General features: G+C 64.8%; 42 protein-coding genes and 1 tRNA gene (1 of these 43 running past the window's edge). 29 read left to right on the top strand and 14 right to left on the bottom strand.

What is annotated here, in order from left to right; all coding sequences use genetic code 11:
- From EP380_RS19915 to trhO, 3 genes are all read right to left on the bottom strand, one after another.
- Positions 1 to 464 carry the 5' portion of an SDR family oxidoreductase gene (locus tag EP380_RS19915; protein WP_127600293.1) on the bottom strand. The gene continues 292 nt to the left of window position 1, outside the view, so only the first 464 of its 756 coding nucleotides appear in the window; the start codon lies at positions 462 to 464; its stop codon lies off the left edge, out of view.
- A gap of 247 nt (positions 465 to 711) precedes the next feature.
- A complete protein-coding gene (locus EP380_RS19910) occupies positions 712 to 1,467 on the bottom strand; it encodes a tellurite resistance TerB family protein (protein WP_127600291.1) in 756 nt (251 codons plus the stop codon).
- Between the two features lie 80 nt (positions 1,468 to 1,547).
- Complete coding sequence (gene trhO / locus EP380_RS19905; protein WP_127600289.1) at positions 1,548 to 2,495, bottom strand: oxygen-dependent tRNA uridine(34) hydroxylase TrhO; 948 nt, start codon at positions 2,493 to 2,495, stop codon at positions 1,548 to 1,550.
- 177 nt (positions 2,496 to 2,672) lie between these two features.
- Here trhO and EP380_RS19900 point away from each other — a divergent pair, with 177 nt between their 5' ends.
- Complete coding sequence (locus tag EP380_RS19900) at positions 2,673 to 3,581, top strand: N-acetylmuramidase domain-containing protein (RefSeq protein WP_127600287.1); 909 nt, start codon at positions 2,673 to 2,675, stop codon at positions 3,579 to 3,581.
- Positions 3,582 to 3,665: 84 nt separating this feature from the next.
- Positions 3,666 to 4,307 (top strand): 2-dehydro-3-deoxy-phosphogluconate aldolase, encoded by a 642-nt coding sequence (locus tag EP380_RS19895; RefSeq protein WP_127600285.1) that lies wholly within the window; start codon positions 3,666 to 3,668, stop codon positions 4,305 to 4,307.
- Positions 4,308 to 4,508: 201 nt separating this feature from the next.
- Here the strand turns inward: EP380_RS19895 and mepK are convergent, their stop codons facing one another.
- Positions 4,509 to 6,281, bottom strand: coding sequence for a peptidoglycan L,D-endopeptidase MepK (gene mepK / locus EP380_RS19890; RefSeq protein WP_476739146.1), 1,773 nt, complete (start codon positions 6,279 to 6,281; stop codon positions 4,509 to 4,511).
- Positions 6,282 to 6,544: 263 nt separating this feature from the next.
- Entirely contained in the window at positions 6,545 to 8,059 is a 1,515-nt protein-coding gene (locus EP380_RS19885; protein ID WP_127600283.1) for a sigma-54-dependent transcriptional regulator, read from the bottom strand.
- A 143-nt stretch (positions 8,060 to 8,202) separates the two neighbouring features.
- Here EP380_RS19885 and EP380_RS19880 point away from each other — a divergent pair, with 143 nt between their 5' ends.
- Positions 8,203 to 10,044: a M3 family oligoendopeptidase gene (locus EP380_RS19880; RefSeq protein WP_127600281.1), complete on the top strand. Its 1,842-nt coding sequence runs from the start codon at positions 8,203 to 8,205 to the stop codon at positions 10,042 to 10,044.
- 4 nt (positions 10,045 to 10,048) lie between these two features.
- Entirely contained in the window at positions 10,049 to 10,975 is a 927-nt protein-coding gene (locus EP380_RS19875) for a heme-dependent oxidative N-demethylase family protein (RefSeq protein WP_127600279.1), read from the top strand.
- 102 nt (positions 10,976 to 11,077) lie between these two features.
- Here the strand turns inward: EP380_RS19875 and ilvD are convergent, their stop codons facing one another.
- A complete protein-coding gene (gene ilvD / locus EP380_RS19870) occupies positions 11,078 to 12,922 on the bottom strand; it encodes a dihydroxy-acid dehydratase (RefSeq protein ID WP_106570902.1) in 1,845 nt (614 codons plus the stop codon).
- 210 nt (positions 12,923 to 13,132) lie between these two features.
- Between ilvD and EP380_RS19865 the strand changes: the two genes are divergently transcribed.
- The 8 genes from EP380_RS19865 to EP380_RS19830 all read left to right on the top strand — a co-directional run bounded on the left by EP380_RS19865 (position 13,133) and on the right by EP380_RS19830 (position 22,575).
- Positions 13,133 to 14,578: a homospermidine synthase gene (locus EP380_RS19865; protein WP_127600277.1), complete on the top strand. Its 1,446-nt coding sequence runs from the start codon at positions 13,133 to 13,135 to the stop codon at positions 14,576 to 14,578.
- 107 nt (positions 14,579 to 14,685) lie between these two features.
- Positions 14,686 to 15,069 carry an Omp10 family outer membrane lipoprotein gene (locus EP380_RS19860; protein ID WP_127600275.1) on the top strand — a complete coding sequence of 128 codons (384 nt, stop codon included), beginning with the start codon at positions 14,686 to 14,688 and terminating at the stop codon, positions 15,067 to 15,069.
- 143 nt (positions 15,070 to 15,212) lie between these two features.
- Complete coding sequence (locus tag EP380_RS19855) at positions 15,213 to 16,466, top strand: phenylacetate--CoA ligase family protein (RefSeq protein ID WP_127600273.1); 1,254 nt, start codon at positions 15,213 to 15,215, stop codon at positions 16,464 to 16,466.
- Between the two features lie 157 nt (positions 16,467 to 16,623).
- Positions 16,624 to 18,762 carry a 5'-nucleotidase C-terminal domain-containing protein gene (locus tag EP380_RS19850; protein WP_127600271.1) on the top strand — a complete coding sequence of 713 codons (2,139 nt, stop codon included), beginning with the start codon at positions 16,624 to 16,626 and terminating at the stop codon, positions 18,760 to 18,762.
- Positions 18,763 to 18,917: 155 nt separating this feature from the next.
- Positions 18,918 to 19,982 (top strand): ferrochelatase, encoded by a 1,065-nt coding sequence (gene hemH, locus EP380_RS19845; RefSeq protein ID WP_127600269.1) that lies wholly within the window; start codon positions 18,918 to 18,920, stop codon positions 19,980 to 19,982.
- A gap of 20 nt (positions 19,983 to 20,002) precedes the next feature.
- Positions 20,003 to 21,025: an alpha/beta fold hydrolase gene (locus tag EP380_RS19840; RefSeq protein WP_127600268.1), complete on the top strand. Its 1,023-nt coding sequence runs from the start codon at positions 20,003 to 20,005 to the stop codon at positions 21,023 to 21,025.
- 118 nt (positions 21,026 to 21,143) lie between these two features.
- Positions 21,144 to 22,094, top strand: coding sequence for an SPFH domain-containing protein (locus EP380_RS19835; RefSeq protein ID WP_106570909.1), 951 nt, complete (start codon positions 21,144 to 21,146; stop codon positions 22,092 to 22,094).
- Positions 22,095 to 22,116: 22 nt separating this feature from the next.
- Positions 22,117 to 22,575, top strand: coding sequence for an NfeD family protein (locus EP380_RS19830; RefSeq protein ID WP_106570910.1), 459 nt, complete (start codon positions 22,117 to 22,119; stop codon positions 22,573 to 22,575).
- A 36-nt stretch (positions 22,576 to 22,611) separates the two neighbouring features.
- Here EP380_RS19830 and EP380_RS19825 read toward each other — a convergent pair whose 3' ends face one another.
- The gene (locus EP380_RS19825; protein WP_106570911.1) at positions 22,612 to 23,610 is read right to left on the bottom strand and encodes a KpsF/GutQ family sugar-phosphate isomerase; all 999 of its coding nucleotides are present in this window, start codon (positions 23,608 to 23,610) and stop codon (positions 22,612 to 22,614) included.
- A gap of 178 nt (positions 23,611 to 23,788) precedes the next feature.
- Between EP380_RS19825 and EP380_RS19820 the strand changes: the two genes are divergently transcribed.
- Entirely contained in the window at positions 23,789 to 25,528 is a 1,740-nt protein-coding gene (locus EP380_RS19820; RefSeq protein ID WP_127600266.1) for an outer membrane beta-barrel protein, read from the top strand.
- A gap of 25 nt (positions 25,529 to 25,553) precedes the next feature.
- On the opposite strand, the gene galU is transcribed toward EP380_RS19820, so the two are convergent.
- The gene (gene galU, locus EP380_RS19815) at positions 25,554 to 26,459 is read right to left on the bottom strand and encodes a UTP--glucose-1-phosphate uridylyltransferase GalU (protein WP_106570913.1); all 906 of its coding nucleotides are present in this window, start codon (positions 26,457 to 26,459) and stop codon (positions 25,554 to 25,556) included.
- Between the two features lie 181 nt (positions 26,460 to 26,640).
- Between galU and EP380_RS19810 the strand changes: the two genes are divergently transcribed.
- Positions 26,641 to 27,858, top strand: coding sequence for a lytic murein transglycosylase (locus tag EP380_RS19810; protein WP_106570974.1), 1,218 nt, complete (start codon positions 26,641 to 26,643; stop codon positions 27,856 to 27,858).
- 15 nt (positions 27,859 to 27,873) lie between these two features.
- On the top strand, positions 27,874 to 29,106 hold the full coding sequence (locus tag EP380_RS19805) for an SGNH/GDSL hydrolase family protein (protein ID WP_127600264.1): 1,233 nt from the start codon (positions 27,874 to 27,876) through the stop codon (positions 29,104 to 29,106).
- 204 nt (positions 29,107 to 29,310) lie between these two features.
- On the opposite strand, the gene EP380_RS19800 is transcribed toward EP380_RS19805, so the two are convergent.
- Positions 29,311 to 30,765 carry a glutamate synthase subunit beta gene (locus EP380_RS19800; RefSeq protein ID WP_106570915.1) on the bottom strand — a complete coding sequence of 485 codons (1,455 nt, stop codon included), beginning with the start codon at positions 30,763 to 30,765 and terminating at the stop codon, positions 29,311 to 29,313.
- A gap of 69 nt (positions 30,766 to 30,834) precedes the next feature.
- The gene (gltB, locus tag EP380_RS19795; protein ID WP_476739145.1) at positions 30,835 to 35,625 is read right to left on the bottom strand and encodes a glutamate synthase large subunit; all 4,791 of its coding nucleotides are present in this window, start codon (positions 35,623 to 35,625) and stop codon (positions 30,835 to 30,837) included.
- Between the two features lie 447 nt (positions 35,626 to 36,072).
- On the opposite strand from gltB, the gene EP380_RS19790 reads away from it, so the two are divergent.
- The 5 genes from EP380_RS19790 (at position 36,073) to EP380_RS19770 (ending at position 40,020) form a co-directional block, all read left to right on the top strand.
- The gene (locus EP380_RS19790) at positions 36,073 to 37,122 is read left to right on the top strand and encodes a threonine aldolase family protein (RefSeq protein ID WP_127600261.1); all 1,050 of its coding nucleotides are present in this window, start codon (positions 36,073 to 36,075) and stop codon (positions 37,120 to 37,122) included.
- Positions 37,123 to 37,281: 159 nt separating this feature from the next.
- Complete coding sequence (locus EP380_RS19785; RefSeq protein ID WP_106570918.1) at positions 37,282 to 37,584, top strand: BufA1 family periplasmic bufferin-type metallophore; 303 nt, start codon at positions 37,282 to 37,284, stop codon at positions 37,582 to 37,584.
- A 123-nt stretch (positions 37,585 to 37,707) separates the two neighbouring features.
- Positions 37,708 to 38,616 (top strand): MNIO family bufferin maturase, encoded by a 909-nt coding sequence (bufB, locus tag EP380_RS19780; RefSeq protein ID WP_127600259.1) that lies wholly within the window; start codon positions 37,708 to 37,710, stop codon positions 38,614 to 38,616.
- Positions 38,600 to 39,388 carry an HvfC/BufC N-terminal domain-containing protein gene (locus tag EP380_RS19775; protein ID WP_127600257.1) on the top strand — a complete coding sequence of 263 codons (789 nt, stop codon included), beginning with the start codon at positions 38,600 to 38,602 and terminating at the stop codon, positions 39,386 to 39,388. The genes bufB and EP380_RS19775 overlap by 17 nt, the downstream gene beginning before the upstream one ends.
- A gap of 32 nt (positions 39,389 to 39,420) precedes the next feature.
- On the top strand, positions 39,421 to 40,020 hold the full coding sequence (locus EP380_RS19770) for a DoxX family protein (RefSeq protein ID WP_238719944.1): 600 nt from the start codon (positions 39,421 to 39,423) through the stop codon (positions 40,018 to 40,020).
- 75 nt (positions 40,021 to 40,095) lie between these two features.
- Here the strand turns inward: EP380_RS19770 and EP380_RS19765 are convergent, their stop codons facing one another.
- Entirely contained in the window at positions 40,096 to 40,566 is a 471-nt protein-coding gene (locus EP380_RS19765) for an Hsp20 family protein (RefSeq protein ID WP_106570920.1), read from the bottom strand.
- 410 nt (positions 40,567 to 40,976) lie between these two features.
- On the opposite strand from EP380_RS19765, the gene EP380_RS19760 reads away from it, so the two are divergent.
- Complete coding sequence (locus tag EP380_RS19760; RefSeq protein ID WP_238719943.1) at positions 40,977 to 41,972, top strand: alpha/beta fold hydrolase; 996 nt, start codon at positions 40,977 to 40,979, stop codon at positions 41,970 to 41,972.
- 27 nt (positions 41,973 to 41,999) lie between these two features.
- On the opposite strand, the gene hisN is transcribed toward EP380_RS19760, so the two are convergent.
- Positions 42,000 to 42,770, bottom strand: coding sequence for a histidinol-phosphatase (gene hisN, locus EP380_RS19755; protein WP_238719942.1), 771 nt, complete (start codon positions 42,768 to 42,770; stop codon positions 42,000 to 42,002).
- A gap of 219 nt (positions 42,771 to 42,989) precedes the next feature.
- Entirely contained in the window at positions 42,990 to 43,931 is a 942-nt protein-coding gene (locus EP380_RS19750; protein WP_127600255.1) for an N-formylglutamate amidohydrolase, read from the bottom strand.
- A gap of 191 nt (positions 43,932 to 44,122) precedes the next feature.
- On the opposite strand from EP380_RS19750, the gene cpdR reads away from it, so the two are divergent.
- From cpdR to EP380_RS19730, 4 genes are all read left to right on the top strand, one after another.
- Complete coding sequence (cpdR, locus tag EP380_RS19745; RefSeq protein WP_106570922.1) at positions 44,123 to 44,485, top strand: cell cycle two-component system response regulator CpdR; 363 nt, start codon at positions 44,123 to 44,125, stop codon at positions 44,483 to 44,485.
- 75 nt (positions 44,486 to 44,560) lie between these two features.
- A tRNA-Val gene (locus EP380_RS19740) sits at positions 44,561 to 44,635 on the top strand.
- Positions 44,636 to 44,880: 245 nt separating this feature from the next.
- Complete coding sequence (locus EP380_RS19735; protein WP_127600253.1) at positions 44,881 to 45,288, top strand: XRE family transcriptional regulator; 408 nt, start codon at positions 44,881 to 44,883, stop codon at positions 45,286 to 45,288.
- A 162-nt stretch (positions 45,289 to 45,450) separates the two neighbouring features.
- A complete protein-coding gene (locus EP380_RS19730) occupies positions 45,451 to 45,765 on the top strand; it encodes a hypothetical protein (RefSeq protein ID WP_127600251.1) in 315 nt (104 codons plus the stop codon).
- Between the two features lie 211 nt (positions 45,766 to 45,976).
- Here EP380_RS19730 and EP380_RS19725 read toward each other — a convergent pair whose 3' ends face one another.
- Positions 45,977 to 51,526: a DUF4011 domain-containing protein gene (locus EP380_RS19725; RefSeq protein WP_127600249.1), complete on the bottom strand. Its 5,550-nt coding sequence runs from the start codon at positions 51,524 to 51,526 to the stop codon at positions 45,977 to 45,979.
- A gap of 201 nt (positions 51,527 to 51,727) precedes the next feature.
- Here EP380_RS19725 and EP380_RS19720 point away from each other — a divergent pair, with 201 nt between their 5' ends.
- The 4 genes from EP380_RS19720 (at position 51,728) to EP380_RS19705 (ending at position 57,637) form a co-directional block, all read left to right on the top strand.
- Complete coding sequence (locus EP380_RS19720) at positions 51,728 to 52,444, top strand: endonuclease/exonuclease/phosphatase family protein (protein ID WP_127600247.1); 717 nt, start codon at positions 51,728 to 51,730, stop codon at positions 52,442 to 52,444.
- Positions 52,445 to 53,126: 682 nt separating this feature from the next.
- The gene (locus tag EP380_RS19715; protein WP_127600245.1) at positions 53,127 to 53,741 is read left to right on the top strand and encodes a hypothetical protein; all 615 of its coding nucleotides are present in this window, start codon (positions 53,127 to 53,129) and stop codon (positions 53,739 to 53,741) included.
- A 516-nt stretch (positions 53,742 to 54,257) separates the two neighbouring features.
- Entirely contained in the window at positions 54,258 to 57,317 is a 3,060-nt protein-coding gene (locus EP380_RS19710) for a BPTD_3080 family restriction endonuclease (protein WP_127600243.1), read from the top strand.
- Complete coding sequence (locus EP380_RS19705) at positions 57,314 to 57,637, top strand: hypothetical protein (protein ID WP_127600241.1); 324 nt, start codon at positions 57,314 to 57,316, stop codon at positions 57,635 to 57,637. Before EP380_RS19710 ends, EP380_RS19705 begins: the two co-directional genes overlap by 4 nt.
- The last annotated feature ends 34 nt before the right edge of the window (positions 57,638 to 57,671 follow it).

Below are 57,671 nucleotides of genomic sequence, written 5' to 3'. Positions count from 1 at the left end.
GGCGCCGAGCCCGGTCGGGGCGCATGCGCGGAGATCGAACCGTTATTGATGATGCGCCCGCCCATCGGCGCCTGGTGACGCATCTGCCTGAAAGCCGCCCGCGCGCACAAAAAGGCACCGGTCAGATTGACCTCGACGACCGCCTTCCACAGATCGACCGGCGTTTCGTCGATCGTCTGGCTTTTTGAGAACATGCCGGCATTGTTGAACAGGAGATCGACCCGCCCGAACCGGACCGCGACCTGCTCGAACAGATCGTCCACCGCCGCGGGATCGGTGACATCGACGGGAAATGCCAGCGCCTCACCCGGCGTCTGCCCGGCCGCGGCGATCGCTTCCTCGAGCAGCGCCCCGCGCCGCCCGACATAGACCGTGTGCCAGCCGTCGCGCGACAGCGCCGCGGCGGCTGCCCTGCCGATTCCCGTTCCCGCTCCGGTGACGATCGCGACCCTGCTTGCATCCATATGCATTCCTCCGACCCGATGCACTTGGCAGAGGATGGCGGAATGCGCAAGCTGTCTGGGAATAAGGAAGGGCGGCCATTCGCGACCGCCCGATCTGGACCATGCTTGGGAGGAGGAAAGCTGATCCGACTGGACCAAGCATGCGCTCAACTGGTTAACGAAACCTTAACGGGCATCCGCCGCGCGACGCCATCATCAAGCTCCGCACGGCGAAAAAGCCGGCGCGGGCGAACCTACCGGGGCGGACCTACCAGGGCGACCTGCCGGACGGCGCATCGCCCGGTGCGGGCTGCGAAGGAGCCGGCTCCTTGGCCGAAGAGACCGTCGCCTCGATGTGGTCGATCAGCGCGTCGGGCAGTTTCAGGCGCCCGGCCAGCATGTCGAGATAGCCGCGCTCGGCGCGGGTCTGCGGCTCGATCGCCAGCCGCGAGGCGGTGTAGAGTTCCACGCGCTGTGCCTCGGTACGGGCCTCCACAACCAGCGCGTCGAGGTCGACCGGCTTTTTCAGTTCCGACACCAGGAACGCCTCCGCCTCCTCACCGATGCCGGACAGTCTGAGCCGGTCGGCGATCTTGCCGCGCTCCTCATCGTCGACATGGCCATCGGCGCGGGCGGCGGCGATCATCGCGCGCGCCAGGGTGAGCGCGAACTCGGTTTCGCCCTGCGGGGCGGTTTCCGGTCGGAACTCGCTGTCGGACGGGGGTGCCAGAAGCTCGGGTTCGACCGCGGCCGGGTCGGAACCCGGCGCGTCGCCGGCGCGATAGTTCTGATAGGCCTTGTAGGCGAGACCGGCAACGGCGGCGAGGCCGCCGACCTTCAGCGCCGTGCCGGTGACCGCTCGTCCGGTGCCGGTGCCCAGCAGTACGGCGACCAGCGCGCCGGTTGCCAGCGGGTTGTCCTTGGCCAATTGCGTCGCCTGACCCGCCTTGTCGCGGAGCGTTGAGTCCGTGCCCGGAACTTTCGAGCCGAGCAGATCATCGAGCAGCTTCTTGGGATCGAACATAAAACCTCCGCGATTGGGCGTTCGGGCAGCCTCTAGCTAGGCGTGCGGCCACGACATTGCAATGATGTGCGGCGAAAGGATCAGGCGTTCCCATTTTCCCGTTGCCCGAGATGAGGTCCGAAGCCGCGACTATCGGCGAGTTCGACCTGGCGTTGACGCTCGGCATAACGGGCCCGATCGGCGGCCGAACGCTTGTCGGCGCAATGCGGACACGAGACGCCCTCGACGAAGCCCGGCGAGCCCCTGTCCTGCCCGCTCAGCGGATGGCGGCAGGCCCGACACAGTGACGCTTCGCCTTGTGCGAGCCCGTGTCCGACCGAAACACGCTCGTCGAAGACGAAACATTCACCGCGCCAGCGACTTGCCTCGGCCGGAATCTCTTCCAGATATTTCAGAATCCCGCCCTTGAGGTGGAAGACCTCCTCGATCCCGATCGATTTCATGTAGGCGGTCGCCTTTTCGCAGCGGATGCCGCCGGTGCAGAATATCGCCACCTTACGGCCGCGAAACGCGTCGCGGTGCGCCTCGGCCCAGGCCGGAAAGTCGCGAAAGCGCCGGGTTGCCGGATCGAGCGCATTCGCGAAAGTACCGAGCGACACCTCGTAGTCGTTGCGGGTGTCGATCACCACCGTATCGGGATCGTCGATTAGCCGGTTCCATTCCGCCGGCTCGACATAGGTTCCGGCTTCCTCCACCGGATCGACCGCCTCGACACCCATGGTGACGATCTCGCGTTTCAGCCGGACTTTCATCCGCAGGAACGGCATTTTGCCGGCGCGGCTGAACTTGACCTCAAGATCGCCAAGCCCTGCGTCACGTTCCAGATAGGCAAGCAGCGCGTCGACCCCGGCATCCGGGCCGGCGACGGTGCCGTTAATGCCTTCCGGCGCCACGATCAGCGTGCCCCTGATACCGTGGCGAGCACAAAAGGCGGCCAATGGCGCGCGCAGCGCCTCGGGCCGCACCAGGCGGCGAAAGCGGTAGAGCGCAGCGATCTTGACGGGGTCCGGAACCGTGGGCGAATTCATGATGGATGTCGCCTATCCGCTTGGCGCCGAAAGCGCAAGCAGCGGGAAAAAGCCGTGCCGTTTCAGCCCCGTCGACACAAGCACACCATTGGGGCCGTTGGCACCGGCCCGGCTTTCGATCCACCTCTGCATCCCTGCCCGCATCATTGTCCGCATTGGTTGCGGAGGCCCCCGAAGATGTTCAGCAAGGAAATCATCCAGTCGATCACCGCCGCGGCGGCGCGTCACGCCCTCGCGCCGGCGACCTTGCTCGCTGTCGCCGATGTCGAAAGCGCCGGCAAACCCTTCGCGACCGTCGCCGGTCGGCGCGAGCCGGTGATCCGCTTCGAGGGCCATTATTTCGACCGTCGCCTGAGGGGTGCGCAACGCGCCCGGGCCCGCGCCGCGGGCCTGGCCTCGCCCGAGCCCGGCAGCGTCGCCAATCCACGCACCCAGGCCGCCCGCTGGGCGCTGCTGGAACGGGCCTGCGCCATCGACCGCAAGGCAGCGCTGGAATCTGTCTCCTGGGGCATCGGCCAAGTCATGGGCGCACACTGGGCCTGGCTCGGTTACGCAAGCGTGGAGTCAATGGTCGACGAGGCCCGCTCCGGCGTCGAAGGCCAGATCGCGATCATGCTGCGCTACATCGACAAGGCCGGCCTGACAGCCGCGCTCAGACGCCGCGACTGGGCCGCCTTCGCCAAGGGTTACAACGGCCCCGGCTATCGCAAATATGGCTATGACCGGAAGATCGCCCGCGCCGTCGCCAGATACGAAGCGGTGGGCACCGCCGCGGCAGCGCCGGCTTCCGCTATCGACGCCGGTGCCGCCACGGTGCCGGTCACCCGCGGCGCGACCGGCGCGCGCGTGCGCAGCCTGCAGGCACGCCTGACGGCTGCGGGTCACGCCGTCGACCAGGACGGCGTATTCGGGCCGGCGACCGAGCGGGCGCTGCGCGCCTTCCAGCGCCGCAACGGCCTGCGGGCCGACGGCATCGCCGGGCCGAAGACATGGCGGGCCCTCGCCGACGATGGGCAGGAGGCGAACAAAAGTCTGATCTGGCAGCGGCTGCTCGCGGCCCTGCGGCGCGCGCTGTCGCACTGGTGATTTCGGGCACGCGCGGCTTCTGATTACAGGGACGATCGGCTATACCCGCCTCCAGAACGGTTCACGAAAGGCGCCGCCGCGACCATGCCCCAAAAAACCGACAAGCTCCTGCCCATCCTCGCCGGTCAGCCGGTGATCCCCGTCCTGAAGATCGACCGCGCCGCCGACGCCGCGCCGCTGGCGCGAGCCCTGGCCAAGGGCGGCCTGCCGGCGATCGAGATCACCTTGCGCACCCGCGAGGCGATCGACGCGATCCGCATCGCCGCCGCCGAGGTGCCCGAGGCGGTGGTCGGCGCCGGCACGATCCTCAACGCGCGCCAGTTCGACCAGGCCGTGCGCGCCGGCGCCCGTTTCATCGTCAGTCCCGGCACGACCCAGGAACTGCTCGATGCCGCACGCTCCACCGACGTGCCGCTCTTGCCGGGCGCAACGACGCCGAGCGAGATCATGGCCGCGGCCGAGGAAGGCTATTCGATCCTAAAATTCTTTCCCGCCGAGCAATCGGGTGGCACCGCCTTTCTCAAAGCCCTGTCGGCGCCGCTCGCCGGCACCCGCTTTTGCCCGACAGGCGGCGTGACGCCCGCCAACGCGCCGGCCTATTTGTCCTTGCCGAACGTGATCTGCGTGGGGGGCTCGTGGATCGTGCCCGATACGCTCCTGCAAGCGGGAGACTGGGACGGGATCGAGGCGTTGGCGCGCGATGCGGCCGCGCTGTCAAAAGTCTGAGAAAACCGGATCGGCAAGGCGCAGCGGGGCGCACGCGTTGCCGTCTGGCGCCGTCATCTTTCGCAGGAAGCGTTTGACCCTCCGGTCTTTCGCAGCCTGGAGGGCGTGCGCCCTGCCGGAACAGGACATGCCGACAGTCGAACGAGTTCGGGCAAAGACGCCCCGGCCAAGGCGGCGGATCGCATGTGCGCCGGCGGCGCGCTACTCGCTTTCGAAGCGCGCCACCGACAGGAAGGTCACCGCATTGCCGGAGAACCGTGCCGGATCGGGTTCAGCCGGCGCGGTTTCGAAACCGCCCGTGTAGACCTGCGTCGGCGCGATGCGGATCGCGTTGTGCGCCAATGACGGCGTCTTGGCGCTGGCGATCGAACGCGTCGCCCGACCGGCGGTCTCCAGCGCCCAGCGCGCCTTGATCTCCTCGACCGGCAACGTCACCGACCGGCGGTCGCCCTTGGCGTCCGAGGGGCCGGGCTTGGCGCCCTTGTCGGTGGTCTTCACCCGCGTGTCGATCACCGCCTCGGCGTCGCGATAGCCGGTGCTGGCCAGAAGCAGGGCGCGCTGCGTGTCCTTCGGCGCGGCGAGCCGTCCGCCCTTCGTCGGGGCGGTGCCGGTGGCGCCGGTGATTTCCTCGCGCAGCCGGTCGTTCGGGCGCGGGCGCGGCAGGGCGGCGACGATTTCCTTGACCGGGCCGTCGCCGGGCCGGAATTCGGGAACCGGAGCGAAGGCGGCCAGCACGATCTCGCGCTGTTCGGCATCCCTCCTTTCGTCGTCGGCCACCAGACGGCGCGACTTTTCGATAATGCCGGCGATCGCCGATTTGCGGATTTCGGCGGCTGCGTCCGCGGCGCCGGCCGGCTCGTTTCCGGCCGCGGCAAGCGCGATCGCCTCGCGGGCGCCCGGTCGGGTCGCCGGCAGCGGCACGCCGTAGGCGAGCACGGTCTCCTGGCCCGTTTCGGTTTCGTTGGCGCTGTCTTCGGCCGCGAGCGCGAGCCCTGTTCCAACATCCGCCTTCGGCCTGGGCGCGAAAGCCGGCAGCGGCACGCTGCGCTCGGGCAAGGCGGCCAGGATCGTCTCAGGCGTGTCGACCCGGGGCGGTTCCTCGGCCTTCGGCGCCGGCGCGGAAGCCACCGCGACGCCCGGCAGTTCGCCCGCGGGCCTGGGCTTGGGCGCCGCCCTGGGGACGGTCTGTCCGCGCCGCATCGGCTCCTGCGAGATCGCGTTGTTGTCTTCTTCCTCGTCGGCCCCGCCACCGAACAGATTGGCCAGAAGGCCGCCGCCGGAAGACTTGGTCGCGGACCCCGTATCCCTGTCATCGCTGCGTGCGACCTGAACGGTGCCGCCGCCGCTCTTGCGCGACTTGTAGGCGGCGAGCGCCTGATTGTATCCGGGCAGCGGCTTGCCGTCGGTCGGCACGTGCAGGGTCTTGCCGTTGGGGAACACGGACGCCAGTTCGCGCCGGCTCATGCGCGGCCAGTGCCGGACGCTGCCGGTGTCGAAATGGACGAACGGAGACCCGGAGCGCGGATAATAGCCGACCCCGCCGCCGCCCGTATGCAAGCCGGCATTGCGCAGCTTTTTCAGCGGCACGCCGGGAATATAGAAATCCAGCGCCTTGCCGAGCATATGCTGGCTTTTCTTGGCGACGCCGCGGCCGCGCTTGCGCAGCATGGAGTTGGTGGACGGTGAACGATAGCCCGACACGACGTGGATATAGTCGCGCCCACCGACCTTCTGGTAGGCTTCCCAGACGATGTCGAGCAGGCGGGGATCCATCTTCGTCGGCTCGTTGCGCCGCCAGTCGCGCAGGAAGCGGTTGATCTTGTTCAGCCCCGAGGACAGGTAGCGCCCATTGCGCTTATAGGTGATCTCGGCGCGTTCCTTGGTATGGATGAAATAGAGCTTCAACGTGCGCGTTTCCGCGCGCGCCTCGGCCGTCGTCAGCATGACGCATGCCGCCAGCAGCAAAACCGCCATGTGGACGGGACGGAAAAGCGCGCTCGTTCGCCATCCGCCGATGGAAGAAGTCTGGTCGTTCAAATCAAGAGGCCTTGTGGCTTTGAAGTGTCCCCGGAAGACCGACAGACGCATTCCGGTGCGTCCGCACTATCATCCCTAATGGTTAATCGACGCTTATTGAAGATCAAATGCGGTGAGACGATGGCAGAAATCCGGCAAAGCCCCCTTGACCGAGGTCAAGGTAAACCAAAGATTTATCGCGCCTTGCCGATCGGGCGGCCTCAACCGGCCGCATGTTCGCCGCGTCCTGCGTCGGGATCGATGCCATATTCCTTGAGCTTGCGATAGAGTGTCGACCGCCCGATCCCCAGCCGTCTGGCGACCTCGCTCATCTGTCCGGAATAATGCTCGATGGCAAACGCGATCGCCTCGCGCTCGATCACGGCGAGCGAGCGCACATTGCCGCGCTCGTCGAAAAGCGCGAGCGTGCCGGCTCCCGCCCGGTCTTTGGCGTCGATCCCGATCACCAGGTCGGCGCGCGCCGGATCGACCTCCAGGCTGGGCGGGCTTTCCAGATAGAGCCCGCGTTCCTCGACCGGATCGATCGTGCCGACCTGCGCGCGGATCTGCGGAAATTCCTCCGAGGTCAGCGTTGCCCCTTCGCTCAGCACCACCGCGCGAAAGATCGCGTTTTCGAGCTGGCGGATATTTCCGGGCCAGTCATAGGCTTTCAGAACCGCCATCGCCTCGCCCGAGATGCCAGTGACGCGGCCACCGGTCTCCGCGCCGCTGAAACGGTTGATGAACAGGCTCACCAGATCGTCCAGATCCTCGCGCCGGTCGCGCAGCGGCGGCACGTAGATCGGGAAGACGTTGAGCCGATAGAAGAGATCCTCGCGAAAGAAACCGTCCTTGACGCGCTGCAGCAGATCGCGATGGGTGGCCGAGATCAGGCGGATATCGACCTTGACCGCCGCCCGCCCACCGACCGGGTCGACTTCGCCTTCCTGGACCGCGCGCAGCAACTTGACCTGGACGTCGAGCGGCAGGTCGCCGATCTCGTCGAGAAACAGCGTGCCGCCGCTGGCCTCGACGAACTTGCCGGCATGTTTGTCCTGGGCACCGGTGAAGGAGCCCTTCTCATGACCGAACAGGATGCTTTCGACCAGATTTTCGGGGATCGCGCCGCAATTCACCGTCACGAAGGGTTTCGAACGGCGCGGACTGGCGCCACGGATCGCGCGCGCGATCACCTCTTTGCCGACGCCCGACTCGCCTTCGATCAGGATCGGGATGCTGGAGGCGGCCGCCTTTTCCGCCAGCCGCACGACCCGGTCCATCGACGGGCTGCGGGTGACGAGATCCTTGATCGCCAGCGTCTCGATATGGGCCGGCCGCGAGACGCGCTCGTTCCCCCCCAGCGCCTTGACCTTGAGCGCGTTGGCGATCGCGACGCGAAGCCGGTCCGGCGACACCGGCTTGACGACGAAGTCGAACGCGCCGGCACGCATCGCCGAGACCACCGTCTCGATGCCGGCCTGGGCGGTCTGGACGATCACCGGCAGATCGATGCCGACCGCCCGCATGGCCGCAAGCACGGCGAGCCCGTCCATGTCGGGCATGGCCAGGTCGAGGATGACCCCTCCGGTTCCCTGCCCCTTGGGTCCGGTCAGGTGCGCCATCGCCGCCTTGCCGCCGTCGACAGTGACGCAGGCGTGGCCGGCTCGGCTCACCGCGGCTTCCAGAAGCCGCCTTTGCACGGGATCGTCATCGACGATCAGGATGGTGTCTGTCATGGTGGCGCTGGACAAAGCCGTCCTCGCTGGAAATTGGTCACTGGATCATACTGGCACACCCATCTAAATAGGGGCTCAACAAAGCCGGTGAACAAATCCTTTCCCCGACCGCAGACGCCGAACCAGCCCGTAAGGATCAAGGCATGAGCGCTCCGACCGCGACGCAGACCACCGCGACCTCCGCGCGACCCGAGGCCACGACGCGACTGGGCGACCTGCCCGAATGGAACCTCGCCGACCTCTACCCGGCGATGGACTCCAAGGAACTGGCGCACGATCTCGAACGCGCCAAGGCCGACGCGCAGGCTTTCGAGGCCGACTGGCGCGGCAAGCTCGCCGCCGAGGCCGACAAGAAGCAGGAATCGCGGCTGGGCGCGGCGATGGAAGCCTACGAGGCGCTCGAGGAGCTGATCGGGCGCATCGTCTCCTACGCCAGCCTGATCTATGCCGGCGACACCAGCGATCCGAAACGGGCCAAGCTTTACGGCGACATCCAGGAGCGCATGACCGACGCCAGCGCCCATCTGCTGTTCTTTCCGCTCGAGCTCAACACGATCGACGAGGACGCCATCAACGCCGCGCTCGATGCCGCGCCCGCCTTCGGGCATTACCGGCCCTGGATCGTCGACCTGAGAAAGGACAAGCCCTTTCAGCTCGAAGACCGGATCGAGCAGCTTTTCCACGAAAAATCGGTCACCGGACGCGGCGCCTGGAACCGGCTGTTCGACGAGACCATGACCGCGCTGCGGTTTACGGTCGAGGGCGAAGAACTGCCGCTCGAGCCGACGCTGAACCTGCTGCAGGATCCCGACGGGGCCAAGCGCAAGGCCGCCGCCGATGCGCTGGCCAAGACGTTTCAGGCCAATCTGCGGGTCTTCACGCTGATCACCAACACGCTGGCCAAGGACAAGGAGATTTCCGACCGCTGGCGCGGTTTTGAGGACATCGCCGATTCGCGCCACCTGGCCAATCGCGTCGAACGCGAGGTGGTGGACGCACTCGCGGCCGCGGTCGAGGCCGCCTATCCGCGATTGTCGCACCGCTATTACACGCTCAAGGCGCGCTGGCTGGGCGTGGACGCGCTCAACCACTGGGACCGCAACGCGCCCCTGCCCGAAGCGCCGCAGGCCGTGATCGGCTGGGATGAGGCGAAGGACACCGTGCTTTCGGCCTATCGCGGTTTCGCGCCGGAAATGGCCGATATCGCCGCCCGGTTCTTCGACAAACGCTGGATCGACGCGCCGGTACGCCCGGGCAAGGCGCCGGGCGCCTTCGCGCATCCGACCGTTCCCTCCGTTCATCCCTACGTGCTTTTGAACTATATGGGCAAGCCGCGCGACGTCATGACGCTCGCCCACGAACTCGGGCACGGCGTCCACCAGGTCCTGGCCGGCCGGCAGGGCGCGCTGATGGCTTCGACCCCGCTGACGCTCGCCGAGACGGCGTCGGTGTTCGGCGAGATGCTCACGTTCCGCTCGCTGCTGGACAAGACCACCGACCGGCGCGAACGCAAGGCCATGCTCGCCCAGAAGGTCGAGGACATGATCAACACGGTCGTGCGCCAGATCGCCTTCTATGCCTTCGAGCGCAGGGTCCATGCCGAACGCCGCAAGGGCGAGCTAACCTCGGACCGGCTCGGCGAGTTCTGGCTCGAGGTGCAGCGCGAAAGCCTCGGTCCCGCGATCCGGCTGCGCGAGGGCTACGAGGTGTTCTGGAGCTATATCCCGCATTTCATCCATGCGCCGTTCTACGTCTACGCCTACGCCTTCGGCGACTGTCTGGTGAACTCGCTGTTCGCCGTCTACCAGAACGCCGAAAGCGGCTTTCAGGAGAAATATTTCGACATGCTGAAGGCCGGCGGCACCAAGCATCATTCCGAACTGCTCGCCCCTTTCGGGCTCGACGCGGCCGACCCGGCCTTCTGGGACAAGGGCCTGTCGGTGATCGAAGGGCTGATCGACGAGCTCGAGGCCATGGAAGGCTGACCGGGTGAGCCGCCGCGCGCAGCCCGCCCACACTCCCTACGACGGCACGGCGACACCGTTCACCATCGGCCTGAAGCCGCTCGATCTCGTCCGCTGGCTCGAGATCGACGGCGACTACGAGGCCTATCTCGCCGAAAAGCGCCGGCTGTTCGACACGGCGCCCGACACGGTCTTTGCCGAAGAGCCCGAAACCCGCGCCGCCCAGCACGAGGTGCTCGCTCTGGTGCGCGACGGGCTTGCCGCCGGCTTTCCGGCGCTGTTTCCCGGAACGCGGCAATGGGAGGCGGCGCTCGCGGCCATGGAGCGCGAGAGCGATACCGACGCCCCGCCCCTTAAGACCGCCTCGCTCCTGGTCCAGGAAGATCTCGTCCTGATGCGCAAGGGCGAGGCCGGATGGCGGCTCGCCGCGGCGTCGCTGTGCTTTCCCTCATCGTGGACGCTGACGGAAAAATTCGGCCGGCCGATCGAGGACATTCACGCCACCGTTCCCGGTTTCGGGCGCGGGACGCGCACGGCCGGGCTGATCAACCGCATTTTCGACAATCTCAAGGTCGAGCAGCCGGTCGAGCGGCTGAACTGGTCGCTTCAGGACGACGACGACCTCCACAAGCCGCTGTCGAAGACCACGCGCGACGCACGGCGCGAGCGCGAAGCAGCGCACTCAGCCGGCGACGACCCGCTGCTGCGCAGTTTCATCCGCGTCGAACGCCAGACGCTGCGGAAACTGCCCGTCTCCGGCGACATCCTGTTCACGATCCGCATCTTTCTCGATCCGATGCGCATCCTGGCCGCGCATCCCGACCGCGCCGCCCTGGCGGGCTCGCTTGCCGCCCAGCTCGCCGCGCTCGATGCCGCGCAACTGGCCTACAAGGGGCTTGCTGCCGACCGCGAGCGGCTGGTCGCGGCGCTCCAGAAGCTGGCGGCGGCCTGACGCACGTGCCGACCGCCTTCACACGCATGCCAGCTCAACCCGCCTGATGCCCCCGGCGGACCGGAGGGCTGCCTTTCAAAGTACCGAAGCGGCCTTCGGGGATCAGTCCGGCACGTGCCGGACCGCTCCCTTGGAGGCGCTGGTCGTCAGCGCGGCATAGGCCTTGAGCGCGGTGGTCACCTTGCGCTTGCGCGGTGCGGCCGGCTTCCAGGCCTCCGCGCCCCTGGCCTCCATCGCCGCACGGCGACGCCCCAGTTCCTCGTCCGGGACGGCGACATTGACCGTGCGATTGGGAATGTCGATCTCGATCGTGTCGCCGGCCTCCACCAGCGCGATCGCACCGCCCTCGGCGGCTTCCGGCGAGGCATGGCCGATCGAAAGGCCGGACGTGGCACCGGAAAAGCGCCCGTCGGTGATGAGCGCGCAGACCTTGCCGAGCCCCTTCGACTTCAGATAGCTGGTCGGATAGAGCATTTCCTGCATGCCGGGTCCGCCGCGCGGCCCCTCGTAGCGGATCACCACCACGTCGCCAGGCTTGACCTCGTTGGAGAGGATCCCCTTCACCGCCGCGTCCTGGCTTTCGAAGATCACCGCCGGCCCGGAGAAAGTCAGGATCGACTCGTCGACGCCGGCGGTCTTCACGACGCAGCCTTCGAGCGCGATATTGCCCTTCAAGACCGCCAGACCGCCATCCTTGGAGAACGAATGTTCGGCCGAGCGGATGGCGCCGCTTTCGCGATCGAGATCGAGTTCGTCCCAGCGGCGATCCTGGCTGAAGGCGGTTTGGGTCGGCACCCCGCCCGGCGCGGCGCGGTAGAAATCGCGCACGGTTTCGGCCTCGGTGCGCACCACGTCCCAGCGGTCCAGCGCGTCGGCAAGCGAAACCGAATGCACCGTCGGCAGGTCGGTCTTGAGCAGTCCCGCCCGATCGAGCTCGCCCAGGATCGCCATGATGCCGCCGGCCCGGTGCACGTCCTCCATATGGACGTCGCTCTTGCTCGGCGCGACCTTGCACAGCACCGGCACCCGGCGCGACAGGGCGTCGATGTCGTCAAGGTCGAAATCGATCTCGCCTTCCAGCGCGGCAGCCAGGATATGCAGCACCGTGTTGGTGGACCCGCCCATGGCGACATCGAGCGTCATGGCGTTTTCGAAGGCCTCCTTGCAGGCGATGGTGCGCGGCAGCGCCGTCTCGTCGTCCTGCTCGTAATAGCGGCGCGCGAGATCGACGATCAGATGGCCGGCCTCCACGAACAGGCGCTTGCGGTCGGCATGGGTGGCAAGCGTGGAGCCGTTGCCGGGCAAGGACAGGCCGAGCGCCTCGGTCAGGCAGTTCATCGAATTGGCGGTGAACATGCCCGAGCACGAGCCGCAGGTCGGGCACGCCGAGCGCTCGATGGCCTGCACGTCCTGGTCCGAAACGCTGTCGTCGGCGGCCGCGACCATCGCGTCGGCGAGGTCGAGCGCCATGGTCTTGTCGTTGAGGACGACCTTGCCGGCCTCCATCGGGCCGCCCGAAACGAACACGCACGGGATGTTCAGCCGCATGGCCGCCATCAGCATGCCGGGCGTGATCTTGTCGCAATTGGAAATGCACACCATGGCATCCGCGCAATGCGCGTTGACCATGTATTCAACGGAATCGGCGATGATCTCGCGCGACGGCAGCGAATAGAGCATGCCGTCATGGCCCATCGCGATGCCGTCGTCGACGGCGATCGTGTTGAACTCCTTGGCCACACCGCCGGCGCTCTCGATCTCGCGCGCGACGAGTTGGCCGAGGTCCTTCAGGTGCACGTGACCGGGCACGAACTGGGTGAAGGAGTTGACGACCGCGATGATCGGCTTGCCGAAATCGCCGTCCTTCATGCCCGTGGCGCGCCACAGACCGCGGGCGCCGGCCATGTTGCGGCCGTGAGTGGTTGTGCGGGAACGATAGGCTGGCATGAGACTGTCCTGCGGTTGTGGGCCTGCGGGCCGCGCGGTCCCTGGGGGCGGGACCGACGGAGCCGCATTGTTCGTCCCTATCACATAGCGTCCTTTTCGCGGCTTCGAAACCCGCGCTCGCCCTTCGGCGCGTTTTCGCTTTATTGTGACAGGGCTTTGTGATTTAGCCGCGAACCGGAACAACTGGCAATCGGAAAGGAGCCTGTCCGCATGGCCGACAGGGACTGGCCCATCCACGGCGACATCACCGGACCGATCGTCATGATCGGTTTCGGTTCCATCGGCCGCGGCACGCTGCCGCTGATCGAACGCCATTTCCGCTTCGACAAATCGCGCATGGTGGTGATCGATCCGCGCGACGACGACCGCGCGCTGCTCGACGAACGCGGCATCGCCTTCGTCCAGGCGCATGTGACCAGGGACAACTACAAGGAACTGCTGACACCCTATCTGAGCGCCGGAGACGGCCAGGGCTTTTGCGTCAACCTGTCGGTCGACACCTCCTCGCTCGACCTGATGAAATTGTGCCGCAAGCTCGGCGTGCTTTACGTCGACACGGTCGTGGAGCCCTGGCTCGGCTTCTATTTCGACGACAAGGCCGACAACGCCTCGCGCACCAATTACGCGCTGCGCGAGACGGTGCGCCGCGAAAAGCGCAAGCATCCCGGCGGCACCACCGCCCTGTCGTGCTGCGGCGCCAATCCCGGCATGGTCTCGTGGTTCGTCAAGCAGGCGCTGGTCAACCTCGCCGACGATCTGGGGCTCGCCTACACGCAGCCCGGTGCCGACGACCGCCGCGGCTGGGCGAAATTGATGAAAAAGGCCGGCGTGAAGGGCATTCACATCGCCGAGCGCGACACGCAGCGCGCCAAAAACCCGAAACCGATGGGCGTGTTCTGGAACACCTGGTCGGTGGAGGGTTTCGTCTCGGAGGGGCTGCAGCCGGCCGAGCTCGGCTGGGGTACCCACGAGAAGTGGAAACCGAAGAACGCCAGGAGCCACAAAAAGGGCAACCGGGCGGCGATCTACCTGGAACAGCCCGGCGCCAACACCCGCGTGCGCACCTGGTGCCCGACGCCGGGCGCGCAATACGGCTTTCTGGTCACGCATAACGAGGCGATCTCGATCGCCGATTTCTTCACCCTGCGCGATGGCAAGGGCAAGCTCGCCTATCGGCCGACCTGCCACTACGCCTATCATCCCTGCAACGACGCGGTGCTGTCGCTGCATGAGATGTTCGGTGCCGCCGGCAAGGCCCAGCCGGTCCAGCACGTGCTCGACGAAAACGAACTGGTCGACGGCGTCGACGAGCTCGGCGTGCTTCTCTACGGCCACAGGAAGAACGCCTATTGGTTCGGCTCGCGGCTTTCGCTCGATGAGACCCGCAAGCTGGCGCCCTATCAGAACGCGACCGGCCTGCAGGTGACGTCGGCTGTGCTGGCCGGCATGGTCTGGGCGCTCGAAAACCCGCGCGCCGGCATCGTGGAAACCGACGAGATGGACTTCGCGCGTTGCCTGGAGGTGCAAAGACCCTATCTCGGCCCGGTCGAAGGCCACTACACCGACTGGACGCCGCTCGACGGCCGGCCCGGCCTGTTCGCGGAAGACCTCGACGCCAAGGATCCCTGGCAGTTCCGCAATATTCTCGTCAGGTGATCGCAAGGTGGCCGGCCGGTGCCGACGGCCCCGCCCGTCGCATTGTCGCCTTGCTTTTGCCGGCCTGACGCGGCAAGACAGGCGGTGACGATGAGAGGAGCGCCACGATGAAGAAGACCCCCCTGATCCTGGCTGCGGCCGGCTTGGCCGTTTTGGCCGGCTGTCAAACGCAGGGCCCTGGCGGCGGCACCGCGGCGCCCCGTCCGACCGGTTTTCAGGGGACGTGGATCGACGCGACCGGCGGGGTCTCGACCCTGTCGGGCGGTTCGTTCCAGACCGTGGCGCTCGATACCGGCGAACGGCTTTCGGAAGGCCGCTATTTCTCCAGCGGCGCCGACCAGATCACCATGTCCGGCGTGTCCTTGGCCAGAAAGCGCCGCGGCCTGCCGGCCGAGATCAGCTTCAACTGCCGCCAGGTCACGACCGACCAGCTCAATTGCACCAGCGCCTCGGGCTCCACCTTCGTGCTCACGCGACGCCTGCCGGCATGACGCAAGGCGGCTGCCCGGCCGGACGGGTTTCGTTCGCCCGGGCCTGACGCGGATCGAAACTATTTTTTCAAGTGTATTGCCACGCCTTGCGTGGCCGAGCGCCCTCCTGCGATAACGCCTCAAAAAGGGGGAGGAGGACGCCGATGAGCGCCTATTTCGACGATCTGGAGGTTCGTGACCCGGCCGAGCGCGAGCGGGATCTGTTTCGGCGCCTGCCGCGATTTCTCGCAGACGCGGTCGCGGCGGCGCCAGGCTTGGCGCGCTGGCTGGACGGCGTCGCCCCCGAAACGGTGACCTCGCGCGAGGCGCTGGCCAGACTGCCGGTGCTGCGCAAGGCCGAACTGCTGGACATGCAGCGCCAAAACCCGCCCTTCGGCGGCTTTGTCGATGCCCGGGCGCTGGCCGGACAGCGCATTTTCATGTCGCCGGGGCCGATCTGGGAACCGCAGGGACAAGGCATCGATCCCGGCCAGGGCGCGCGCGCCTTCTTCGCCGCCGGCATCCGCCCCGGTGCGATCGTCCACAACGCCTTCGCCTATCATATGACGCCCGGCGGTTTCATTCTGGACGCCGGGGCGCGGGCGCTCGGCTGTATGCTGTTTCCCGCCGGCACCGGCAACACCGAAATGCAGGTCGAGGCGGCGGCGGCGCTGAAACCCACTGTCTATTGCGGCACGCCCGACTTTTTGAAGGTCATGCTCGACAAGGCACGCGAGTTGCAAAAGGACCTGTCCTGCTTTCGCCACGGGCTGGTCTCGGGCGGCGCTCTGTTTCCCTCCCTGCGCGCCGAATATGCCGAGCGCGGCATCGAAGTCCTGCAATGCTACGCCACCGCCGAATTCGGCGTCATCGCCTACGAGGCCGTCGACGCGGACGGCAAGCCGCTGCCCGGCATGATCGTCAACGAGAACCTGATCGTGGAGATCGTGCGTCCGGGCACCGGCGACCCGGTCGAGGTCGGCGAGGTCGGCGAGGTGGTCGTGACCGGCTTCAACCCGATCTATCCGCTGGTGCGGCTCGGAACCGGCGACCTGTCGGCAATCCTGCCCGGCGCGTCGGCCTGCGGGCGCACGGGAACGCGCATCAAGGGCTGGATGGGCCGCGCCGACCAGCGCACCAAGGTCAAGGGCATGTTCGTCGACCCCAAGCAGGTCGCCGACATCGTGCGCCGCCACCCCGAAATCGCGCGCGCGCGCCTCGTGGTGCGCCGCGACGGCGATCGCGACGCTATGGAACTCCAGATCGAGCCGGCCGGCGACGTCGCCCCGGATGTCGGCGCGATCACGGCGACGCTGCGCGAAACGACCAAGCTCGGCGGCACGGTGAGCGCCGTTCGGGCCGGCCTGCTGCCCAATGACGGCCGTGTCATCGCCGACGAACGCGACTATTCGGCCTGAGCCCTGCCGTCGAAACGCTTGCATCGGACCGGCCTCGGTGTGAACATGGCCTGCAACCAGGCGCGATAATTTTGACAACAAAGCGCGCTAGTTCTGAACTGGGTTGTTCGAACCCGGCCGCGCCGCAAGCCGGCCGGGGGTTAACGGGAGAATGGTCATGAAGAAACTCGCCGCGCTCGCTGCCGCCTCGGCCTCGATACTGGCCCTGTCGGCATCGGCCTCGTTTGCCGACTACACGCTCACCATCCTGCATATCAACGACTGGCACAGCCGGATCGAGTCGATCAACAAATACGATTCGACCTGCTCGGCCGACGACGAGACCGAGGGCAAGTGTTTCGGCGGCGCCGCGCGCCTCGTCACCGCGGTACGCGACCGGCGCGCCGCGCTCGACGGCCAGAACCTCTTGTTTCTCAATGCCGGCGACAATTTCCAGGGCTCCTTGTTTTACACGACCTACAAAGGCGCGGTCGAAGCGGAGTTCCTCAATCTGATGGGCACCGACGCCATGGCCGTCGGCAATCATGAATTCGACGACGGCGAGGACGGCCTCACGACCTTCCTCGACATTGCCGACTTCCCAGTGCTGAGCACCAATGTGAAGGTGACCGACGCCTCGAAACTGGCCGGGCGCATCGAGCCGTTCACGATCTTCGAGCGCGGTGGCGAGCGGATCGCCGTGGTCGGCGCGGTCGCCAACGATACCGCCGAATTGTCCTCGCCGGGCGACAACGTCTCCATCGAGGAGGACATCGCCACGATCACCGCCGCGGTCGAGGCGGTCAAGGCGCAAGGCATCGACAAGATCGTCGCGCTGACCCATGTCGGTTATCCGCGCGACCTGGCCGCGATCGCCAAGATCCCCGGCGTCGACGTGGTGGTCGGCGGTCACAGTCACACGCTGCTGTCGAACAAGGACGACGGCGCGGCCGGTCCCTACCCGACCATGGTCGACAATCCGGACGGTTATGCCGTTCCGGTGGTGCAGGCCGCCTCCTATTCGAAATATCTCGGCGAGTTCCAGGTCGTCTTCGACGACAATGGCGTCGTGACCTCGGCCAGCGGCGACCCGTTGCTGCTCGACGCCGCCGTCACGCCGGACGAGGCCGTTCTGGCACGTATCCAGGAGCTCGGCGCGCCGATCGAGGAACTCAAGAGCAAGGTGGTCGCCGAAACCAACGCGCCCATCGACGGCAGCCGCGAAACCTGTCGGGCGCAGGAATGCGAGATGGGCAATCTCGTCGCCGACGCCATGCTCGACCGGGTCAAGAACCAGGGCATTCAGGTCGCCATCCAGAACGGCGGCGGGCTGCGCGCCTCCATCGACGCCGGCGAGGTCACGATGGGCGAGGTTCTGGCCGTCCTGCCGTTCCAGAACACGCTCGCCACCTTCCAGCTGAAGGGCGCCGACATCGTCGCCTCGCTCGAAAACGGTGTCAGCCAGATCGAGGACGGCGGCGGCCGTTTCGCCCAAGTCGCCGGCCTGCGCTTCAGCTTCGATCCCTCTGTCGCTCCGAACGAGGGACGCGTCCAGTCGGTCGAGGTCGACGAAGGCGGCAGCTGGGTGCCGATCGACCCGGACAAGACCTACGGCGTCGTCAGCAACAATTTCATGCGCAATGGCGGCGACGGCTACGCGCTGTTCAAGACAAACGCCGAGAACGCTTACGACTACGGCCCCGGCCTGGAGCAGGTGGTCGCTGACTATCTGGTCGAAAACCGTCCCTATCAGCCGGTGATCGAGGGACGCATCACCAAGGTCGAGGCGATGGCAGCCGCTGAAGAACCCGCGGCGGCCGAGGAACCCAAGGAGGACATGGCTGCCGAAGCCGCGCCCGCGAGCGAGCCGGTGGTGGAAACCCCGGAATTGCCGGCGATGTCGAACACCTTGACGACCAAGGCGCCGGAAGTGCCCGCCGACAAGGCCGCCGAAGAGGCGGCCATGAAGAAGGCCGAGGAAGAAAAAATGGCCGAGGAGGCGGAAATGAAAGCCGCCGAGGAAGCCAAGGCCGCCGAAGAGGCCGCAATGAAGAAGGCCGAAGAGGAAAAAATGGCCGAGGAGGCGGAGATGAAAACCGCCGAGGAGACCACCCTTCCCGCCGACAAGCCCGCCAACGGCGATATGGCGATGGAGGACAAGACCCACATGATCGCGCGCGGCGACAATTATTGGGAGCTCGCGCGTGAATTCTACGGCGACCCGCAGATGTGGACCAAGCTGCAGGCGGCCAACCCGGATTACAACCCCGACCTGCTGCCGATCGGCAGCCCGCTCAAGGTTCCGGCCGCCAACTGAAGCCGCTTCGGCCTCGATCTCGCGACCAATTGCCCCGCTCCCGCCATCGGGAGCGGGTTTTGTTTTTTGTTGGCCGCACCTTGGTATAGAGCAGGTTTCACGCTTGATCCCGCGCCTCCGGCCGCTATGTGCCTCCTTCGCACGAGGACTGCTTCATGACGTTCACTCCGGCCCTTGCCGACAACCAAACCAGGAAGACCGGCCCGTTGCCTTCCGGCCATCCGCGCGTCGCGCCGCCGAAGGTCGGCGTCATGCTGGTCAATCTGGGCACGCCCGACGGCACCGACTTCACCTCGATGCGCCGCTATCTTCGCGAGTTCCTGTCCGACAGGCGGGTGATCGAATGGCCGCGCGCGATCTGGTATCCGATCCTCTATGGCATCGTGCTCAACACGCGCCCGAAAAAATCCGGCGCCGCCTATGACAAGATCTGGAACCGCGAGCGCAACGAATCGCCGCTGCGCACCTTCACCCGCGCCCAGGCCGAAAAGCTGGCGCACGCGTTGCAGGGCCACGACGAGGTCGTCGTCGACTGGGCGATGCGCTACGGGCAGCCGGCGATCGAAACCGTGCTCGACAGGCTGACGGACGCCGGCTGCGACCGCATCGTCATGTTCCCGCTCTACCCGCAATATTCGGCGACCACGACGGCGACGGTCAACGACGCGTTTTTCAAGGCGCTGATGAAAAAGCGCTGGATGCCGGCGACCCGTACCGTGCCGGCCTATCACGACGAGCCGGTTTATATCGAGGCGCTTGCGCGGTCGATCGAAACCCATCTCGCAACGCTCGATTTCGAGCCCGAGACGGTGATCGCCTCCTATCACGGCATTCCGCAAAGCTATTTCCGTGCCGGCGATCCCTATCACTGCCATTGCCAGAAGACGACGCGGCTGCTGCGCGAACAGCTCGGCTGGGACGAGAAGCGGTTGATAACCTGTTTCCAGTCGCGCTTCGGCCCGGAGGAATGGCTGCAGCCCTATACCGACAAGACCGTCGAGAAGCTGGCGCGCGAGGGCGTGAAATCGATCGCGGTCTTCAATCCGGGCTTCGTCTCCGACTGCCTGGAAACGCTCGAGGAGATCGCCGGCGAGGCAGGCGAGATATTCCATGAGGCGGGCGGAGAGAATTTCACCCATATTCCCTGCCTCAACGACAGCGCCGAAGGCATGGCGGTGATCGAAACGCTCGTGCGGCGCGAAGTGTCCGGCTGGATCTGACGGCGCAGGAGACAACCGGCATGTCTTCCAGGCTCGTTCCGTCCGTTCTCGTCGCGCTGGCCGCCGGCGTCGCGATCCTCGCCGGCCTCGTCGCCTTCAGTCGTCCACCCGAACGCCCGCGGCCGGACGCCGGGACCGGGCTCGATTTCGCCGCCGCGATCGCGACGAACCTGTCCACTCTCCCCGACCGGCAGGATTATCGCGCCCGCGACGCGACCGTGCTCTCCTACCGGCGCTATGCCGCAGCCAATGGCAGTGCCGCGCGCACGATCATTCTCGTCCACGGCTCGGGCTGGCACGGCATGCAGTTTCATGCGCTTGCCACGGCGCTCGCCGCGAACGGACTTGGAACCGTGATCGTGCCCGACCTGCGCGGACATGGGCCGGACCCGGTCCGGCGCGGCGACGTCGACCATATCGGCCAGCTCGAGGAAGACCTTTTCGACCTGATCGCCCACCTGAAGAACGGCGGCGAGCCCGGACGGCTCGTGCTCGGCGGCCATTCGTCGGGCGGCGGGCTGGTCGTGCGTTTCGCCGGCGGGCGTTATGGCGGCGAGGCGGACGCCTTCCTGCTGCTCGCGCCCTTTCTGAAATATGATGCGCCGACCACGCGGCCCGCGTCGGGCGGCTGGGCGCGCCCGGCGACCGGGCGCATCGTCGCGCTCGGCCTTATCAACACGCTCGGCATCACCGCCTTCAACCATCTGCCGGTAATTAGCTTCGCCATGCCGCGATCCGTGCTCGACGGCCCGCTCGGCAACACCGCCACAACACGCTACACCTACCGCATGAATGTCTCCTTCGCGCCGCGTCCCGACTACACTGGCGATCTCGCGCGGCTCGACCGGCCGTTTTTGCTGCTCGCGGGCGACCGGGACGAGGCATTCATCGCCGACAAGTACGAGTCGACGATCGGGCCGCACACAAGCAGCGGCTCCTATCGCATCCTGGCCGGCGTCAATCATCTCGGCCTGGTGGATGCCGAGGCAACCGTGAACGCCATCGAGGCCTGGCTGACCGAACGCGTCCCGGCGGGTTCGTGACCGGACGGCCGGCACAACTGTTTCCATCCGGCCACAAAACGGTCTAAGTCTTTCCGCTGACAGGAGCGCCGGCCCAGCGCCGGCGTCCCAATCGACATGGCCAGCGGAGGACTTACGCATGCCAATTACCGGTCTCGACATTCTCATTCCGGTCCTCGTCGTTCTCGTGCTGCTGCTCATCTTCGTCGGCATCAAGACGGTCCCGCAGGGAAACAATTTCACCGTCGAGCGCTTCGGCCGTTACACCCGCACCCTGTCGCCCGGCCTCAACATCATCGTGCCGTTCATCGACCGCGTCGGCGCCAAGCTGAACATGATGGAGCAGGTGCTCGACGTGCCGACCCAGGAGGTGATCACCCGCGACAACGCCATCGTTGCCGTGGACGGCGTCGCCTTCTACCAGGTGCTCAACGCAGCCCAGGCCGCCTATCAGGTGTCGGGCCTGGAAAACGCGATCCTGAACCTGACCATGACCAATATCCGTTCCGTCATGGGATCGATGGACCTCGACGAGCTGTTGTCGAATCGCGACGCCATCAACGAACGCCTGCTGCGCGTCGTCGACGAGGCCGCCAATCCCTGGGGCGTGAAGATGACCCGGGTCGAGATCAAGGACATCAACCCGCCCGAAAACCTGGTCGAGTCGATGGCCCGCCAGATGATGGCCGAGCGCAACAAGCGCGCCCAGATCCTGGAAGCCGAGGGCTTGAAACAGGCCCAAGTACTGGAGGCGGAAGGCCGCAAGGAGGCCGCGTTCCGCGACGCCGAAGCCCGCGAACGCCTCGCCGAGGCCGAGGCGCGCGCCACCCAGTCGGTTTCCGAGGCGATCGCCCAGGGCGGCGTGCAGGCGATCAACTATTTCGTCGCCCAGAAATACACCGAGGCGCTGGCCAAGATCGGCGCGGCCAACAACAACAAGGTCGTCCTGATGCCGTTCGAGGCTTCGTCACTGATCGGCTCGCTGGGCGGCATCGGCGCGATCGCCAAGGAAGTGTTCGGCGAGGATGCGGTGCCGCTCACCCGCCGCACCCCGGCGCGGCCGCCCGTCGTCACCCCGGACGAGTCATGAGCCCGGCACGGGAAAACCTGGCATGATCGCAAGCGTCTTCGTCGAACTCGGCCCGTGGAGCTGGATCGTGCTCGGCTTTGCCCTGCTGGCGGCCGAGATCCTGGTTCCCGGCGTCTTTCTTGTCTGGATCGGCCTGGCGGCGCTCGCCACCGGCCTGTTGTCGATCGCCTTGTGGGACGCCCGGTTCTGGGACTGGCAGCTACAGACGCTGGTGTTCCTCGCCCTGTCGCTGGTCGCCGCCTATGGCGGCTATCGCTTCGTCCACAACCGTCAGACGCCAAGCGACCAGCCGCTCCTCAACCAGCGCGCCCAGCAACTCGTCGGACGCACCGCCACGCTGGACGAGGCGATTCGCGACAGCCGCGGCCGTATCCGCATCGGCGACACCTATTGGCGCGTGACGGGTCCGGACGCGGCGGCGGGAACACGCGTACGCGTGATCGCGGTCGACAACGGCGATCTGGTCGTCGAAATTATCTGACAGCGCAGAGGCTGTCGCCGCAACCGTGCCGGCGCTTCACGCCGCGCCGAGCGCCAGCAAATCGTGGAAATGGACGATCCCGACCGGCCTGCCCTCGTCGACAACGACCAGGGCGCTGATGTGATGCTCGTTGAGCACGGCCATGGCCGCGCCGGCGAGCGTGGATGGACCGATCGTCTTGGGCTCGCGGGTCATCAGGTCCTCGACCGCGAGATCGGCGAGGTTGCGGTCGAGGCTGCGCGCCAGGTCGCCGTCGGTGAAGATGCCCGCCAGCCGGCCGCCGGCATCGATGACGCACACGCAGCCGAAGCGTTTTTGCGCCAGCATCATCACCGCTTCGGGCATGCGGGTTCCCGGTCCCACCAGCGGCAGTTCGTCGCCGCCATGCATGATCTCGCGCACCTGGGTCAGGTTGGCGCCGAGCTTGCCGCCGGGATGGAAGGTCTTGAAATTGTCCGGCGTGAAACCGCGCGCTTCCAGCAACGCCACCGCCAGCGCGTCGCCGATCGCCAGTTGCAGCAATGTCGACGTCGTCGGCGCCAGCCCGTGCGGGCAGGCCTCGGCCGCCTTGGGCAGGCACAAAACGATGTCGGCCTCCCGCGCCAGGGTGGAATCCTCGCCGGACGTGATCGCGATCAGCGGAATCGCGAAGCGTTTCGAATAGGAGACGATCCCCTTCAGTTCCGAGCTTTCGCCCGACCAGGACATAGCGATGACGGCATCGTCGCGGGTGATCATGCCGAGATCGCCGTGATTGGCCTCCGCCGGATGGACGAAGAAGGCCGGCGTTCCCGTGGATGACAGCGTCGCGGCCAGTTTCGAGCCGATATGATGGCTTTTGCCGACGCCTGTCGCGATCACGCGGCCGCGAATCGCCGACAGCAGCGCCACCGCATCCGCGAACGGTTCCGAAAGCCCGTTGTCGAGCGCCTCGGCCAGCGCGGCCATGCCGGACTGACCGGTCGACACCGTGCGCACCGCGGACGCGATCGCAGCCACGCGATCCGGCTGCTTCTTTTCTGGAATGCCCTGCATGGCGCTTCGTTTAGCCGCTTCGCCATGCCGTGTCCAACGCCATTTGACGCCCCGCGACACGCGGCGCGGACGGCACCGGAAAGCACCTCTCAACCAAGCGTTAACCATCCCGATTTACGGTTCGGTAAAGTTCCACCACGCGCGCACGCACCAGGACATGACGAGGACGCCGAAAAGCATGCGGGAAAAAACCGGCGTCCCGCTCTTGCGAGGGGCAGCCACCGGCATTCTCGCCGTCATCCTCAGCACCGGCGTCTCGACAGTCTCCGTTCTCGGTCAGGAGAGCGGGCTGCGTGGCGAGGTGTCGGAGGAAACCGTCAACCGCAGCCTGCTGTCGTCAGGCGGCATCCGTCCAGGCGACGAGGCCCGCCCGGGCGAGAGCGACACGGCGCCACAAACCTATGTTCCCGTCAGCGAAGGCGCGCTTCCCGGCGACACCGAAGACGACGCGGACCCGGACGGGCGCGGGCGCAGCATTTTCGCCGATTCAAACGAGGACGACGATCCCTTCGCCGACGCGCCGCGGCCCGCCGGACGGCCATCCATGGCGCGCCTGAACCGGCGCCAGGCGCAACCGGACGGCGCGGCCGAGCGCACGCAAGACCGGGCAACTGGCACGGCCGCACGAGGCGCGAACGAGGCGGCGGACGAAGACATCGTCGAAACCACCGCTTCGGTACGCGCGCCGACCCTCGACAGTCTCGATCAGGACGCCAACACTTCGGCCGAGGTCCTCAACGGCCGTGTCGAGGCGATCGAGACCCGCGACCTGGAAACCGAGGAGGCGCCCTATGCGCCGCTCGGCCTGCGGCTCGGCACGTTCGACGTCACCGCCACGCTCGATCAGGGCGTGCGCTGGACAAGCAATGTCGATTCCAGCCCCGGCGGCGAGGAAGGCTGGCTCTCGGAGACCCAGCTTCGCCTCAACGCCGTGTCCGACTGGTCGCGCCACGCCGCCCGCGCCAGCCTCTACGGTACGTTCCTGAAATCGGTGTCCGGCGCGGACTATTCCCAGGCCCAGGGCGGCCTCGACGCCGCACTCGATCTCGATCTCGGCAGCGGCTACGCGGCGACGGCGGGCTTTGCCTACACGCTGCGCCCGGAGACCGCGTCCTCGCCGGTGGTGATCGTCGGCACCGCCTCGCAGCCGCTCCAGCACGGCCTGACCGGAACGCTCGGCCTGCGCAAGGATATCGGCAAGCTGCGCCTGTCGGCGACCGGGCTCCTCGACCGCGAATTCTATTCCGACGCCGAATTGTCGGGCGGCGGGACCCTGTCGCAGGAAGAACGCAACGCGACCCTGGCCTCGGTGGCCTTGCGGGTCGGTTACGAGATCGCGCCCGCGCTCGTGCCATTCGTGGAGACCGAGATCGGGCGTCGTTTCTACGATCTTGAAATTGACTCGAGCGGCTTTGCCCGGTCCGCCGATCGCCTGGCCGTGCGCGGCGGCGCGGCCTTCGACTTCGGCGAAAAGCTGTCCGGCGAAATCTCCGCCGGCTGGCTGCGCGAGACCTTCGACGACACGCGCCTGGCACCCGTTGCCGGTCCCGCCGTCGATGCCCGCCTCGCCTGGTCGCCGGTGCGCGGCACCACCGTCACGCTCACCGGCTCGACGACCGTCGAAGGCACGACCAGCGCCGGCGAGAGCGGCTCGATCCTGTACTCGGGCGGGCTTGCCCTGTCGCGCGAGGCACGCGCCAACCTGCTTCTGGAAGCCTCGATCGGCGCCGACTGGCGCGATTATGTCGGCACCAGCGACACCGAGCGCGCGCTGCGCGCGGAAGCCGGCGCGACCTGGTGGTTCAACCGCTATGCCGGTATCAATGGGCGCCTGCGCCACGAAACCTTCACCAGCACGCTGCCCAATCGCGACTGGCAGGCAAGCAGCGTCTATCTGGGCCTTCGGCTGCAGCGCTGAACCATGCCTGCCGAAGGCGGGCGCGTCAGCGCTTGCTGGCCCGGCGCTCGACCGGCTCGATTTCCGCCATCAGCCGCGACAGTTCCTCCGAGACGACCGGCTGGATATCGGGACGCCACAGCGCGAAGGCGACATTGGCCGCCACAAACCCTTCCGGCGAGCCGCAATCGAAAGTCCGGCCCCTATAGTGGTAGCCATAGAAGGACTGGCGCTCCATCAGCGTCAGCATGGCATCGGTCAACTGGATCTCGCCGCCGGCGCCCTGCTTCTGTTCGGCCAGAATGTCGAATATCTCCGGTTGCAGGATGTAGCGCCCGTTGATGTAGAAATTGGACGGCGCCGTGCCCGGGGCCGGCTTTTCCACCATGCCGGTGATCTCGAAACCGGTGCCGGCCGCCTCACCCTTTTCAACGATGCCGTATTTATGCGTCTCGGCCGGGTCGCATTCCTGAACCGCCACGACGTTCTGGCCGGTGCGGGCGTAGAGATCGACCATTTCGGTCAGGCACGACCGCTTCGACTGCATGATCATGTCGGGCAGCAGAAGCGCGAACGGCTCGTCGCCGATGATCGAGCGGGCGCACCACACCGCATGGCCCAGCCCCAGCGGCTCCTGCTGGCGCGTGAAGCTGGTTTCGCCGGGTCCGGGCTGCATGCGCTGCAGCCGCGCAAGCTGGGCGTCCTTGCCGCGCTGGGCAAGCGTATCGTAGAGCTCGACCTGGATGTCGAAATGATCCTCGATCACGCCCTTGTTGCGCCCGGTGACGAAAACCAGGTGTTCGATGCCGGCCTCGCGCGCCTCGTCGACGACGTATTGGATGACGGGCTTGTCGACGACGGTCAGCATCTCCTTGGGCACCGCCTTGGTCGCCGGCAGGAACCGGGTGCCGAGCCCGGCGACCGGAAAAACCGCTTTTCTGACTTTCTTCATCGCTGCAACCACACTTTCGCTTCCGGCCCTGACATCTTCACGCCGGAATTAAAAAATATCCAACAGGAGAGGCGGTCGGTGCGGTTGCACCGCCCTATGTCTCGTTGATTCACACTATGGTAAACCCTTTTCTAACCGCAACCCGCGAAAGATCATCCCGAGACAACAAACGGATCAGATGATGTTTGCAAAATCAGTCGTCGCACGCGCGACCAGCCTTTTCGCCGGTGCCGCGGTCGCGTTCGCCCTGCTGACCGCCCCGGCTCTGGCCGATGCCAAGTTCGAGCGCTGGGTGGCGGGCTTCCGCAGCACCGCCCAGAAGAACGGCATTTCCAAATCCACGCTCGACCGCGCCTTCCGCGGCGTGACCGCGCCCGACCCCGAAGTGCTGGAGAAGGCGCGCTATCAGCCGGAATTCACCGCCCCGGTCTGGGACTATTTCGACAACCGCGTCCACGAGCATTCCATCTCCGAGGGCCGCCAGATGGCGCGCAAATGGAAGAACTGGCTCGACCGCATCGAATCGCGCTTCGGCGTCGACCGCCATATCCTTCTGGCGATCTGGTCGATGGAATCGAATTACGGCGAGATCCTCAAAAACGACCGCGTGATGCGCAATGTGGTGCGCTCGCTGTCGACATTGGCCTATGCGGACAAGCGGCGCGCCAAATTCGCGCGCACACAGCTCCTCGCCGCCCTGAAGATCCTGCAATCGGGCGACATCGACGTCTCCCACCTGACCGGGTCCTGGGCCGGCGCGATGGGCCACACCCAGTTCATCCCAACCAGCTACCAGGCCTATGCGGTCGACATTGACGGCAACGGCCGTCGCGACATCTGGAACTCCATCCCCGATGCCTTGGCGACGGCGGCGAATCTCTTGCGCAAGAACGGCTGGCAGAGCGGCAAGACCTGGGGTTACGAGGTCAGCCTGCCGCCGGGCCGGAAATTTCCCGCCGGATCGATGTCGCTGGCGCAATGGCAGTCGATCGGCGTAACGCGCACCAACGGCAAACCCTTCCCGCGCCCGTCCGAGAAGGCCGAGCTGAAAGTACTCGACGGCCGCGCCGGGCCGGCCTTCCTGATGACGCGCAATTTCTTCATCCTGAAGCGCTACAACAATGCCGACAAATATGCGCTCGCCGTCGGTCTGCTCGCCGACGAGATCGCCGGTTATGGCGGGTTGGAACGCGACTGGAACCGGCCCTTCACCAAATTGAGTTTCGCCGAAAAACAGGAACTGCAGAAGCGCCTCGGTGCGGTCGGGCTCTACGACGGTCCGATCGACGGCAAGATCGGCTCCGGGTCGCGCGGCGCCATCGAAACCTATCAGAAGCGGGTCGGGATGCCGGTCGACGGCCATCCGAGCATGGAAGTGCTCAACCGGCTGCGGCGCTGAGGCGAAGGAAGCTTGATGCACCAGCGGGCTTCGACACGACTGCGCGGCACACGTCTCCTGGCGATCGTGCTGCTTGCCCTGGCGACCGTCGTCGTCGACGTCGCCGGCGTGGCCTATGCGCAGGAGCGGCCACGCTCGCTGCTGGAGTTCCTGTTTCGCGGCGGACGCGAACGCGCCCGCCAGCCCGAACGTCGGCAGGTTCCGCAGGTTAAAAAGCGCAGCGCGCCCCGGCGCACCACGGCGCCACGACACTCCGCCGCGCCGTCGCGGCCGGCCGTCGAGGTGGTTGAAAAGGCCGAAAACGCCCGTGTCGTCATCGTTGTCGGCGACTTTCTCGCCGGCGGTCTGGCGGAAGGGCTGACAACCGTCTTCGCCGAGGATCCGACCGTACGCATCGTCGACAAGTCGAACGGCTCGTCGGGTTTCGTGCGCGACGATTTCTACAACTGGCCCGTCGAGATCGGTCCGATCCTGGACGACGCGAAACCGGCCGTCGGCGTTGTCATGATCGGCTCGAACGATCGCCAGCAAATGCGCGTCGAGGGAAGCCGCGAAAGCGTGCGCTCAGAAAAATGGACGGCGGAATACGCCGCCCGCGCCGCAGCCTTGGCGCAGAGTTTCGCCGAGCGCAACATCCCCGTAGTCTGGGTCGGCCTGCCGGCGTTCAAATTCTCCTCGATGAGCTCCGACATGCTGGCCTTCAACGACCTGCAGCGCAACGCGGTGGAAACCATCGGCGGCACCTTTGTCGATATCTGGGAAGGTTTCGTCGACGAAAACGGCGCCTATGCCGCCACCGGCCCGGACATCAACGGACAGGCGGTCAGGCTGCGCGCCAACGACGGGATCAATTTCACCCGGGCCGGCCGCCGCAAGATCGCCTTTTACGCCGAAAAGCCGTTGCAGCGCATATTGGGTGACGGCCGCTCCACCGTCTTTCCCGAACTCGGCGTGCCCGAGCTGATCGGCCCGCCGGCGGCGGGCCAGCCCACGGTCGAACGCACGCCCCCAATCGCGCTCGGCGATCCCGAACTGGACGGCGCCGACGACCTGATGGGCGCCAGCCTCGACCCTAAGGAAGGCGAGGCCGTGACCCTGTCCGAAAAGCTTGCCATCGAGGGAAAGACGCCCGAGCCCCGTCCCGGACGGGTCGACGATTTTTCGATCCGCGTCCAGCCGGCGGCAGCCGTTGCGCCCGCTCCCGGCGCGGACCGCAACGAAACGTCGGCGATCGTGCCGGCCCGTTAGAGTCGTTCTGCTCTTCACGGCATCGCAGACCGGCTCTACCTTATTGTTTTAACGCGTTTGCGAGCGGCGAACCGGCGTCCACTTCGCCAGGAAACGCTTTGGCCCGCCCCCAAAGGCTCTGACGGCTTCGAGCCCTGGCCGCCGGCACCGGCCAAAACCGCCCAGCGGGCGCCGTTTCCGCAGGCCGGCTTGAATTTTGACGGATTACCGCGGCAGCACCGTCGATCCCATCAGGAAGGCGTCGATCGCATGCGCGGCCTGGCGACCCTCACGAATAGCCCACACGACCAGCGACTGCCCGCGCCGCACGTCGCCGGCGGCGAAGAAGCGGTCGAGACTGGTGCGATAGTCGCGGTCGTTGGCTTCGACATTCGTCGAGCGGCGGCCGTCCACAACGGTCGCCACCTTGCCCGCCAGTTCCTGCATGATGCCGCCCTCGATCGGGCCGGAAAAGCCGATTGCGACGAAGGCCAGATCGGCGCGGATCAGGAACTCAGTCCCGGCGATCGGCTTGCGCGCCTCGTCGACCGCGGCGCATTTGACCCCGGTCAGAACCCCGTCCTCGCCGACGAACTCCAGCGTCGCGACCTGGAACTCGCGCTCGGCCCCTTCGGCCTGGCTGGACGAGGTGCGCATCTTGGTCGCCCAATAAGGCCACACCGCCAGCTTGTCTTCCCTCTCCGGCGGCTGCGGACGGATGTCGAGCTGGGTCACGCGCACCGCACCCTGGCGAAACGCCGTGCCCACGCAGTCCGACGCCGTGTCGCCGCCGCCGACGACGACGACGTGCTTGCCCCCGGCCAGGATCGGCGCCGACGGCCAGGCCGACGACTGGATGTCCTCGCCCGCCACGCGCCGGTTCTGCTGAACCAGATAGGGCATGGCGTCGTGCACGCCGCCCAGTTCGCTGCCGGGAATGCCGGCCGGGCGCGGCTTTTCCGATCCGCCGCAATAAAGCACGGCGTCGTAGGTCGCCAGCAGTTCGTCGACGGTCTTGTCGACGCCGACATTGACGCCGCAGAAGAACGTCACCCCCTCGCCCTCCATCTGGCTGACGCGCCGGTCGACATGGTGTTTTTCGATCTTGAAGTCCGGAATGCCGTAGCGCATCAGGCCGCCCGGCCGGCTCTCGCGCTCATAAACATGCACGTCGTGGCCCACCCGGCCGAGTTGCTGGGCTGCCGCCATACCGGCCGGGCCCGAACCGATGATGGCGACTTTCTTGCCGGTCTTGTGCTCGGCCGGATAGGGCCGCATATAGCCCGTCTCCCAGGCCTTGTCGGCAATCGCGTGCTCGATCGTCTTGATGGCGACGGGAATGTCCTCGAGATTGAGCGTGCACGCTTCCTCGCACGGCGCCGGGCAGATACGCCCGGTCCATTCGGGAAAATTGTTGGTCGAGTGCAGATTGCGGATCGCCGTGTCCCAGTCGCCATTATAGACGAGGTCGTTCCAGTCCGGGATCTGGTTGTGAACCGGACAGCCCGTCGGCCCGTGGCAATAGGGAATGCCGCAGTCCATGCAGCGCGCGGCCTGTTTCTCGACTTCCTTTTCCGACATCGGCAGCGTGAACTCGCGGAAATGCCGGATGCGGTCGGAAGCCGGCTGGTATTTGTGCACCTGCCGGTCGATCTCGAGAAAACCTGTTACCTTGCCCATATGTCGCTCTCCAAGGCACCGCGGCGCGGAGCTTACGCCCCGGCGCCGGCACGGTGTCCGTGTTCCTGCCTACTCCGCCGCCAGTCCCATGCGCATGCGCTCCATCTCGATGAGCGCGCGGCGATATTCGACCGGCATCACCTTGCGGAATTTCGGCCGGTAGTCGGCCCAATTGTCGAGGATCTCCTTGGCCCGCGTCGAGCCGGTGTAGTGCATATGATTGGAAATCAGCTGCACCAGCCGCTCCTCGTCGTGCCGGGTCATGTCGCCGGAGACGTCGACACGGCCCTTGTGGGCGAGATCGCCGCCATGGTGGTGCAGTTTCTCCAGCATGTCGTCTTCTTCCGGCACCGGCTCCAGCTCGACCATGGCCATGTTGCAGCGTTCGGCGAAATCGCCAACCTCGTCGAGCACATAGGCGACGCCCCCCGACATGCCGGCCGCGAAATTGCGTCCCGTCTGGCCGATGACGACGACGACGCCGCCGGTCATGTATTCGCAGCCATGGTCGCCGACACCCTCGACCACCGCCGCAGCCCCCGAATTGCGCACCGCGAACCGTTCGCCGGCGACGCCGCGGAAATAGCATTCGCCCTCGATCGCGCCGTAAAGCACCGTATTGCCGACGATGATCGAGTTTTCCGGCACGATCCGCGCGCCCTCCGGCGGGCGGATGACGATGCGGCCGCCCGACAGGCCCTTGCCGACATAATCGTTGCCGTCGCCGTTGAGTTCGAACGCCACGCCGCGGGCCAGGAACGCACCGAAGGACTGCCCGGCCGTGCCGGTGAAGCGCACCGAAATCGTGTCGTGCTTCAGCCCTTTGTGGCCGTGGCGCTTGGCGACCTCGCCCGACAGCATGGCGCCGGCCGAGCGGTCGACATTGCGGATCGGCATCTCGATCGACACCTTCTCCTTGCGCTCGAGCGCCGGCGCGGCCTCGGCGATCAGCTTGCGGTCGACGATGCCGTCGATCGGATGCTGCTGGCGCTGGGTCCAGTAGGTCGCCTCCTTCGGCGCCGCCGGCTTGTGGAAGACGCGGCTGAAATCGAGGCCGCGCGCCTTCCAGTGCTCGATCAGCGGCCGCTTCTCGATCAGGTCGGTATCGCCGATGATCTCGTTGAGCGCGCGGTAGCCCATCGCCGCCAACAGGGTCCGCACTTCCTCGGCCACGTAGAAGAAATAGTTGATGACATGTTCCGGCGTGCCCTTGAAGCGCTTGCGCAGCACCGGGTCCTGGGTCGCCACGCCGACCGGGCAGGTATTGAGATGGCACTTGCGCATCATGATGCAGCCGGCCGCGATCAGCGGCGCGGTCGAAAAGCCGAACTCGTCCGCCCCCAGAAGCGCGCCGACGATCACGTCGCGCCCGGTGCGCAGGCCGCCGTCGACCTGAAGCGCGATGCGCGAGCGCAATCCGTTCAGCACCAGCGTCTGGTGGGTTTCGGCCAGCCCCATCTCCCATGGGCTGCCGGCATGTTTCAGCGAGGTCAGCGGCGAGGCGCCCGTGCCGCCGTCATAGCCGGCGATGGTGATGTGGTCGGCGCGCGCCTTGGCCACGCCGGCCGCCACCGTGCCGACCCCGACCTCCGACACCAGCTTGACCGAGATATCGGCGGCCGGATTGACGTTTTTCAAATCGAAGATCAGCTGGGCCAAATCCTCGATCGAATAGATGTCGTGGTGCGGCGGCGGCGAGATCAGCCCGACGCCTGGCGTCGAATGGCGCACCTTGGCGATGGTGGCGTCGACCTTGTGGCCGGGCAATTGTCCGCCCTCGCCGGGCTTGGCGCCCTGGGCGACCTTGATCTGAACCATGTCGGCATTGACCAGATATTCGGTCGTCACGCCGAAGCGGCCGGACGCGACCTGCTTGATCGCCGAGCGTTCGGGGTTGGCGGCGCCGTCGGGCAGCGGCATGTAGCGGTCCGGCTCCTCGCCGCCCTCGCCGGTGTTCGACTTGCCGCCGAGCGCGTTCATCGCCCGCGCCAGCGTCGTATGCGCCTCGCGGCTGATCGATCCGAAAGACATCGCCCCGGTCGAAAACCGCTTCACGATCTCGGCGACCGGCTCGACCTCTTCGAGCGGCACGGGCTTGCGTCCCATCTCCGCCGCAGTGCGGATGTGAAACAGCCCGCGAATGGTCTTGGAGCGCCCGGAAGCCGCGTCGATCTGCTCGGCGAAGTCCTTGTAGGTGTCGAACGAGCCCTTGCGCACCGCATGCTGCAGGCTCGCCACCGCGTCCGGCGTCCACACATGCTCCTCGCCGCGGATGCGGTACATATATTCGCCGCCGACATCGAGCGCGTTGCGCAGAACCGGGTCGTCGCTGAAGGCGGCGACGTGGCGCTTGACCGTCTCGGCCGCCACCTCCTCGAGCCCGACACCCTCGATCGTGGTCGCCGTGCCGGTGAAATAGCGCTCCACGAACGCGTTCTTCAGCCCGACCGCGTCGAAGATCTGCGCGCCGCAATAGGACTGGTAGGTCGAGATGCCCATCTTGGACATGACCTTCAAAATGCCCTTGCCGATCGACTTGATGTAGCGCGTGACGATTTCCTGCGCGTCGACCTCGGGCGGGAACTCGCCGCGTCGGTGCATTTCCACCAGCGTGTCGAAGGCGAGATAGGGGTTGATCGCCTCGGCGCCGTAGCCCGCCAGGCAGCAGAAATGATGCACCTCGCGCGGCTCGCCCGATTCGACCACCAGCCCCACGGCCGTGCGCAGACCCTTGCGGATCAGGTGATGATGCACCGCCGCAGTTGCCAGCAGCGTGGGAATGTCGATCCTGTCCGGGCCGATCTGGCGGTCGGAAAGCACGATGATGTTGTAGCCGCCGGCTACGGCCGCCTCCGCGCGCTCGCACAGGCGCTCGACCGCCGCCTCCATGCCCTCCGCGCCCTCGGTGGCGGAATAGGTGATGTCGATCGTCTTTGTGTCGAAGCGATCCTCTGTGTGGCCGATGGAGCGGATTTTTTCGAGATCGGCATTGGTCAGGATCGGCTGGCGCACCTCAAGGCGCTTCTTGCGCGACGAGCCGACCAGATCGAAAATGTTCGGGCGCGGTCCGATGAAGGAGACCAGGCTCATCACCAGTTCCTCGCGGATCGGGTCGATCGGCGGATTGGTGACCTGCGCGAAATTCTGCTTGAAATATTCGTAAAGCAGTTTGGTGCGGCCCGACATGGCGGCGATCGGCGTGTCGGTGCCCATCGACCCGATCGCCTCCTGACCGGTGGTGGCCATCGGCGCCATCAGCAGCTTGAGATCTTCCTGCGTGTAGCCGAACGCCTGCTGGCGATCGAGCAGCGACACGTCGCGGCGCAGTTCGCGCGGTTCCACCGGCTTCAACTCTTCCAGGATGAGCTGGGTGGAATCGAGCCATTGGCGATAAGGATGCTTGCCGGCGATCTCCGACTTGATCTCCTCATCGGAGACGATACGCCCCTTTTCCAGGTCGATCAGCAGCATCCGGCCGGGCTGCAAACGCCATTTCTTGACGATCTTGGCCTCGTCCACCGGCAGCACGCCGGCCTCCGAGGCCATGATCACGCGCTCGTCGTCGGTGACGATATAGCGCGCCGGGCGCAGGCCGTTGCGGTCGAGCGTGGCGCCGATCTGGCGCCCGTCGGTGAAGGCGACCGCGGCCGGACCGTCCCACGGCTCCATCAGCGCGGCGTGGTATTCGTAGAACGCCTTGCGGTCCTCGCCCATCAGCTTGTTGCCGGCCCAGGCTTCCGGGATCAGCATCATCATGGCGTGGGCGAGCGAATAGCCGCCCTGCCACAGGAATTCGAGCGCATTGTCGAAACAGGCCGTGTCGGATTGGCCCTCGTAGGAGATCGGCCACAGCTTGGAGATGTCGTTGCCGAACAGCTCCGAATCGACCGAGGCCTGGCGCGCCGCCATCCAGTTGACATTGCCGCGCAGCGTGTTGATCTCGCCATTATGAGCGACCATCCGGTAGGGATGGGCCAGCTTCCACGACGGGAACGTGTTGGTCGAAAAGCGCTGGTGCACCAGGATCAGCGCCGATTCGAAGCGCGGGTCGAGCAGGTCCTTGTAGTAGGCGCCGACCTGGTAGGCGAGGAACATGCCCTTGTAGACGATCGTGCGCGAGGACAGCGACACGGTGTAGGAGCCGTTGTCGCGCCCGCCGGTTTCCTCGAAAATGCGCGCCGACACCACCTTGCGCAGGATATAGAGGCGCCGCTCGTAGTCCTCGTCGGATTCGATCGCCGGATTGCGGCCGATGAAGACCTGCAGATGCACCGGCTCCGAGGCCGCGATATGCGGCGCCTTCGACAGCGAGGAATTGTCCACCGGCACGTCGCGGAAGCCGATCAGCGGCTGGCCCTCGGCCTGCGTCACCTCAGCGAACACCTGCTCGATATGGGCGCGCAGGTCGCGGTCGCGCGGCATGAAGATGTGGCCGACCGCATAATGGCCCGGCGGCGGCAGCTCGATGCCCTTTTCGGCCATCTCCTCACGGAAGAACCGGTCCGGAATCTGGACCAGCACGCCCGCGCCGTCGCCCATCAGCGGATCGGCGCCGACCGCGCCGCGATGGGTCAGGTTTTCGAGCATGGCGAGCCCGTCGAGCACGATCTGGTGCGACTTGCGGTTCTTCATGTCGGCGATGAAGCCGACGCCGCACGAATCGTGTTCGTTGCGCGGATCGTAAAGCCCGCGCGCGTCCGGCAACCCGCCGGGAATCGGCAAAACGGCACGTTTGGCGGCACGCGCATCGCGCCCGGCGGCCAGGCAGGGCTGCGTCGTCGCTGATGGCGTCGAATCCGTCATCGTCCTTCCTCCATATACCCCCTGATTGCGGGGTGCCTTGATATCGCGGACGCCCATTTTATCAGCACGTCCACCTCGTGCACATCGCTCCACGAGGGTGACCTGTCGGGCTCGGCTTCACAGACCGCGAGCATCCCAGGTCGCTGTTGTCCGGCGCACACGCCAGAGCCGGCGTCCCACGCCAGCCCCGGCCCGAATTTCCCGGATAAATAAGACAGCAGTACTGTCCTAATTCCACAATGGCAGAATTGAATACCGCACACAAGACCGGATCGCGATCTTTTTCGCATGAAATCGCAACAAAATTATCCCCGGAGAGCTTATGGGAAAATTTAGTTTCAAGAAGCTGTCGATCATGTCTGATCGCGCCGCATCGACCGGGCGCGCCGCCGCGCAGAGCCGGCCAGCCGTCGGCCTGGCGCGCGAGCCTCGTCAAGCCTCTTGAAGCCCGGTGACGAAAACGGGCACAGTCCGGCCTTCCTTCAGCTCATTTCGGACACAGCGATGATCTTTGCTTCTGACAACTGGGCCGGCGCCCATCCGGCCATCGCCCAGGCGCTCGCCGACCACGCCGGCGGCCACGCACGCGCCTATGGCGACAGCGACCTCGACCGCCAGGTCCGCCGCCGCTTCTGCGAGACTTTCGACAGGGACGTGGCCGTCTTCTTCGTCTCCACCGGAACGGCGGCCAACGCGCTGTCGCTGGCCAGCGTTTCCCGCCCCGGCGGCGTCGCCTTCTGCCATGCCGAGGCGCATCTGGTCGAGGACGAGGCCGGCGCCACCGAATATCTGACCGGCGGCACCCGCCTTGCCCGGGTCGGCGGCCCGCTCGGCCGCATCGACCCACAGGCGCTGGAAGACGCGATCCGGCGCTACCCGCCGGAATTCCTGCATGCCGGGCGACCGGTCGCGGTGTCCGTGACCCAGGCGAGCGAGATCGGCACCGTCCACACGCCCGACGAGCTCGACGCCATCGCGGCGGTCGCCAGGCGGCACGGGCTGGCCGTGCATATGGACGGCGCGCGCTTCACCAACGCGCTGGTGTCGCTCGACCTGTCACCGGCCGAGATGACCTGGAAGCGCGGAGTCGACCTGTTGTCTTTCGGCGGCACCAAGAACGGCTGCTGGTGCGCGGAAGCGGTGGTGCTGTTCGATCCCGCACAGGCCGGCGAATTTGCCTTCCTGCACAAGCGCGCCGCGCAATTGCTGTCGAAATCGCGGTTCGTGGCGGCCCAGTTCCAGGCCTATTTCGATGATGATCTATGGCTGGACAATGCCCGCCACGCCAACGCCATGGCCGCCCGCCTGGCCGCAAGCGTCAAACGCTCCGGCGCGGCCCGGCTCGCCTGGGAGCCGCAGGCCAACGAGGTCTTCGTCATCATGGCCGGTGCCACCGCCGAGCAACTGACGGGCGCCGGCGTCGCCTTTTACGACTGGAACGCGCCCGAGGGGTTCCAGGGCAGCATGGCCGCGGACGAGCGGATTTGCCGCTTCGTCACCGGTTTTGCCACAACCGCCGAAGAAGTCGACCGTTTCGCGGGCCTGATCGCATGAACCGGCACGACGATTTCGACATTACCGATCGGTAACACTCTCGTCAGTGCGGCGTGATGATCGCTCTCGCCGGCTTTATTTCCATGTGAGCGGCGCATTTGAAATGGTGTCTTGCCGGCTTGAGCCGGCCGGAATTCTTGAAACCGAGAGGAGAACACCATGTCGACCAAAACCATGATCGGCGCCGCTTATCTAGCCAGCGCCGTGGCGGGCGCCGTTGCCGCCGGTGCCATGACCACCACCGCGGCCCAGGCCCAGGAGAAGGAAAAATGCTACGGCGTCGCCATGGCCGGCCAGAACGATTGCGCCGCCGGCCCCGGCACCACCTGCAAGGGCACCTCGAGCGTCGACTATCAGGGCAATTCCTGGAAGCTGGTCGATGCCGGCACCTGCGCGACGATGGAACTGCCGGGCGACCGCATGGGCTCGCTTGAGCCGCTCGAGCGCGACCTGCCGTCCTAAGAACCGGCCAGTGACAGGTTCCGGCGGTTCGCAAAAACCCGTGCGGAACCGCGTCTCGAACACGATGGCGCGTCGCCGAAACGCCATCGTGTTCGCATCCCCGCCGTTTTGAAAGGCTCCGCCATGCCGCATGCCGACAACGCAAACGGTCGCTTTCCGGCGCGCCCCGTGTCCGGCCGCGCCGGCGCCAGCCTGAAACACACCCATCTCGACGCGATCCTTGCCGGGCGCGACCAGGTCGGTTTTTTCGAGGTGCACGCGGAAAACTACATGGGGGCCGGCGGCCCGCCGCACGCCGCCCTTGCCCGCGTAAGGCAAGACTATCCGGTCCTGCTGCATGGCGTGTGCATGTCGATCGGCGCGCCGCAACCGCTCGACGCGGCGCATCTCGCGCGCTTCAAAACGCTGGTCGAGCGCTACGAGCCGGCGATCGTGTCGGAACATCTCGCCTGGTCGACCCACGACGATATTTTCTACAACGACCTCCTGCCGCTGCCCTATACTGACGACACGCTGCGCCATGTGTGCGCGCACATCGACCAGGTGCAGGCCGCGATCGGGCGCCGGCTGCTGCTGGAAAATCCCTCGACCTATCTGGCGTTCGCGGCCTCCGACTACGACGAGACCGGGTTCATCCGCGAAATCGTCAAGCGCACCGGTTGCGGCCTGCTGCTCGACATCAATAACGTTTTCGTGTCCGCAACCAATCACGGGTTTTCGGCGCTCGACTATCTGGCCGACTTCCCGCTCGAGCATGTCGGCGAGATCCATCTCGCCGGCCATCGCGAGCAGAGCGACGACGAGGGCGAGCCGCTGCTGATCGACAGCCATGACGGCCCCGTCGCAGACGCGGTCTGGAAGCTCTATGACATCGTCGTCGAACGCGCCGGAACGATCCCGACGCTGGTCGAATGGGACGGCGACATTCCCGACTGGCCCGTGCTCAAGGCCGAGGCCGACGCCGCCCAGGCCGTTCTCGATCGCCATGCCGCCGCCAGCGCGCGGGACGTCCACCATGCCGCAGCCGAATAACCCCGCCGGCGCGGCCTTCGCCGGCCCGTTCGCGGCACCGCTTCTCGACCCCGATAGGCCGACGCCGCCCGGCGTCGCCGGACCGGGCGCCAAGGCCGGCGACGTGCGTTACAACGTCTATCGCAACAACGTCACCGTCTCCCTCATCGAGGCGCTGGCCGACACGTTTCCCGCCGTAAGGCGCATTGTCGGCGAGGCTTTTTTTCGCGACATGGCGCGCCTCTACGTGCGCCGCGAACCGCCCCGCTCGCCGCTGCTGTTCGACTACGGCCACGGCTTCGCCGCCTTCATCGACGGTTTCGACCATACGCGCCCGCTTCCCTGGCTGGGCGACGTCGCCCGCATCGAACGGGCCTGGCTCGACGCCTACCATGCCGCCGACCGCGCCCCGCTGGCGCCCGAAAAGCTGGCGGTCGTTCCACACGATGCCCTGCCGGCACTGCGCTTCGAACCGCACCCCGCCATGCGGATTGTGCGCTCCGCCTATCCGGCCGTGACGATCTTTGCCGCCAACCGGGCCAGCGGTCCGGTCGGCAAGATCCTGGAGCGCGACGGCGAGGACGCGCTCGTCACCCGGCCGGCGCTGGAGGTTTTCGTGCGCAGGCTGCCGCCCGGCGGCGCGGCGTTCCTGACGCTGCTTTGTGCCGGAAAGCCGCTCGGCGAGGCGGCCGCAAAGGCGAGCGAGGCCGAGCCACGTTTCGACCTCGGCGCCAATATTGCCGGCATGATGGAAGCTGGCGCGTTCGCCGATATCTTTGTTCCCGCCGCATGACATCGCCCGGAGCCAGCAAATGGAACGGCATCATGGATGACGACAGCGATGAGCGTACAAGCAAGCCGGTCGGGCCGCTCGGCGCGGCGATGCGCCTGCACGGCACGTTCTTTTCCGGCCTCCAAGCGGCACTGGCCGGATGGTTCACGGGCCTTGCGGCCCGCGTCGTCTTCGCCAGCGTGCTTTTGCTTTATTACCTCAATTCGTCCTGGGGAAAGTTCTCCGACGGGATTTTCGGCTTTCTCAGCCCCTCGTCGGGAGCCTATGTGTCGATCCTGCCCAAGGTGATGGAAGCCCGCGGCTATGACGAAACCGCGCTCGCCTGGCCTTATGACGTCATCGTCTATCTCGGCACCTGGACGGAATTCGTCCTGCCGCTTTTGATCGTCGTTGGCTTGTTCAGCAGGCTTGCCGCCCTCGGCATGATTTTTTTCGTCATCGTGCAGAGTTATGTCGACGTCACCCATCACGGGCTCGACGCCAGATCGGTCGGCGCGATGTTCGACCGCATGCCCGACGCGATCATCTGGGATCAGCGGCTTTTATGGGTGTTCGTTCTCGCCATCATCGTCGTCCACGGCGCGGGCAGGCTGTCGCTGGACCACCTGTTCACGCGCCGCCGAGAGGGTTAGCCAGGCCCATGCAAAAAAGTGGCGGCGCAGGCGGCGCCGCCACGGATCGTTTCGACACGCGTCGAACGACGCGCCTTATCGGGCGACGTCGGCCTCGATCTGCTTCGAGCCGGCGCCATTGGCCGCGGAGATCGCGATCTTGCGCGGTTTCATCTCCTCGGGAATATTGCGCTTCAGGTCGATATGCAGCAGGCCGTTCTTGAGTTCGGCGCCGGTCACCTCGACATGGTCGGCAAGCTGGAAGCGGCGCTCGAAGGCGCGCGAGGCGATGCCGCGATAAAGCAGTTCGGCATCCTGCTCGCCATCGCTCTCGGTCTTTTCGCCCTTGACGGTCAGGACGTTGCGGTGCGCCTCGATCGCAATGTCGGTGTCGGCGAAACCGGCTACCGCCATCGAGATCCGGTAGGCGTCCTCACCGGTGCGCTCGATATTGTAGGGGGGATAGGTCTGGCCGTTGTCGGGCTGGGCCAGCGAATCGAGCATCGTGAAGAGACGGTCGAAACCGACGGTCGAGCGATAGAGCGGCGAAAAATCAACGTGACGCATGGTGTGTTCTCCTGTTGAGCAACAAGGTTTGCGTTTGGCGTTTTCCGAAAATCCGAACCGGCATTTCCGTGACGCCAGCGACCCCGATCGTGCGGCGGCCGCAGACCTTATTTGGGAAGGGCCAAAACGCTGTTCAAGAGGGACGCCGGCGCCCGGTTTTCTTCCTGAACCGGACATGAACCGTGGTTTCGGCCCGAGTTCATCTTCGCCGCGCTAGTGTTTTCTCAACAGATCGGGGCGCAACGCCGCCTCGCACCAGCTCGGTCCGGGTGTAACGTCCCTTCCTCCCGGATCGACAGAGGCCGGAGGTCGCTGCCAGCGCCTCCGGCCTTGACCTTTCGACAGTCCCTTGCCCGCGACGACTTCTGATTTTCTTTGCTTTTGCCCAAGTCGCTCCGTATCACCGAACCATGAACCTGCGCGCCGACATGCCGGTCGAAGACAAAGACACGGCCGTGCTTCACGAAATCCCGGACAACCCCGTCCCGGAACGGGCGCGCGCGGGCTATTTCGACAGCCGGGACGGCAAAAGACTGCGCTACGCGCTCTTTCCTGCGCAGGCCCGTCCCCTGAAGGGCACGGTGATCATTCTGTCGGGCCGCAACGAATGTATCGAAAAATATTTCGAGACCATCGGCGATCTGGCCAAGCTCGGGCTCGGCTCCGCGGTCATGGACTGGCGCGGCCAGGGCGGTTCCGAACGCCTCACGCGCGATCCGCAGCGCGGCCATGTCGATAGTTTCGACGACTACGCGGCCGATCTAGACCAGTTCTTCACCGACATCGCGCTGCCCGACTGTCGCGGCCCGTTCTACATTCTCGCCCATTCGACCGGCGCGCTGGTGGCGCTGCTCGCCGCACCGACCCTGACCAACCGGGTCCGGCGCATGGTGCTGTCGGCGCCGCTCCTCGCCTTCGAGGGTCAAAACGCCTCGGTGACCGGCCTGCGCCGGATCAGCTCGCTGCTTTACGCGCTCGGTCTGGGCACGATCTATCTGGGCTGGGGCCGTCGACCCGCGGTCCCGCCACCGTTCGCCACCAACAAGCTGACCACGGATTTCGCCCGCTACCAGCGCAACATCGCGCTTTACCAGCATTTCCCGCATCTGGCGCTCGGCGGGCCGACCGCCGGCTGGGTGCGCGCGGCCTGCCGCGCCATCGAAAAGGTGACGGACCCCGCCTTCGCCGCCCGTATCCAGGTGCCGACGCTGTTCGTCGCCGCCGGTGCGGACAGGGTGGTTTCGACCCGCGCCATCGAGCACTACGCGACCGGGCTGCGGGCGGCCTCGCTGTTGACGATCGACGGCGCGCGCCACGAATTGCTGCAGGAAGCCGACATTTATCGCGAACAGTTCCTGGCCGCCTTTTCCGCCTTCGTGCCCGGCACCGACGCCGCGCTCAGCTGACGGCCGCGCGCGGCCGGTCCCGCCGGGTCAATCGCCGACGAGATCGAGCACCGCGCGATGCAGCGCCGGCGTCGCCGCCGCGACGATGTCGCCACCGGCTTCCGGCCGTTCGCCCTGCCAGGTGCTCACCACCCCGCCCGCCCGTTCGATCAGCGCCACCAGGCCGGCAATATCGTAGGATTGCAGCCCGGCCTCCACCGCGATGTCGGCATGGCCGGCCGCCACCATCGCGAAGGCATAGCAATCCGTGCCGTAGCGCGGCAGCCGCACGGCGGCCTCCAGGCGGTCGTAGCGGGCGCGCAGCGCGCCCTGAAACAGCGCCGGCGTGGTCGTGAACAGGCTTGCCTCAGCAAGCGACGTCGTCGCACGCGTGGCCAGCGGCCGCGCGCCACCCGGGCCCTCGTAGAACGCCCCCTGCCCGGTCGCGTAATAAAGCTCGCCGATGAAGGGCTGCGACATCAACCCGGCCACTGCCTTGCCGTCCTCCAGCAGGCCGACCAGCGTTCCCCACAGCGGAACGCCGGAAATGAAGGCGCGCGTGCCGTCGATCGGGTCGATCACCCACACACGGCGCGCGTCGGGGTTCTCCACCCCGTGTTCCTCGCCGACAATGCCGTCATCGGGAAATTCCGCCCGGATGATATCGCGGATCGCACGCTCGGCCTCGCGGTCGGCTTCCGTGACCGGATCGAAGCCGGCCGCCTGCTTGTTGGCGACCGCGCCCGCGCCGCGAAACCGCGGCAGCGTTTGCTCGGCGGCCGCAGCCGCGATTCGGCGCAATAACTCCGCCGTTGCCATGTGGAACCTCATTTTGTTGCAGATTTGCCACATATAAATGGCATTCTCGGTCTGCCAAACGGTGAAATTCGGGTTTTCCACCGTCGACACTTGACTTTTGTGCATTGCACAATACGATTTTGATGAACGGTTCGTCCGTTCATGCCCTTTGGGCGTTTCCTCCCTAGACTTGGACCGTGTCGTCTTCGCGATGCGGTCTTTTTTTGTGTCTATCCGGCCTTATTCCGCCGCCAGGGGCATTGGCGGCCTGCCGAAGCCGGCCGCCGCGATCAAACGCTCCACGAACCGGACCATATCGTCGGCCAGCGGCAGAAAACCGCTCGATTTGCGATAGCTGCGCTCGTTCATGTAAAGCCCGCGATTGACCTCGATCTGCAAGGCATGCAGCCCTCGCGCCGGCCGGCCGTAATGTTCGGTGATGAAACCGCCCGCGTAAGGCTTGTTGTGGGCGACGGTGTAGCCGAGCGAAACCAGGATGCCGATCGCCGCCTCGCTGAGTGCCGCGGAAGCGGAGGTGTTGAAGCGATCGCCGATGATGAAGTCGGGCCGCAGCCCGGCCTCGCCGACCCGGATGCTGGCCGGCATGGAGTGGCAGTCGATCAGCACGGCGAGCCCGAAGGCGGCCTGCGTCTCGCTGAGCAGCCGCCCAAGACAGGCATGGTAGGGTTTGTAGAACGTCTCGACCCGCTGCCGCGCCTCGCCAAAGGGCAATTTGCCGGCATAGATCTCCTGGCCCTCGCCGACGATCCTGGGCACCGTGCCGAGCCCGCCCGCCACGCGCGGCGAGCGGATATTGGCATAGGCCGGCAGCGTCTCCGAAAACATCCGCGGGTCGAGTTCCCACGGTTCGCGGTTGACGTCGAGATAAGCGCGCGGGAAATTGGCGCAAAGCAGCGGCGCGCCGAAGCTGACCGCGGCGGCGAACAGCTCATCGACATAACAATCCTCCGAGCGGCGGATCGCCTGACGGTCGAGCCTGGACAGCGCCAGGAACCGTTCGGGATAGCTGCGCCCGCTATGCGGCGAATTGAAGATGAAGGGGACGCTCTGGTGAGAGGGACGCCGCGTCTGGAAGGGCGCGGCGCCGGCGAAATCGTCGGCGACGCTTATCAAGGACGGATCCACCGCGGGCAGGCTCTGGTCATGCCGCGAAAGTGCCATCCGATCTCCGGCCTGTCCAGAACCAATCGCATGCCGGATGCCCTGCGACCCCGGCGGCAAGGCGAAATAGCGCGCGGGCGGCCGGACGCGACCACGGTTCACTTGATGTTTACCTTACCCTACGCATATATCTGATTTGGTTAACGGGCGGCACGGCGGCCGACTCTGTTCTGGAATGCGGACGGGAATCCATGACGAGAATCCTACTTGCCGAAGACGACAACGACATGCGCCGCTTTCTGGTCAAGGCGCTGGAACGGGCCGGTTACGACGTCATCGATTTCGACAATGGCGCCAGCGCCTATGAACGGCTGCGCGAGGAGCCGTTCTCGCTTTTGCTGACCGATATCGTCATGCCGGAGATGGACGGCATCGAACTCGCGCGCCGCGCCACCGAGATCGATCCCGACCTGAAGGTGATGTTCATCACCGGCTTCGCCGCGGTCGCGCTCAATCCCGATTCGAAAGCCCCCAAGGACGCCAAGGTTTTGTCGAAGCCGTTCCATCTGCGCGAGCTCGTCAGCGAGGTCGAAAAGATGCTGAAAGCGGCCTGACAGGGGCCGCCGCCGGACGGTGGATTTTCGGCATTGACGCCGGCATGATTTGTGTGGTCTATGCGCGGCGCTGATGGGCGTGTAGCTCAGCGGGAGAGCACTACGTTGACATCGTAGGGGTCACAGGTTCAATCCCTGTCACGCCCACCATCAGCCCCAAGCACTTAGCACGAGATTGCGTAGCGGCCGTCAGGTTCAACGAACCTGACGCGGTCGAGCTTGGACCTGCTTCTAGCCTGCTGACTCGTTTCGGCCCAACGCAAGTATGCGGCCAATCAGAACATTGCCGAGGACACATTGCACTTCGCCATGTCCCCGCGCTCGCCCCAATAGCTGATCGCTATAGACATTGATGAATTGCGCAACGATGCGCGGTCAGGTGATAAGGTGAGTTCATGAAGAAGACGATCGGTAAGCCATTTGCCCATACCAGGCTTGTGAAGTTTCTCGACAAGCGCATTCTCGAGCTGCGTCCGCGCAAAACACAGCTCGAGATCGCCGCGGAAGCCGGCTTCAACGCGCTCAACACGCTGGCCATGATCAAAAGCGGGGCGATCAAGCTGCCACTCGATCGGGTGCCGGCCATGGCCAAGGCGCTCGAATGCGATCCGACGCGTCTCTTCATGCTGGCTGTCGAGCAACAGGACTCGGCGCTGGCCCGCTTGCACAAGGAAATCTTCGGCACGCCCGTCACGGCCAACGAGGTGGCTTGGCTGGAAGAAATCCGTTCGGCGTCAGATCACAGCGACCCGACGCTGACCACGAAAGCCCAGAAGGCGATCCGCGGCATCTTCGGCAAGTAAGCCAGCCGAGCAGAACGAGGACGCCGATTGGCGTCTCCCCGTGCCGACTTCATCGGGTCGTCCGACTCCCTCCAACTCGCAAAGCCGCAGAACGTGCGTAGTGCCACGCATCCTGAGTAACAGGGCGCGTCGCTGCGTGCCGCTCGTGAGACTGAACACATCATGCCCTATCAGACATCATTTGATTCCCGCTGGAACCGCGCTTTCATTCCGAAGCACCATTGGCACTTTCATCAGCGCCTCTATCAACACTACAGGCTCGTTCTTGGACCCGGTGATTTCTCACGGATCCAGAAAGACATTCGATCCGGCCACGCACTCCTAGTAGAATCCAGGTCACCCAAGCGCTTCATCTATTTCGTCAACGTGCGCAGCCTGCACGAACGCATCTACGTGCTGTCCGATGGGAAGCGTCTGATCACCGCGTGGCCTCCGGAAGCGAGGTTGGGCGAGATCAGGAGGCGGTTGTCGCCGTAGGCGCTCGGACGGGGGCGATATCTACGATCTGCCGAGATTGACCCCCGGGGGCAAGGAACCAAGCTCATCAGTGTCAGCGGGAGCCACCGATAGTGGAATCCTTGCCGATCGAAGTCCTAGGAAAACCGCTCAGCATCGGTCCGGATGCATTCTGGCGCCCAGAGCGGGGCGCGCACCTATCCGCCCATAAGCCGGAGCACGGAACGTCGCTCTACGCCGTCGCCTTCGCCTTGATTACTTTCTCAATGACGGCAGAGCGAAGATAGCTGCCGTTGAGCACCTCTATCTCGTCCCCCTCCTGGGCATCGAGAACGGCCTCAGCCAACGGCATGGCATGCCCAACAAGCCCCTTTTCGGGATCGTTGCCGTGCTTCGATATCGTTACCTGAATAACGTCCTGTCCATGCGTAAGGTAGCGCAAGCGCACCGTATCGCCGATCTCTATTCGGTCGGATCGTCCAACGAGAGGCTGTTCGGCAACCGGCTTCGTTGGCGATAGGTCGAAGTGCTGCTGAATTGCTCTGTTGGTGCGGGCGGGCTCGGGCCGTGGCGTCAGTTCAAATTCAATTTCCGCCTTGCCCGCAGGTTCCTCGCGGTTCAGGCTCCCGATGTCGGGCTTGCCCGCCAACTCGATCGTCTTCGTTGAGGATTTCAACTGCTCGAGGCGGTTCGTTATCGACTGTCGCAAGACTGCTGCTTCGCGGCGAGGATCCGCAAACCAATCCGTGGACCATATGCGAACGAGCTTCCAGCCAAGCTGCTCCAGCACTTCCTGCCGCAACCGATCACGATCGCGAGCAGAACGTGACGAATGGTAGGCCGCTCCATCGCATTCAACGCCCAGCAGGTAGCCATGCGGCCAATTCGGGTGCTTGACGCCAATATCGATGAAATAGCCTGCTACACCGACCTGCGCGACGGGCTCACATCCCATTGACCTTATCTGTTCAATGACATGCCTTTCGAAATCAGAATCCGGTTCGCGGTCGGTGATGTCACCGCTTTCGAGGATGCCTGTCGCGCTGTATTCGAGCCAACGCTTCAACATCCAGGCACCCTTGTTCCCGTTCTCTTCGGCACGGATATCCGCCGAGGACATGGATGAGAACGTGACAATGCGCAATTTGGCCCGCGAGAAAAGAACGTTAAGCCGGCGTTGTCCGGCAATCCCGTTGATGGGACCAAATCGCTGCGCCACGGCATCGCCCGGCTTTCCAGGGCCGTATACGGTGGAGATGAAAATGACATCGCGTTCATCGCCCTGAACGTTTTCGAGGTTCTTGATAAAGAAACTCTCGAGTCCGTCGCGTTTCTCTTCCCACTGCTCGACATAGCGGCGGACGTGGGCATGCTCCGGCAGGAAGTCGTTGTCGAACAGCTCCCTTAGGTGATCGGCCTGTTGCTTGTTGACGGCCACGACCCCGAGTGAACGGTCGGGATGCTCGCGCATGAAGCGCACCACGGCTTCCATGACCGCCTGCGCCTCGTCGGCATTCAGGCCAGATTTGTAACTTCCACCGACCTGTTGCAGGGAAACGCCCATGTCGGGCCGGATCTCATCTGGTGATGGGAAGACGATTAGGTCGTCGTCATAGATAAGCCGGTTGGAAAATTTGATGAGGCCCGAGTGCCGGGATCGGTAGTGCCAACGCAGTCGCCGCGCAGGACGATATGTGCTCTTCGCCATTTCGAGCACAGATTCCTGCAAAACTGTCTCCTTTTCGTCGTCGTCAACTTCGTCGTCGAGCATCTTTTGGAAGAAACTTGTCGGCGGCAGCTGGTTGGTATCACCGACGATCATCGTCTGGCTGCTGCGAAACAAAGCTCCGATGGCGTCTTCGGGAGGCATCTGCGACGCCTCGTCAATGATGCACAGGTCAAATTGCACCTTGCCCTTAGGAACGAATTGGGCAACGGCTTGCGGCGACATCATCCAGCATGGCTTCAATTCGAGCACCGCGTCAGCCGCTCGACGAACCAGATCACGCACAGATATGAACCGCTTCTTCTTCTCAATCTCGGACCAGATCAAGGCCATATCGGTGTAGTCCGCCTTGCGACCGACACCGTTGCCGGGCGGTGGATCTGCGACGTCATAGAGTTCGGCACGCAACTTGTTGCGCGAAAGCGCGATAAGCTGTCTGTCCAGTTCCGCCAGACGGCGGCGGAGTTCCGAGAGCTTCTCTCCTGTGTAGCCGCTCAATGCTTCGCCATGCTGGTCATACACTCGGCTCGCCTGAAAGCGCGCTACCACCGCCTCCACTATTTCGGCGGTCGACCGATCGAGTTCACGGCTTAGCTGCCGCTCCGCAATCCACCCAAAGCCGTCTCTTTCAACAGCAGTCCTCGCTCTTCTCACGTCGGAATGCGCCAAGAGACCGGTCCGATCCACGGACGCACCGGACAGCCAGCTTTCCAGGCCGACTGGCTTTCCCATCAGACCCTCAAGGTCGACCCCGGTTTTTTGCGTGACATCGGCGACGGCACGTTCCAGCGCCTTCAATTCCTCGACGAGATCGCCAAGAGCTTGTCCAATGCGGGGCAAGTTCCCAGACGACGCAGCAGCACCGAGAGCTTCGGCGAGTTGGCGATCGCCACCCACGACCTCCTTGAGCGCAATCCACTGCTCGAGAGTCGAAAACGTCGAGCTACCCACGCCATTGCCGGACTGGATCCCGAGGATCTGACAGTCTGCCGAAATCGCCTCTCGGTGCTCATTAAGGGCGCCAAGGTCGGCGAGCAGTCTCTCCATGTCGCGCACCGCCATCGAAGCGGGGTTGCAGAATGCGGCGGCTGCGGACCTCAACTCCTCAAGAATCTTGCCCGACTGGTCGACTTTGGCCCGCTCGCGATCCATCATCTGATCGAGCTCTGATGGCGTTATGTCCTGGTCGAGACTGCCGACGTCCGGGAGCGAGAGAAGCAGTTCCGTATCTGCTGTCTTGATGAACGCTCGGATCTGCTGATGCTCCGGCCCCGGGAAGGAGGCGTCCACATTCTCAAGGAAGCCTACGAGCTTCTCATATTGAACGAAGTCGGTGCTCAGGCCACTAAAGTTGAGCCCAAACAAGTCTTTGCACCGGCTATCGTTCTTGAAGTCAGACTCGCGGTCGACGAAGTCAGCTAGCGATGTCAATTCGCGTATCGACTGTTCCTTATCAAACCGATTGTTCCGCGAATTTTCCATGTAGAACTTCTTGGCAGACCTGGCATCCGTCGACAAAAACGATAGGGCACCCATGCCCTTGATCGCTGCAAGCGCTCCCCGGACAGTCTCTCTCGACACCGTCCCTTCTAGAAAGAACATCGCCGACAGCTTCTCCTTGTCGTCGGCAAGTTCCTTGCCGCGCGCGACAAGGGCCTTCAATGCCGGAAGGGCTGCGGGCGATGCGAGTTCAGCGGTTCTCAGGTGCAAAACATCACGCCCTGCGTCGATCACGAGTTTCCGCGCGACGTGGAACATCCGCAACGTCCAGCCGGCCGATCCTGCGCAATGCTCCTGAAAATCGGCAATGCGACGCCTGACACTCGAAACCGCCTGCAGCGTGCGCGCAAGCTTTTCCGTCTTGCTGGCCAGAGCGGCAGGATCCGGGCTCCCCAACCCATGCAGCTGACAGATTTCGAGGGCACGCTCGACGGCATCTCTAGTGCGCAAATCCACAAGCTGTGCAGAAAGACGCACCGTCAGCTCAGCCGTATTTTCGGCGGAAGCCGTGATCCGCCGCATCGGCTCGATGTCGTCGGCAGCAACAAGGTGCGCCCACTCTACAAGCTGATCCACATCGACGGTCGTCAGGAAATCCTTGATCGCTACCGCGTGATCTTTCTGCCGGGCAAGGGATTCCGGGAGAACGATACCGAACTCCTGGCATCTCTTCCTGCACTGACCTGCCCGCGCAGCCCGTGAGGCTGCCCCTATCGTTGTCTCCAGAATTTCGTCGGCTTCGATCGGCGTAAGGGATACGAGGTGCGTTCCCCGCCAGAAGTCTGGCGTTGTCGACGCGGCTGCGAGGGCGGCGTCGAACGCACGCGCTCGGTCAAGGATTCCCTGTAGGGTGGCATCGTCATATTCACCATGCGGGACCAGTGAAAGATCCCGAATTTCTCTCGACAGGTCCGCAACTGCGGGGCCGGTTGCGATCGCCTTGCCTAGTATCTCGAATACCGTGCGGCCTGTTCCGGCAAATATCGACGACAATATCTCAACATACTCGCCGAGCTTGGAGCGCGTGTCTCGTAGTCGCCGATGCTTGGTATCGAAATCTCGTGGCCGCTGAGCGCTCCCCATCGTCAGTCGGTCGCGGAGCGAGGCGACAACCTCCTTTCGGCTTGAGCGGCTTGCCTGAAGCGGCAGGATGAATTCGCCAAGCCCGACCGTCTCCAGGCGAGACCGGACGACATCGAGTGCTGCCAGCTTCTCGGCCACGAAAAGGACCTTCTTACCCTCGGCAAGCGCAGCAGCAATCACGTTGACGATGGTCTGCGACTTGCCCGTCCCAGGCGGTCCCTCCACCGCGATGTTTTTTCCAGACGCTACATCGAGGATGGTGCTGACCTGCGATGAATCCGCGTCCATAACCATGAGAGGCGACCGTCCCTCATTATCGGCAGCATCGACATCATGGTCCTTGGCATAGGGGGACAAGCCTGATGTCTGGGTCCCCGCCATGATGGCTCGGACGATGTCATTGTTTGCGAAATCCGCGGCGGTTGTATCGAGGTCATGATACATCGCGATCCTGGCCGACGGGAAAATGCCGAACACGACCTGCCGCCGCACCTTCCACGTTGGGATGTTCGGCTTGAGCTTGTCGATCAGCTCGAAATATTCCTCTGTCGAGCCGCCGTCGTAGTCGGGGAGCTTCAGTCCGAAGTCACGCTTCAAACGTTCTGCCAGGACGCCATTGGACTCCGCATTCTCGCCGGCACCAACGACGCTGAATTTGGCCCCACCAGGCGTCTTCTGCGACTTAAGGACCACGGGAAGGACGATGAGAGGCGACAGGTTGTTGTCTCGGCCATTGGGGTCCGACCACTCAAGGAAACCGAACGCCGCCTGGACGACATTGACGCCTGTCTCCTGCTGCCACGTATTGCCTTTGGAGATGATCGAATTCAGCCGTCGTTCAAGGTCACGTGGCAGCTGCAGTGTCTGGATTTCATCGTCTGTGTGCCGGCCGTCCTCACGTTCCTCGTCAGGATCGGGAAGATCAAATGCCGGCGTGATGCCGTGTGCCCGCGCATGGGTTGCAAGACTGGCAATATCCTTACTTGTTGGACGCGGCGGCAGGCCGGCCAGTTCCCGCACTCGATCCTTCAGGGCGCGTTCGAGCTTGCGGGATTTGTCGAGGTAGTCGGTGCCGTTCGGGTCGAGCTTGTCCAGTGAAGCCCGATAAGTTTCGTCGGTCGCTCGCGCCAGCGAGACCGCGTCCAGGAAGTCTCGCGTCTGTTCGTCCGGCGGATCTTCTTCCAAGGGCGGCAAAGGCGCGAACTGCATTGCCCGGCTTTCGGATAGACGGAAGAAGAGCACATCAGGCAGTTCGTCGACCACGCGAACATAGGAGTTACTCGCGTGGGACAAGCGCACGCGGATCAACGGGTTACGCGCCGTCAGATCGAGCAGGCGCAACCGGAGATCTTCGATCTTCTCGTTGACCAGCTGCGAGATTTCGCCGGCTTTGTCGACGGCATCCTCAGGCGTCGCCATGACGAGACTTCCCCCATTCATCTCCAGCACCAATTCCCGCTCGAGCTGCTCCATAGCTCTCTTGGCCACCACCTAGGGTTCCTGTCCTGGACAAGCACCACTCCATGGCGAGACTAACGTTTCAGGATAGCGCCAGCAAGAATCCTCGGGTGACTGCTAAGGCTAAGAGCCAATTTCAATTGGAGCCAAGACATGCGAGACCTCTTCGCCTATGCCTCTCTTCCCTTCACGCGACCCTAACGAAACTCGCAACCAATGACGCCGTCAATCAAAACTCAGATCCGACTCATCGCATGGAACTGTGCCGGCAATTTTGCCCGCAAATCTGCGATCATCGAGGAAATGAGGCCGGATGTAGTCGTCATCTCGGAGGCAGAGCAAGATGCTGCCGACGCGCTGCCAGATGCGAGCGGCGGCTTCTGGATAGGAAACGGTCGCCGCGGCCTGGCCGTTGTGGCGCTGAATGGGTGGCGCCTTGAACATGCAGAGGTCCAGGTCGCCGAGCGGCTGTTCTTGCCGGTCAGGCTCTCGCGGGGAGGCCTGACACTGCGCGTTGTGGGCGCGTGCGTGAAGAAGACCACTGACTATGTGGGCCCAACGCTCAGCGCCCTCGAACAGCTGGGCAGCTTCCTCCGGGCTGAACCTGCAATAGTGGCCGGCGATTTCAATCAGTCTGCCGCTCTAGACGGGCGTCGAGCGTCCGGGCGCCGATTTGCGCGCGTAATCGAGCGACTTGATGAACTCCGGTTTCGTAGCGCCTGGCATTCTTTCAAGGAGGAACAGATGGGCGCCGAATCCAAGCCGACATTTTTCTGGCGATGGCAGGATCAACCGCAGTCCCGTTTCCACATCGACTACGCGTTCGTCTCTCGGGACATCGCAATCAATTGGGCTGCCCTCGGCGATCATCGCCCATACGTAGAGGCCGGGCTAAGCGATCACGTGCCGCTGCTGGTTGATGTCTCCATCTGAGCGTCATGTTTCCCAACATCTTTTTTGTTGGCCATTGATAATCAGTCATCATTGACTTATATTTTCTGCACCCGTCCTTAAGAAGGAGACCGGCCGCGGAGATGATCGCACGGCCGGTCAAATTTGGTTCGTTGTGTCAAAATTATACCCTACCAGCAGTCCGCCGTCCAACGACGATTACGCCGATCTGACTGACGAGCAGTATGCAATCCTCAAGCAACTTGAGGAGGAGTCACGCGCGGCACAAGAGCAAAAATGCGCCCGCGAAGCTGATCAATTTTCCGATTGTCGTGCATCGCCAACAAAGCCCGTCGAAACAACATCCCGCGGTCCGGAACGACGTCGCAGGTCACGCAGACCTCGCAAATCAAGAGAAAGAGACAGGCGTGCGTCCAGTCGACTCAATGTCATAGCCCCACCTTCAGACCCCAGCGTCAGCGCCCCTTTAGTAAACGCACCCTATACACTCCGCTCCCACCACGTTGAGACTGATCTAGGTATCCTTTCCAAGCGGGGGAAAGCCGCGGCACGCGACACACGGGCCCTCCCAGCCTGGCGATATGCGAGCGAGTATCTCAAGATGGAAGTTTGCACGAGAGCTGCGCCTGATGCTGGCTACGAAGCTTTCTCCTTGAATCTCGGGCGTAACATCGAACGGGAGGCTAGATGCCAGGGCGATGACGTGAAGTCGTATTTGCAGCAACGGATCGCCCGTGCCTTGAAAGCCCGATTCGGCGCGCGCAAGATCCCTTTTGCTTTCGTGTTCGAACTAACCGAATCTGGTCGACTGCATCTCCACGGCGTTATCTACGTGCCTGAAGGAGAGCGGCGCGAACTCATCAGTGCGCTGAGATGCGCAGGCGGCAAATGGGATGCATGGCTGCCAGAGAAGCAAGCCGATATTCGTGAGCTCTGGAACGCGGCTGGTTGGGGCCGCTACTGCACGAAGACCGCGTCCCGGACGCGGCAGGCGTTAGGGGTGAAATCCGTGCTGTCAATGTCGCGCGAGATGAATCGAATCGCCAAGAGTTACTGGACGCACATCCGTCGCCTGGACGAGGTCGATCGGGCAAAGAGGCGCAACTCCGGTTCGATCAGCTTCGCGATGTTCCTCGAAGCCACCGACGTTCGGCATATCCATTTACCGGCCGCCCCGCTCCCGTATTTCAGACAACCACACGTAAATCGCCTTGTTCCCGGCTCGTTCAGCCAACACACGCGGATGATGAGTGACAGACTGATCGACAACCGTTTCAGCAAAGAACGACACAGAAGGTTGACCCCGCGTTGGCGCTGAAAGCAAGTTCGGCTTTTTCGCGGTAGTCGTGCGTATACTCGCGCTGTCTCGCCCTGCACGTCCGGCCGCACCTCGCCTGCTCGGCAGACGTCTTCCTTCTTGCCACACGCGATACTAGTCGACGAACGGCACGATCCTCGGTCTTCGTCGCCCAACTATTCGGCAGATCCGTGTCGCGCAAGGCTTTCATTATTCACGAGGGATCACTGTGTGCCCCGCTCGGCTCGCACCGCTGCATTCCAGTTCATCCTCACCAAGACGGGCAGACGCGGCGAAACCGCCCAACAAGATGCCGAAAGCGCCCCGGGACGTGATGTCAGTGAATAGTTGCCATCAGGCGCGGAATTCCCGACACCCAAGACCGCATGAACGATTACACCGCGGCCCGGCATCTGACCGCCCATGTTTCACTACCACTCCGGCCAGCCAGTGCGCGCATTAGCGCTGGCACTACACGATACGGTTGCTGTATCAGCGATTTCCTGCTTCCTTCTGCGGCAAGGAAGAAGGGCGACAATGAGCTTTTTCGACACGCCGATCATCAACTCGCCCTACAGGCATCCCGGCCGCCACTGGGAGCTTGATGACGACGGACATCCGACCGACCGGATCGTCGACACCAGACGCTCGTCAGCGTTGTGGACGGCCTTGCCGGGTCAGTCGTCACAGTCAGAGAGATCGCAGGCAAATTTGGTGTTCGACGACCAACTGTCGTCGGAAGCGACCGAGTTCAATCCTTCTCCGATCATCAACGATCTGCGCCAGGAGCTTCAGACGTGGCGCGACCTGCCGAACCCGACCCAATGGAAAGTTAGTCCGGTTACCCAGCGCCTCCTCCTGCACTGGCGCGCCATCCAGCGCGATGAACGCCAGACAATCCGGCCGTTCTTCTGCCAGCTCGAGGCCGTCGAGGCGGCGATCTGGCTGGCCGAGGTCGCGCCCGAGATGGGGCGGCGCGGCCGCCGCTTTCTAGAATGGTTGGCGATCGCCAACAATTTCGCCAACCAGCCGGACGGCGCCGACGCTTCCGTAGCATCGCCCGACCTCATACGCGTCGCGCTGAAGCTCGCCACCGGAGCAGGCAAGACGACCGTCATGGCCATGCTGATTGCCTGGCAGGCGCTCAATGCCGTCAGGTCCGCCAACAGCCGGCGATTCTCCCGGGGCTTCCTGATCGTCACGCCGGGCATCACTATCCGCGACCGCCTGCGCGTCCTGATGCCCAACGATGCGGAGAACTACTACGACCGGCTGAACCTGGTCCCGCACGACCTGATGCCGGATTTGCACCGGGCGAAGATCGTCATCACCAATTATCACGCTTTCAAGCTGCGCGAGACCTTCGACGCCGCCAGAGGGACAAGGCAGGCTCTCGAAGGTCACGGCGACGCGCTGCAGACGCTGGAGACCGAGGGCCAGATGATCCAGCGTGTGATGGGCAACCTGATGGGGCTGCGCAGCCTGGTTGTCATCAACGACGAGGCGCATCACTGCTACCGGGCCCGACCAATCCAGCAGGAAGAAAAGCTCACCGGCGAGGAACGCAAGCAGGCCGAGGAAAACCGCGAGGCGGCGCATCTGTGGATGTCCGGCATCGAGACACTCAACCGGCATCAGGGCGTGCGCGCCGTCTACGACCTTTCGGCAACGCCGTTTTTCATCTCCGGCTCCAACTGGCCGGAAGGCACGCTCTTTCCCTGGGTCATGAGCGACTTCTCCCTAATGGACGCCATCGAATGCGGCATCGTCAAGCTGCCCCGCGTGCCCATCGCCGACAACCGCGCCGACGGCGAGAAGGTGATGTATCGCAATCTGTGGCCGGCGATCCGCACACGCATGCCCGACAAGCGCAAGAAGAGCGAAGGCAAGCCGGACCCGCACAAGCTGCCGATCGAGCTCAAGGTCGCTCTCGATGCCCTCTATGGCCATTACGAAAAGACGTTCCGGCTGTGGGAGAAGGACGGCATCGGCGTTCCGCCGGTGTTCATCGTGGTGTGCAACAACACCACCAATTCCGAAATGGTTCGCGACTATATCGCCGGCTACGCCTACACCGACGAGCACGAACAGGAGCGGGTCCGCCAGGGTGAGCTCGAGCTCTTCCGCAACTATGACGACCACGACCAGCGGCTCGACCGGCCGCGCACCATCCTGATCGATTCGGCCGCGCTTGAAAGCGGCAGCGAGATCGACAAGGCCTTCCGTGATGCGCATGCCGCAGAGATCGAGGCGTTCCGCCGCGAGCGCAACCGGCGTGACAACAGCGCCGGCGAGATCACCGACGCCGAGATTCTACGCGAGGTCATGAATACCGTCGGCCGCAAGGGCCGGCTCGGCGAGCAGATCCGCAGCGTCGTCTCCGTCTCCATGCTGACCGAGGGCTGGGACACCAACAATGTCACCCACATCATGGGGCTGCGCGCCTTCGGCTCGCGGCTGATCTGCGAGCAGGTGATCGGCCGGGCGCTACGCCGCATGTCCTACGACGTCGATCCCGACACCGGCCTCTACCGGATCGAATATGCCGACATCATGGGCATCGACGGACTCAACTTCGCCGACCAGCCGCGGCCGGCGCCGCCGCAGCCGCCGCGCGAGGTCGTGCATGTGCAGGCGATCAGCCCCGACCGCGATCACCTCGAGATCGTCTTCCCGCGCGTCGAGGGATACCGCACCGATTTCCCGAAGGAGCGCATCGACGTCGATCTGACGCGGCTGGAGCCCTACGTGCTCACCCCCGAAAAGGTCGGCGCCACGGTCGTGAAGATGTCCGGCATCATCGGCGAGCGTCACGAGCTCGGCCTGGCCCATCTCGAAGACAAGCGTCTATCCTCGATCGCCTTCGATGTGGCCAACTACTGGATCTCGGAAAAGCTGCGCGATCCCAATGGCGCGCCCAAGACCCACCTTTTCCCGCATGCCAAGCGCATCGTCCTGCAATGGCTGCGTTCCGATCGCCTGGTCTGCCAGGGCGACACCAAGCCGGCGCAATTGCGCTACCGCCAGCTCGCCGACGAGGTCTGCGACCTCCTGATGGGCGCGCTGCTCGACCAGCCCGATGTCGAGCCTGTCGTGCGCGCCACGCTCGACCCGTTTTCGCCGGAGGGATCGACCGCCTCGGTCAGCTTCTACACCTCAAGCCCCAGCCGGCACTGGCCGCGACCCGACCGCAGCCATGTCAACTGGATCGTCACCGACCAGGATTGGGAGATCAAGCTGGCCCAGATGCTGGACGAGCATCCACGTGTCCTGGCCTACGCCAAGAACCACAATCTGCATTTCGAGGTGCCTTACAGCCGCGAGGGCGAGGTGCACCGCTATCTGCCCGATTTCCTGGTGCGGCTCAGGGCCGACGATGGCGGGCCGCCGGTCACGCTCGTCCTCGAGGTCAAGGGCTACCGCGGCCACGACGCCATGCTCAAGGCTCAGGCGATGCAGAACAAGTGGCTTCCAGCGGTCAATCGCCTCGGCAGCTTCGGCCGCTGGGGTTTCGCCGAACTGCGCAGCGTCTACGACTTCCGACCTGATCTCGACGCCGCGATCGACGCCATGCTCAACGTGGCGGAGCCGGCATGAGTGACGTCACCTTCGGCCGCCTGACCGATCTGCTGCCGCGCGAGGCTTGGCGGCACGAGGCCTTGTCCTTCACGCCTTGGCTGGCAGCCAACATCGATCAGCTTGCCGAAGTGGTCGGCATCCCGCTTGAGATCACCGGCACCGAGATCGCCGTCGAGGCGTTTGCAGCGGACATCCTGGCGCGCAACCCGAGCGACGGCACCGTGGTGCTGATTGAAAACCAGCTCGAGCAGACCGACCACACACATCTCGGCCAGATCATGACTTATCTCGCCGGTCTGGAAGCGCACACGGTGATCTGGGTCGCCCCCAGGTGTTGATTGCCACTGAGAACTGACCCGGCGTGGCCTGATA

Source organism: Nitratireductor alexandrii (assembly GCF_004000215.1).
GTDB lineage: Bacteria > Pseudomonadota > Alphaproteobacteria > Rhizobiales > Rhizobiaceae > Mangrovimarina > Mangrovimarina alexandrii.
Note: the sequence above shows the minus strand (reverse complement) of the source record. Positions and strands in the feature narration are given on the sequence as shown.

What these genes read in the sequence shown, in the direction of transcription:
- EP380_RS19910 (WP_127600291.1), bottom strand. Translation starts at nt 1,467, where the DNA reads ATGTTCGATCCCAAGAAGCTGCTCGATGATCTGCTCGGCTCGAAAGTT.
- trhO (WP_127600289.1), bottom strand. Translation starts at nt 2,495, where the DNA reads ATGAATTCGCCCACGGTTCCGGACCCCGTCAAGATCGCTGCGCTCTAC.
- EP380_RS19900 (WP_127600287.1), top strand. Translation starts at nt 2,673, where the DNA reads ATGTTCAGCAAGGAAATCATCCAGTCGATCACCGCCGCGGCGGCGCGT.
- EP380_RS19895 (WP_127600285.1), top strand. Translation starts at nt 3,666, where the DNA reads ATGCCCCAAAAAACCGACAAGCTCCTGCCCATCCTCGCCGGTCAGCCG.
- mepK (WP_476739146.1), bottom strand. Translation starts at nt 6,281, where the DNA reads ATGGCGGTTTTGCTGCTGGCGGCATGCGTCATGCTGACGACGGCCGAG.
- EP380_RS19885 (WP_127600283.1), bottom strand. Translation starts at nt 8,059, where the DNA reads ATGACAGACACCATCCTGATCGTCGATGACGATCCCGTGCAAAGGCGG.
- EP380_RS19880 (WP_127600281.1), top strand. Translation starts at nt 8,203, where the DNA reads ATGAGCGCTCCGACCGCGACGCAGACCACCGCGACCTCCGCGCGACCC.
- ilvD (WP_106570902.1), bottom strand. Translation starts at nt 12,922, where the DNA reads ATGCCAGCCTATCGTTCCCGCACAACCACTCACGGCCGCAACATGGCC.
- EP380_RS19865 (WP_127600277.1), top strand. Translation starts at nt 13,133, where the DNA reads ATGGCCGACAGGGACTGGCCCATCCACGGCGACATCACCGGACCGATC.
- EP380_RS19860 (WP_127600275.1), top strand. Translation starts at nt 14,686, where the DNA reads ATGAAGAAGACCCCCCTGATCCTGGCTGCGGCCGGCTTGGCCGTTTTG.
- EP380_RS19855 (WP_127600273.1), top strand. Translation starts at nt 15,213, where the DNA reads ATGAGCGCCTATTTCGACGATCTGGAGGTTCGTGACCCGGCCGAGCGC.
- EP380_RS19850 (WP_127600271.1), top strand. Translation starts at nt 16,624, where the DNA reads ATGAAGAAACTCGCCGCGCTCGCTGCCGCCTCGGCCTCGATACTGGCC.
- hemH (WP_127600269.1), top strand. Translation starts at nt 18,918, where the DNA reads ATGACGTTCACTCCGGCCCTTGCCGACAACCAAACCAGGAAGACCGGC.
- EP380_RS19840 (WP_127600268.1), top strand. Translation starts at nt 20,003, where the DNA reads ATGTCTTCCAGGCTCGTTCCGTCCGTTCTCGTCGCGCTGGCCGCCGGC.
- EP380_RS19835 (WP_106570909.1), top strand. Translation starts at nt 21,144, where the DNA reads ATGCCAATTACCGGTCTCGACATTCTCATTCCGGTCCTCGTCGTTCTC.
- EP380_RS19830 (WP_106570910.1), top strand. Translation starts at nt 22,117, where the DNA reads ATGATCGCAAGCGTCTTCGTCGAACTCGGCCCGTGGAGCTGGATCGTG.
- EP380_RS19825 (WP_106570911.1), bottom strand. Translation starts at nt 23,610, where the DNA reads ATGCAGGGCATTCCAGAAAAGAAGCAGCCGGATCGCGTGGCTGCGATC.
- EP380_RS19820 (WP_127600266.1), top strand. Translation starts at nt 23,789, where the DNA reads ATGCGGGAAAAAACCGGCGTCCCGCTCTTGCGAGGGGCAGCCACCGGC.
- galU (WP_106570913.1), bottom strand. Translation starts at nt 26,459, where the DNA reads ATGAAGAAAGTCAGAAAAGCGGTTTTTCCGGTCGCCGGGCTCGGCACC.
- EP380_RS19810 (WP_106570974.1), top strand. Translation starts at nt 26,641, where the DNA reads ATGTTTGCAAAATCAGTCGTCGCACGCGCGACCAGCCTTTTCGCCGGT.
- EP380_RS19805 (WP_127600264.1), top strand. Translation starts at nt 27,874, where the DNA reads ATGCACCAGCGGGCTTCGACACGACTGCGCGGCACACGTCTCCTGGCG.
- EP380_RS19800 (WP_106570915.1), bottom strand. Translation starts at nt 30,765, where the DNA reads ATGGGCAAGGTAACAGGTTTTCTCGAGATCGACCGGCAGGTGCACAAA.
- gltB (WP_476739145.1), bottom strand. Translation starts at nt 35,625, where the DNA reads ATGGGCGTCCGCGATATCAAGGCACCCCGCAATCAGGGGGTATATGGA.
- EP380_RS19790 (WP_127600261.1), top strand. Translation starts at nt 36,073, where the DNA reads ATGATCTTTGCTTCTGACAACTGGGCCGGCGCCCATCCGGCCATCGCC.
- EP380_RS19785 (WP_106570918.1), top strand. Translation starts at nt 37,282, where the DNA reads ATGTCGACCAAAACCATGATCGGCGCCGCTTATCTAGCCAGCGCCGTG.
- bufB (WP_127600259.1), top strand. Translation starts at nt 37,708, where the DNA reads ATGCCGCATGCCGACAACGCAAACGGTCGCTTTCCGGCGCGCCCCGTG.
- EP380_RS19775 (WP_127600257.1), top strand. Translation starts at nt 38,600, where the DNA reads ATGCCGCAGCCGAATAACCCCGCCGGCGCGGCCTTCGCCGGCCCGTTC.
- EP380_RS19770 (WP_238719944.1), top strand. Translation starts at nt 39,421, where the DNA reads ATGGATGACGACAGCGATGAGCGTACAAGCAAGCCGGTCGGGCCGCTC.
- EP380_RS19765 (WP_106570920.1), bottom strand. Translation starts at nt 40,566, where the DNA reads ATGCGTCACGTTGATTTTTCGCCGCTCTATCGCTCGACCGTCGGTTTC.
- EP380_RS19760 (WP_238719943.1), top strand. Translation starts at nt 40,977, where the DNA reads ATGAACCTGCGCGCCGACATGCCGGTCGAAGACAAAGACACGGCCGTG.
- hisN (WP_238719942.1), bottom strand. Translation starts at nt 42,770, where the DNA reads ATGGCAACGGCGGAGTTATTGCGCCGAATCGCGGCTGCGGCCGCCGAG.
- EP380_RS19750 (WP_127600255.1), bottom strand. Translation starts at nt 43,931, where the DNA reads ATGGCACTTTCGCGGCATGACCAGAGCCTGCCCGCGGTGGATCCGTCC.
- cpdR (WP_106570922.1), top strand. Translation starts at nt 44,123, where the DNA reads ATGACGAGAATCCTACTTGCCGAAGACGACAACGACATGCGCCGCTTT.
- EP380_RS19735 (WP_127600253.1), top strand. Translation starts at nt 44,881, where the DNA reads ATGAAGAAGACGATCGGTAAGCCATTTGCCCATACCAGGCTTGTGAAG.
- EP380_RS19730 (WP_127600251.1), top strand. Translation starts at nt 45,451, where the DNA reads ATGCCCTATCAGACATCATTTGATTCCCGCTGGAACCGCGCTTTCATT.
- EP380_RS19725 (WP_127600249.1), bottom strand. Translation starts at nt 51,526, where the DNA reads ATGGAGCAGCTCGAGCGGGAATTGGTGCTGGAGATGAATGGGGGAAGT.
- EP380_RS19720 (WP_127600247.1), top strand. Translation starts at nt 51,728, where the DNA reads ATGACGCCGTCAATCAAAACTCAGATCCGACTCATCGCATGGAACTGT.
- EP380_RS19710 (WP_127600243.1), top strand. Translation starts at nt 54,258, where the DNA reads ATGAGCTTTTTCGACACGCCGATCATCAACTCGCCCTACAGGCATCCC.
- EP380_RS19705 (WP_127600241.1), top strand. Translation starts at nt 57,314, where the DNA reads ATGAGTGACGTCACCTTCGGCCGCCTGACCGATCTGCTGCCGCGCGAG.